The sequence below is a fragment of the Vitiosangium sp. GDMCC 1.1324 genome, assembly GCF_003044305.1.
Taxonomy (GTDB): Bacteria; Myxococcota; Myxococcia; order Myxococcales; family Myxococcaceae; genus Archangium.
The window spans coordinates 112,971-170,641 of record NZ_PZOX01000025.1 but is presented as its reverse complement, the minus strand read 5'-3'; the positions used below and the strand labels follow the sequence as shown (position 1 = coordinate 170,641).

The following is a 57,671-nucleotide window of genomic DNA, read 5'->3' as shown; positions in this document are numbered from 1 at the left end:
GCCAGCTCCACCGTCTGGCCCGGACGCCCCGCGTGCTCCACGTCCGCCCCCACGTCCGTGTCGAGCGCCACCGCGCACACCGCCATGCCGTCGGTGTGTGAGAGGTTGAAGCGGACACGCGGCAGCTCTCCGCCGGCGATCTCCGGGCGCCCGTATGCATTGGTGGAGAAGCGCCAGTCCTGGGGCTGCACGGGCGCGTAGCGCGACAGGGTGACGCGCACCAGCGCGTGCGACACGAGGAACTGCTGCCGGTGCTTCTCGAAGCGGAAGCGCGAGTGCCTGTCCTGCTCCTCCGCGCTGAGCATCGCGAGGTAGGCAGTGAGGAGCCGGGGCTCCAGGATGCGCTCCGGCTCCACCACCCAGAGGTGGACCTCGTCGGGGCGCAGCGATAGGGGCGGCTCGGCAGGGGGGCTCGGCATCATGGGCGACGTCCAGCCCCTCCCCTATCGCGTCATGGGCGTGCGCGCCAGCCCGACCATGCGCTCACGGTCCCTGGACGACGCCGAGCTGCAACTCGAGGTCGAATGACAGGTCTGGCGAGGTTGCCCCTGTCTGCTTCACCACCACCGCGAGGGTGTTCTCTCCCTGGACGAACACGTTGGTGGGGATGGTGCCGGCGACGAGCTCGTTCTCCGTGCCGGCGCTCGCGTACTTGTCATGGGCGAGCCCCTTGTCCACGTTCCGGGCGAACACCTGCGTCCCGTTGACGAACACGGCGAAGCCATCATCGAAGAGAACGCGCAGGTTGGCCTGGGTGACAATCCCATTCACGGTGATCTTCTTGCGGAAGTAGACGCTCGGCTGCGAGGGCGTGGTCCGGTTGAGCACCGTGACCTCGTCCCCATCGCCATAGCCGAGCTGCCCCGCCCCCGACGGCCAGGCCGAGTCATTGAAGACCGGCATGTTCCAGTCCAGGCCCGGATCCACGCCGGTGTCCAGGTACTTCCACGTGGACCGGAACGGGATGGCCATGACGGTCGTCTGCCGGCTGATGATGAAAGGCGCGTTGCTCACGTCGGACAGCGGCGTGCTGCCACCGACGCGGGACACGCGCACCAGCGCCTGGTTGGTGGCCACATCCGGCACCGTCCAGGCATACACACCGGTGTTGGCCACGCCCAAGGCGATGGGCGTCCAGTTCGCGCCGCCATCCGTGGACAGCGCGAGGTCCACGTTCGCCACAGTGCCCGTGCTGGACCAGGTGATGGACGTGGAGGCGCCCGGCTGGAACACCTCGCCCCCGTTGGGTGCGGTGAGCACCACGGAGTCCGGCACCGGGCCGGAGGCCTGCTCCACCTCTAGCCCGAGCGCGAAGGTGAGATCATTCGAGCTGGCGGAGACCTGCTTCACCATGGCCGTCACCACGTTCTCCCCCACGCGGAACGGGTTGGCGGTGAGTGGGAGCGAGACGCGCTCGTACGCGTTGGTCGTCGAGCCGGAGGCCCAGGCGCTGAAGCCCGTCCCGTTGCCCATGTTGCGCGAGAAGACGAGCGTGCCGTTGATCCACACGGCGATGGCGTCGTCGTACAGCACCTCGAGGTTGGCCGCGGTGACGAGGTTGTCCAGGGTGATCTTCTTGCGGAAGTACACCGAGGGAGAGCCCTCGTTGATCACCGTGCCCTCGTCATCGTCGCCGTAGCCGAGCTGGCCCGGGCCCGACTTCCAGGCCGAGTCATCGAAGTCCCGGGCGAGCCAGGCGGTACCCTGATCGATGCCCCGGTCGTCGTACTTCCACGCGTCGCTGAAGACGATCGTCTTCTGCGCGGACGGCGCCTTGACGTTCAGCTTCACGATGCTCCCCACCGAGGGCACGCCCCGTCCATCCACGAGGAAGAGCAGGTAGTAGCCCGGGGGCGCGGCGAGGTTGCTGGCGGGTGCAGTCACAGTCACACCCCCACTCGCCGGGGTGAAGGGCAGCTTGAGGAAGCGCTGGTTCTGATCGAAGGCGTGCGTCACCGAGCCCAGGGAGATCAACGTCACCTTGGCCACCTGCGCCGCGTTCGGCGTCTGGACGAGGAAGCTCGTCCCGGGGTCGATGACGGCGGGCGCGGACTGGATGGTGGGGCGAGGGCCGTCCTGCTTGAGATAGGGGGGCGTGAAGATCTCCGCCGTGTGGCGGTTGCGGCCGCCGCCGGTCAGCACCCGGCCATCCGGCAGCAGCAAGGCCGTCGAGTGGTAGCCCCGGTAGTCCGCGGCGGGGGCGAGCTTCGTCCAGGTGTCGGTGTCGGGATCATAGAGCTCGGGCACCTTGACGGGCTGGTTATCGTCATCGAAGTCCGAGCCACTGCTGCCCCCCGTCACCAGCACCTTGCCGTCCGGCATCAGGGTGGCGTTGAGCTGGCGCCGGGGCCACGCCATCGGGGCGCGCACCTTCCAGGTGGGCGAGGGAGCCGCCAGATCGAGCTCCTCCACCATCGTCGTGGGCGGCGATCCGCCTCCGATGATGAGCACCTTCGAGCCGTACATCACCGCCGCGCCATAGGCCCGGCCGACGTATGCGCTGCGCGGGCCCTCGTACCAGGTGCCGGTGCCCTCGGTATCCAACCAACGGGAGACGCGCTGGGGGCTGGCGAGGAACATCTTGCCGTTGGGCGCGAGGAACATGCGGGGGTAGTAGGGCAGATCGCGCACCGCGGTGGTGAGGTTCCTGAACGTGCCCGTCGTGGGCTGCCACACCTGGGGCAGCTCGTTGCAGGAGCCCGCCGAGTGGGTCTCCCCCGAGAGCACCAACACCTCACCGTTCTGCAGCGTGGTGTTGGTGGGGTACCACCGGTTGTCGTTCATGCTCTGCGTGCGAGACCACGTGAGCGTGAAGGGATTGAAGACGCTCGCGTCGGGCAGGCCCACGTGGGACTCCTCGTGGCCGCCGGTCACCAGCAGACGTCCATCCGCGAGGAAGGAGTGGCCCGCGCAGAAGATGTTGTAGCCCGCCTTGGGGAGATCCTGGAGCGCGCCGGTGGAGGGCTCCCACAACTGAGGCGGCTCCAGGCCCTCGTCGAACTCGCCGAAGAACATCACCTTGCCGGTGGGCAACAAGTGCGTGTGCGTCATCGAGACCGGGAACCTCGTCAGCGGCGACCACTCCCCCACCAGTTTTGGATCCGCCGCCCGCGCGGCCAGCGGCGCCAGCGCCAACAACGTGCCTACCGCGAGCAGCAGCTTGCCTACCCTGGCTCCAACGGATGATCGCTCCATCTTTCCCCCCTACGGCCACGACCCCAAGCGGTTCGGCAAGTGAACGTAGGACCCGCGCTCACGTTGCCAAGCCGAGCCCGGGTCTCTCCCCGGTGACGAGCACAGGACAGGTCTGGGTGCAGGTGTGTCCCCACATCCGACATAAGCGGAAACAGGGGTAGCGCATGCCAGGCGCTCCCCCTGCCCCACGGGGCAGTTGTCCGAGGGATGGCACGGGCCGAGTTTCAGGCCACCCCGGAGCACCGCGAGACCCATGCGCGCGGATCGGGGACGAGGGGGGAGGCGGGGCGGGACAAGGGCCAGGGGCGACCGGTGGAGGTATGTGCCAGGCGCGCCGGGCTCATCCGCACAGCCGGATGAGACATGGAACTCTTTCCCGTTCATCTGCTGGTGCTGGTGGTGACGATCAACCGGTACGTGCTCGGCCCGCTGCTGCGGCGGCTCCGGGGAAGCCAGGTGGACGCCACGGATGACAGCTACCAGCCCACTGTCACCGTGGTGATTCCCCTCTTCAATGAGGGCGAGGGCATCTACCACGCCGTGCGCAGCCTGCTGGTGCAGGACTATGCCCCGGACAAGCTGAGCATCTGCGTGGTGGACGACTGCTCCACCGACGACAGCCACTCCTGGGCGCTGCGTGCCGCCGAGGGCCACTCGAACGTGAAGGTGATGCGCAACCCCCACAACATGGGCAAGCGCAAGGGCATCGCCCGGGCCGTACGCGAGGCCACCTCGGAGATCATCGTCTCGGTGGACTCGGACGTGGTGGCACACCCGAGCGCCGTGCGCGAGCTGGTGCGGCGCTTCGTCAGTCCACGCATCGCCGCGGTGGGAGGCCGCACCTACGTCTCCAACCGCCACCAGAACTGGCTCACGCGGATGGTGGAGATCAAGTTCTACTTCGCCCAGGAGTGGCTCAAGGATCTGGAGCGGAGCTTCCGCTCGGTGCTGTGCCTGTCCGGGTGTCTCACCGCGTACCGGCGCGATGTGCTGCTGGAGCTGGAGCCCATCCTCGAGGCGCGCAACATCGCCGGAATCCCCATCAAGTACGGGGAGGATCGCTTCCTCACGCGGCAGATCGTCAAGGCGGGCTACGAGACGGTCTACACCACGGAGGCCTGGTGCCAGACGGCCGCGCCGTCCACGCTGGCGGGCTACTTCTCGCAGCAGCTGCGGTGGCGGCGCTCCAACCTCGTGGACATGATCTGTGGGCTGAGCCACGCCTGGCGGCTGCACCCCGTGGTGTGCGTCCACTACGTGTCACAACTGGCGCTGCTGCTCTCCTATCCCGTCATCATCGTCCACAACATCATCAATGGGCAGTTCTGGGGGGTACTCCTGCTGCACATGCTCGTCATGGGGGCCATGGGGATCATCTACCGCATCGACAAGAGGGACCTGCCGCCGGAGATGCGCGTGTCCGCCCTCTCCTTCCTTCCCATGGGATTGCTGATGCCCGTCACCTATGCGCTCTTCACTCCGCTGGCGCTGTTCACGCTGGACTCGGGCAGTTGGGAGACGCGGGGCAAGCCGGCTCCCGCCCCCAACGTGCCGCCCGCGAACGCGCCCCCCGCGGATGGGACACCTCCTGGCGCACTCCCCCCTCGAGCCGCGGGGGGAGGCTCGACGCCATGAACCAACGCATCGTCAACAAGATCAACACGCTCGCGGTCAATGCCTACAAGACGCTGGGCTCGGTGCTGTTGGCGCTCATCCTGCTCGGGCTCGTGTCGTACCTGGGGGTGCAGACCTTCTTCTTCGTGGGCCACGCCTGGCTGACGCCCACGGTGGTGTCCCCGACGGATCCGCAGATCCTCCAGCTCAACACGCAGCTGGCGCAGCAGGCAGCGGCGAGGGACAAGCTGCTGGCGGATCGCAGGGACATGGAGACGCGGTTGGAGCAGGCCCAGCGGCTGCTCGGCACGGAGAAGGATTTCCAGGAGCGCTTCCGGCTGGCGCTGGGGAGCGAGCGCGAGGCCCGGGCGAAGGCCCTGCGCCGGCTGGCCATGCTGCGGCAGGAATACCAGCAGGCGGCACAGGAGATCTCCGAGTCCAACCGGGCCTACGCGGGCATGGCGCGCACGCGCACGGAGGCGCTCTACAAGGCGCGGATGTTGGAGCGCGAGGATCGGCTCACCGCCAACCACCAACTGGCGCAGATGGCGCAGAGCAACCTGTCCCTCGCGGAGGGCTCGGCGGAACTCCAGACGAGGCTGGAGGCACTCAAGCGCGAGCTGGACGGCTTCGACGCCTCGCTGGGAGGCAAGGCCCGGGGCCTCACCACCGAGGTGCTGTTGCTGGAGCGGGAGTACACGCGCTCGGTGCTGGAGGTGGCACGCGCGGAGAGCGAGCGGACACACCTCGAGGAGAGCCTGCGCTCCCTGGACGAGGCGGTGGCGCGCTACGACACGCTGCTCGCGACCATCCGCGGCTCGCCGTGGATGGAGGCCATCGAGCGGGGGGTGACGGTGGGCTTCGTGCCCTACGAGAACCTGGAGAACGCGGCGCCAGGGACGCCGCTCTACCGGTGCGCGCTGACGCTGCTGTGGTGCCGGGAGGTGGGCATGGTGGGGCACGCGCTGCAGGGCGAGGTGACCGTCAAGCACCCGGTGCGCCAGACGATGTTGCGAGGCGTGATGGTGGAGCTGGAGCTGCGGGACGAGCACTGGGCGCGCGAACAACTGCTGCACCTGGGTCGGCCGCCGCTGCTGCTGTAGCGCTGAGATCAGGAAGGAGATGCGGATGCGGTGGGCGGTTGCATGGGGCGTGCTGGCCGGTCTCGGAGCGGGAGCGGCGGGAGCCCAGGAGCCGGCCGGAGAGGCGCGCGATCCGGGCTACTGCGCCTTCGTGCGTGGGGTGGGCGATGCCGAGTCGGCGGTCCTGCTCGCACCGGACGTCTTCGCGAGCGTGGGCGTGGTGAACGCGGGCGAGGCCGGAGGGAACGGCGAGGGTGTCCCCCTGGGCAGCCCGACGCCGCGGATCACCGCGGGGGTGAACTACGACTTCGTGGGGCTGTACCGGGGACTGGCCATCCGCCGCCGGGCGCAGGCGGAGTGCGCGCGCTACCGGGCACTCTCGGCGTTGCAGGCCGCCGTGAAGCGCGGAGTAGACGTAGGTGCCGAGACCTCGCTGGCCGCACGCGCCCAGGTGCTGGAGGCCGCCATGCCCGAGGCGGAGCAGCTCCTGGCCTCGCTACGAGAAGACGTGAAGGAAGGCCGGGCCACCATCGAGGAGCTCAACGCGCTGCAACTGCGGTTGGACGGACTGCACGCGCTGGAGCGCGAGACGGAGAAGGAGCGCGAGCGGCTCGCCGCCCTGCCCCGCCCCGCCGAGCGGCCCCTGTCCGCCTGGCTGCGGGACTTTCGCGAGGCGGATGCGCGCGTGGAGGAGGAGGACGGGAGCCTGCGGCGCGCGTCGGCGTGGAAGATGCAGCTGCGAGGTGGGTACGACGAGCTGCTCCGCGTGCCGCAGGAGGTGCCGCTCTTCGGGTCGCTGACGGTCTCGTACAACCTGGGGAGCCTGTGGCAGCCCGCGGCGAACGCACGGGCGCGCGAGGGACGCCGGAGTTCGCTCGAGGAGGACGTGGCGGGCGTGAGCCAGGACGTGGCCCGGCTGCTGCGCGAGCTGCGAGGGGCGCATGCGGCGGAGGAAGCACGCCTGCGCGAGGTGTCTGTGCTGGTGGCGGACCTGGAAGGACAGCTCAAGGACATCCAGGCGATGGAGACGGTGAAGGTGCGCCGCTATCGGGACTACCTGATGTTGGAGCTGGCTCGGTTGCGCGCGGAGCAGGCCTGGTTGAAGGCCCACGTGGCGGAGGTGGGCCGCTTCTTGGGAGAGGAACAGCCATGAGTACCCGACCACTTCTGGTGGTGTCACTGCTGGGGCTGCTCGCCCCATCGATGTCCCCAGGCAAAGCCATGAAGAAGACAGACGAACCGCAGCCCCCGATGGCGCCGAAGCGGATGAAGGCCACGGAGGGAAGGCTGGAGCCGCTCCCCAATGGCCGCCTGCGCATCGAGGATCCGAAGGTGCGGGCGGTGGTGCCCGCCAACGAAGAACCCAAGGCCCTGGCGCTGGCGCCATCAGCGCGAACGGGGACGCAGGTGGCGGAGCTGCGCCTCACATACCTGGGGGCCACGGCGGTGCAGAAGCCGTTGCAATCAGGAGAGATGCGGCGGCAGGTGGGGCTCAAGCTGAGGGCACAGGACGGCTGCAACGTCGTCTACGTGATGTGGCGCATCGAGCCGAAGGCGGGCCTGGTGGTGTCGGTGAAGCACAACCCGGGAATGCACCGCTCGGACGACTGCGGCAACGGCGGCTATCAGACGGTGAAGCCGCGCAGCGGGAGCGCCGTGCCCGTGCTCGCTCCGGGCGACAGCCACACGTTGCGAGCGGAGCTGCGAGGGGCGGAGCTGAACGTCCTCGTGGACGGCAAACCGGTCTGGGAAGGGACGCTGCCGGCCGAAGCCCTCACGTTCGATGGCCCGGTGGGTCTGCGCAGCGACAACGGCCGATTCGACGTGGAGCTCTTCTCCAATCCGTAACCCTCCACCCCTCTCCACCGGGAGGAAGAGGGGCGGAGGGCGAACGGCTCACATCGAGGACCGCTGCTCCTTCGAGGTCCCTGGCGTGCTGTCGTCCTTGTCCTTCCCGAGGGGCTCGGCGTTGATGGAGCACCCGTTCATGGGGCAGAGCCCCTCGGCCGTCAGGTCGAAGCGCCAGCGGTGGCGGGGGCACACGAGGAAGCGCCCCTCCTCGACCCAGCCCTCCTGGAGGTCCGCGCCCTGGTGGGGGCAGTAGCGGTTGATGGCGTAGCGCTGCCCGCCGGCGGTGACCACGGTGCGCTCCTTGCGCGACTCGTTGGCGAGCGTGTTGTCGCACAGGGCGCGCAGGTCCTCGACCTCGGCGGCGAGGAAGTTGTGCAGGGAGGCGTCGTAGACGTCCGGCGAGCGCGAGGCCCGGAAGCGAAAGGACAGCAGGAAGTCCTCCCAGTTCAGCTTGCGATCCAGCACCCGGACGATGTCCGGGGCGCTCGTGATGAGCGTGTACCGGCTCAGGTCACGCACCTCGCTGACGACCTCCACCCGGCGCGAGCGGAAGTCCACGCGGATGAGCTGTCCGGGCAGCTCGATGAGGCCCAGGTACAGGGGCATCGTCACGCGGTCCGCCAGCGAGAAGGATTCCAGCTTGTTCTGCATCTCCTCGCGCAGCCGCTCGTGGATGCGATCCACCTCCTCGAGCATCAGGTTGCGCCGCCGCTCGCGGAAGACGCGCGTCTGGAGCGTCGCGTAGGAGCGCAGGTACTGCGAGACGTTCTCGTCGGTGACGCGCTCGGGGGCCAGCGAGATCAGGTCTCCGATGCCCGCATCGAGCACGTCCCCGGGCATGGGCTCGAGGAGGCGCGGCGTCTTCCCCGCCAGCCGGTGGTGGAGGAAGGTGAAGAGCTCCGAGGCGCGGGGGAAGATGTTCACCGGCTCGAGGTTGATGTGGAAGAGCGACGGATCCAGGAAGCAGGCCGGGCCCGCCGAGGCCAGGTAGACACGAGGCCGGACGGTCTCGATGGCGCGAGCCACCGCCTCGAACTTGCTGGCACGCTTCCGCCGCGAGTGCTCCGCATACGCCTCGCGCGAGTAGTCGTAGCAGGTGGGGTGCCAGATGGCGCCCGAGAACTGGGCGGTGAAGATGTCGAGCGGCCCCTCCTCCGCGACGATGCCCGGCAACCTGTCGTGGACCTTGCAGTCATTGAGGTTGAGGAAGCTCTGCCCATCAGCCTGGATCAGCAGGGCCGAGTCCCGGTTGGTTCCCGAGTCCGTGAGGTAGAGCTTCAGGTAACCATTCTTGAAGGGCACCTCCTGCTGGTCCTCGCAGGCGATGACGCGGCGGGCCCCATAGGCCTCGAAGTCATTTCGGAGCGCCGTGCGGCGGAAGCGGGCGATGACGACGGTGAAGTCCCGCTTCGTGAGGGTGCGGAGGAAGTCGGGATCGTAGTGATCCTTGTGCTCGTGGCTGATGTAGAGGAAGCGCTCCTTGGGCGAGTGCTCCAGCTTCTGACGCACCATGGGAGCGAGCTGGTGGTTGCGAGGAAACTGCATCCAGGCCGAGTCGAAGGCCCCCTGAGGGGACAACCACGGGTCGGCGACCACCAGGGCGTGTTGGGTTTCGACCAGGAAGCCGGCATGCCCCAGGAACGTGATCTGCATGGATGGGTCCCCCGCGAGATCCGGGCCGGGAGGATCGGCCCGGAATGACACCTCCAGACGTACGCATCACGCGCTTGGAGGCGCCGCAACGCTGGGCTGTGGGGTGAGATGCGGCCATGACCCCCGAGTGCGAACCAGGGGTTCGGCGCCGAGCAGAAGTCTGGCGCCGGGCATGAAAAAGGCGCGGGGACGATGGAAATCCCCGCGCCTGACCCATCATGAGAGGTAGGGCCTGACGTCCAGACTCATTCAGTGATTTCCCGGACGCTCAACCATTTGAAATCCACGTCCGACGCGCTGTCCCAACGGAAGGTGGCGATGGGTCCGCCCCAGGTGATGGGCATGGCCGGCACGGAGCCACCGCAGTGGTCGGCGTCGCCGCCCCACGAACCGTCATCCACCTTTTCGTAGATCTTCTTCCACGTCACCTTGTCGGCATTGTCGTTGAGCCACGCCTCCAACCTGACGGCGGGCTTGCCGTTGACGGAGGTGTTGCGCATGACGGCCTTGAAACCCACCCAGCGGCCCTTGAGCGACGAGGTGGCCGTCTTGTAGGGCACGTTGTCGTAGCTCACGTGCCAGGACTCCTTCTCCCAACGGGTGCGGCCGTCATAGTGCAAGCCGCCCTTGTAGGAAGAACCCTCGCAGGCCAGCGAGTCGGTGTGGCGGCCACCGCGGGCATACCAGGCGAAGTTGTCGCCCATGTTGCTGGCGGCATTCACCTTCACGAAGCCCGTCATCTCCACGTTCTTCCAGTCGTTGGCGGCCTGCATGTAGCCACGGCTCGCCAGCACGTCCCGGTCATAGGTGGGAATCTTCTTCGCGTCATAGCCGGTGGAGGTGAAGGCCTCCATGCGGACCTGGGTGCTCTTCATCTTCCAGGAGCCATCCGCGTTGCGGGTGATGGGATCCTGCGGATCGAAGCGCGAGTCCTTCAGCGGGTCGGCCTGGAGGAACCACGTCTCTCCGCCCGGCTTCGTCGGATAGAGCATGGTGACGCCGAACACGTCCTTGTCCTGCACGGGCTCGGGAGCCGGCTCGGGCGTCGGCTCAGGCGTTGGCGCGGGAGTGGGGGCGGGCTCTGGAGCCGGCTCCGGAGTGGAAGGAGATGGGGTCGGAGTGGGCTCGGGCGTTCCGGGCTCTGGGTTGCCCGGCAGGGGCTTCTGCGAGTCCAGCGACTGGTCCCCTGCCTGACAGGCGGCAGTCGAGCCCAGGAGGAAGGAGACACAAAGGGCGGAGAGAAGTCGGAGTCGGATCAACGAGGGGGATCTCCCTGAGAGGGGGCCGTGAGACGCGCTCGAGCGCGGCCAGGGCGGCGCGGAGGTCTCCACGCTCGCCGGCGACACTCGCAACCGGCCAGGTGCTCACAAGCCCGGTGGACATCGGGACCAGCCGGTGCGGGCTTCTGAACAGAAGCCAACAGTGCATCATCCCGTCCGCGGGTACATCGGCGAGCTCGCCCGCCCGGGCTCCGAGGACAGGAGACGAGCGCACGCTCCACTTCGTTTTTTCCGAAGGGATGCGTCCTGATTACCTATTTGCCGAAGATTGCCCTGGCTCTTATCTCCCAAGGCATCTGGGGCTTCGCGTGCGTGTGGTGCGCGCGCCCGAGCTCCCGAGAGGAAGAGAGCCATGAAGAATCAGATCAAGACCCTGCTGCTGCTCGGCGTGCTGTCCGTGGTGCTGATCGGAATCGGCGCCGCGCTGGGCAAGGGCTTCCTCATCGGTGCGCTGGTGCTGTCGCTGGCGATGAACCTGGGGGCCTACTTCTTCTCGGACAAGCTGGTGCTGCGCATGCACGGGGCGCAGGAGGTGAGCCCCCAGCAGGCGCCCGGCCTGCACCGGATGGTGGAGGAGCTGTCGCAGCGGGCGGGCATCCCCAAGCCGCGCGTCTTCCTGATGAACGAGGCGCAGCCGAACGCATTCGCCACGGGCCGCAACCCGGAGCACGGCGTGGTGGCGGTGACGGCGGGCATCCTGGAAGTGCTCGACGAGCGGGAGCTGCGCGGGGTGTTGGCGCACGAGCTCGCGCACATCAAGAACCGGGACATCCTGGTGTCCACCATCGCGGCCGCGGTGGCCTCGGCGGTGACGTACCTGGCGCACGCGGTGGGCATGTTCGGCTCGATGTTCCTCGGCCGGGATGAGGACGAGGGGGATGGCCTGTCTCCGCTGCAGGCGCTGGCCCTGGCGCTGGTGGCGCCCATCGCGGCGACGCTGATCCAGATGGGGATCTCCCGCTCGCGTGAGTACCTGGCGGACCAGACGGGCGCGGAGATCAGCGGGGACCCCGAGGCCCTGGCGCGAGCGCTGCAGAAGCTGGAGGCCGGAGCGAGGGTGCTGCCGGTGGAAGGACAGCCGGCCACCGCGAGCCTGTTCATCGTGAGCCCCTTCGCGGGGGTGCAGAGCATCCTGTCGCTCTTCTCGACGCACCCGCGCACCGAGGAGCGCGTGCGCCGGCTGCTGCAGCAGGCCTCGCGGATGCCGGCCGCCCGGGGCTGGAGCGGCGCCCTGCCCTTCGCCCGCTGAACCCGGGCCCCCTCTCTAGAGCGAAAGACACGGAATCATGGACATGCAGAGCATAGGCAGCCCCGCCCTCTGGGCGGGGTTCATCGTGTTCGTGCTGGCGATGCTGGCACTGGACCTGGGAGTGTTCCACCGCAAGACGCACGAGGTGAAGTTCAAGGAAGCCCTGGCGTGGAGCGGGGTGTGGATCTCCCTGGCGCTGATCTTCAACCTGGGCATCTGGTGGAAGTTCGGCGCCACACCGGGGATGCAATTCCTCACCGGCTATCTGATCGAGAAGTCGCTCTCGATCGACAACATCTTCGTCTTCGTCGTCATCTTCTCGGCGCTGAAGATTCCCGCGCTGTACCAGCACCGGGTGCTCTTCTGGGGGATCCTCAGCGCGCTGGTGTTGCGCGCGGTGATGATCTTCGCGGGCGTGGCGATGCTCGAGCGCTTCCACTGGCTCATCTACGTCTTCGGCGCGTTCCTCATCTTCACGGGCGCGAAGCTCTTCCTGCAGCGCAACAAGGAGGATCACCCGGAGGACGGGGCCCTCATGAAGCTGGTGCGGCGGGCCATCCCCTCGACGCCGCGCTTCGACGGGGACCGCTTCTTCACGCTGGAGAACGGCCGGAAGCTCGCCACGCCGCTGCTCATGTCGCTGGTGCTGGTGGAGCTGTCGGACGTGCTCTTCGCGCTCGACTCCATCCCCGCCATCTTCGCGGTGACGACGGATCCGTTCCTCGTCTTCACCTCGAACATCTTCGCCATCCTGGGCCTGCGCTCGCTCTTCTTCGTGCTGGCGGGGGCCGTGGAGAAGTTCTCCTATCTGAAGGTGGGCCTGTCGGCGGTGCTGGTGTTCGTGGGCTCGAAGATGGCGCTGGTGGACGTGGTGAAGGTGCCGCCCGCGCTGTCGCTGGGGATCATCTCCCTGCTGCTGGGCGGCTCCATCGTGGCCTCGCTGCTGAAGGCGCGAGCGCAGGAGCGGGAGAACAAGGCCGTGGCGCCGCGCGAACAGCCCGCGCCCGCGGCGAAGTAGAGGCCCTGGAAAGCGAAGAGGCCGTGAGCCCTTGGGGACTCACGGCCTCTATCGTGTGGGCGCACCAGGATTCGAACCTGGGACCCCTGCCGTGTGAAGGCAGTGCTCTACCGCTGAGCTATGCGCCCTGCTGCTATCGGCTTTCGTTGGGAGTGGGCGCACCAGGATTCGAACCTGGGACCCCTGCCGTGTGAAGGCAGTGCTCTACCGCTGAGCTATGCGCCCCCGACGAAGCGACGGGCGGGTAAATGCCACCCGGTGTACCCCCGTGTCAACGCCTATTCTCTCGCGATTTCTTCCAGCTTCTCGTCCAGTTCGCGCAGCCGACGCTTGAGGCCGGAGAGCTTCTTGCCCACGGCCTTGAAGTCGCTCCGGGGCGCGAAGCTCAGCGCCCGCATCAGCTCCTCGTGGCTGCGGTCCAGGGCCTGCTTGCCCCGCTGCACCGAGCCCAACGCCTGCGCCAACGCCATGGCCCGTCGCTCGTCGGCCATGAGCTTCTCCACGGCCTTCTGCGACACGCCCAGCGCCTGCTTCTTCAGATTCTGACGGATGCTCATGGCTGCCTGCCCCCCGCTGGCATTCACTGCTCGTCGACAAACTCTGTCTTCAGTTGGGCGAAGACGCGATCCGCGATGCCCTTGAACCTCAAGCGCTCGATGAGCTGCTGCAGGTCCCCCTTCACCGCGATGCGCCGCCGCAGCACCGCCTCGACGGGATCCAGGCTCCCCTGCAGGAGCTGCTTCCACACCGTGTACGGCGCTCGCGCCAGGTAGGCCGGCTCGAACTCGTCCAGGTCGTCCGGCGCATCCAGCACCCGCAGCTTCTCGATGCGGGAATCACGCGGGACGACGTGCACCACGAAGGCCCGCTCCAGCTTGCCCGGCTCCGCGTCGACGATGATCCCTATCTCCCCCAGCCACCCCTGGGCGGCCAGCGGACGCTCTGGATCCTCGTTCACCAGCCTGACCGCCTCCTCACACCACTCCTTCGACGGGAACCTGGCCATGCCGCCGCCTACCCCCTACGGAAGATGCTCTTGATGCTGGAGAACAACCCGCTGCCCTCCTGGTGGGACGATGGCGTGGACGACGCCTGCTCCGCCTTCTGGGCCTTCTCCTCGGCCACCCGCGCCAGCTCCTTCTTGAGCAGCTCCGGGGTGTCCCGCGTGGCCAATTCAATCCGCTTCGGGCCGCTCGGCTCCTCGACGATGACCTGGAGCAGACACTCCTCGTTGAGCCGGAAGTCGATCTTCCGCCCCGCGGCCTCGGCCGGAACCTTCAGCGTGCCCAGGTACTCGTTGTCCACCATCAGGTCGCTGTCGCCCTGGAAGATGTCCATCTCGATGAAGGGCGCGCCCGGCTCCTTCGGGGGCGGCAGCCGGAAGCTCTTCACCAGCGGGATGATGGAGTTCTTCTCGATGATCCGGCGCACGCGCCCGTTGGGCAGCGCGTAGCCAATGGGCATGGACACCGCGTCCAGCAGCGTCACCGAGTCGATGCTGCCCAGCGAGTCCGCCAGCAGCGCCGCGCCCAGGGCCACGCACTCGTCCGGGTGCACGCCCTTGCGCGGCGGCTTGCCGAAGTGCTCTTGAATCCGCTGCTGCACCAGCGGCATGCGGCTCTGCCCGCCCACCAGGATGATCTCGTCGATCTCCGAGCGGTTGATGCCCTTCTCCGCCAGCACCCGGTCGCAGATCTCGAACGTGCGATCCACCAGGTCCATGGTGAGCGCGTTGAGGTTCTCGCGCGTCAGGGGAATGCGCAGATCCAACGGCCTGCCCTTGCGCTCCTCGATGTAGGGCAGATCAATGACCACGTTGGGGATGAGCGTCAGGTCGATCTTCGCCGCCTCGGCCGCGTTCTTGATGCGCTGCATGGCGATGGGGCTCTGCGAGAGGTCGACCTTGGTCTCCTCCCAGAACTTCTCGAGCACGTAGTCCATCACCCGGTTGTCGAAGTCGACGCCGCCCAGGAAGGTGTCACCGCCGGTGGCGAGCACCTCGAAGACGTTGCCCGTCAGGTGCAGCACCGACACGTCGAAGGTACCGCCGCCCAGGTCGTAGACGAGGATCTTCTGATCCAACCCGCGGTTGAAGCCGTAGGCCAGCGCCGCCGCGGTGGGCTCGTTGACGATGCGCTTGACGTTGAAGCCCGCGAGCTTGCCGGCCTCCTTCACCGCCTGGCGCTGGCTGTCCGTGTAGTACGCCGGCACGGAGATGACGGCCTCGTCGATGGGGCCACCCAGGAACTGCTCGGCGATCGTCTTGAGCTGCTTGAGGATGAAGCTGGACACCTCGGGCAGCGTGTAGATGCGCCCGCCCATCGTCACCGCCGCCTCGCCGTCCGGGGCCTCGACGATGTCGTACTTGAAGTAACCCTTCAGGTCGTCGACGACCCTGGACTGATACTTGCGGCCGATGAGGCGCTTGGTCCCGTAGAGCGTGTTCTTCGGGTTGGTGACCATCTGATCCTTGGCCACACCACCCACCAGCAGCTCCCCCTTGCCGGAGAGCGCCACCACCGAGGGGAGGATCAGGTTGCCGCGATCCGTGGGGACGATCTTCGGGATGCGGTTCTTCACGGACGCGACCAGAGTGTTGGTCGTTCCCAGATCAATCCCGATGATGCGAGGTCTGTCCGCCATTGGAGTACCACTCTGTATCACGTCAGGAGCCGTCTTGCGCAGTTCTCGTCTCCAGGATCAGCCGGTCGTAGGGTGCCTCCTCGCCCACCGGCAGCTCCTCGATGAAACGGGAAAGCCGGAGGATCGCCCGCTCACCCCCTCGCAGGACCGCCGAGATAGGGTAGCTCAGCGCCAATTCGTCCTTGGCCCGGGTGGCCGCCACGTAGAAGAGCCGGCGCTCCTCCTCCTCTTCGTCCGGCGTCCGAGCCGCCCCGGGCAAGGGGAAACGGCCCTCGGCCAGGGAGATGACGAAAACCGCCTGCCATTCCAGGCCCTTGGACTGGTGCACCGTGGAGAGCGTGAGGCTCTCGTCCGGAGCCTCGCCCGTGGCCTCCCGGGCCGAGAATTCGGCCACCAGCGCGATCTCCGACAGGAAGCGCGGCAGGTCCTCGAAGCGCCCGGCGAACTCGGCCAGCTGGCGGATGTCGTCCTCGCGCCGCTCCTCCTCCGGAAACTCCGTCCGCAGATACTCGCCGTAGCCTCCCTCCAGTATGTCCTGGATCATCCGCCCCGGTGTCAGGGTTGACCCAGGGGTCCCCAGCCGCTCCAACAGACGGATCAGCCGGCCGAAACCGGGAGCCGCCTTGCGAGGCACCTCGGCCTGGAGCTCGGGGCGGGCCAGGGCCTCCACCAGGGTGAGCTCCGGAGGCAGGGCGAGCAGGGCCTCCCAGAGGGCCTCGGCCTTGGCGGGGCCGATGCCGGGCACCAGCTTGACGACGCGCTTGAGGGCCAGCTCGTCGCGAGGGTTGCCCACCAGCCGCAGGTAGGCGAGCACGTCCTTCACGTGGACCTGCTCGAAGAAACGCACACCCGAGCGCACCCGGAAGGGGATGCCCCGGCGCGTGAGCTCCAGTTGCAGCTCGATGGAGTGGCTGTGGGCCCGGTACAGCACCGCCATCTGCTCCAGGGGCATGCCCCCCTCGCGCAGCTCGAGCACCCGCTGGGCCACGAAGGCGGCCTGCTGATCCACGTCAAGGGTGGGCACCAGCACCGGCACCGGCCCCGGGGTCCGCGAGGAGATGAGCTGCTTGGGGAACTGGCGCTGGTTGAGCGAGATGGAGGCGTTGGCCAGCCGGAGGATCTCCGGCGTCGAGCGGTAGTTGCGGGTGAGGGGGAAGATGCCGCAGCCCGGGTAGCGCTTGGGGAAGTCGATGATGTTGGTGAAGTCCGCGCCCCGGAAGCTGTAGATGGACTGGCAGTCGTCGCCCACCACGGTGAGGTTGCGGCGCTCGCCGACGAGCAGATCCACCAGGTCGCCCTGCAGCCGGTTGGTGTCCTGGTACTCGTCCACGAGCACGCAGTGGAACCGGTCCACCAGCTGCGCGCGGATGATGGAGTTCTCCACGAGCAGCCGCTTGAGCATCACCAGGAGGTCATCGAAGTCCATCAGGTGCATGCGCGCCTTGCGCTCGGCGAAGCGGCGCGACACCGCGAGCACCTCCTCGGCCAGCGGGAGGAACTGGGGCCGGCGCTCCACCAGCGCCTCCGCCACCGACACCTGGAGGTTGGCGGCCATGGAGACCAGATCCAACACCACCTCGGCCTTGGGGAAGCGCCGCTCCCGGGGCAGCTTGCGCTCGGCGATGCACGAGGACATCAGGTCTCGCGCGTCCTCGCGGTCCAGCACGGTGAAGTCGCGCGAGAAGCCAATGGCGCCCGCGTGCTGGCGCAGCAGCATGTGCGCCGCGTGGTGGAAGGTGCCCCCGAGCAGCTTGCTCACATCCGCGAAGCCCCCGGCCAGCTCCTCCACCCGGCGCGTCATCTCCCGCGCCGCCTTGTTGGTGAAGGTGAGCAGGAGCACGCCCTCGGGAGGAATGCCGCGCTCCAGCAGCCGCGCCACCCGGAACGTCAGCGTGCGCGTCTTGCCCGAGCCCGCCCCCGCGATGACCAGCACGGGCCCCTCCCCCGCTTCCACCGCGAGCAGTTGCTCCTCGTTGAGCAGCTGCGCGTAGTCGATGCGCGGCACGGGTGTCGCCGTCGCGGCCTTCAGCGTGTACGTGCGGGTGGCCATCGGCGACTCACTCTAGCGGTTGGTCTGACCTATGAGATCCGGTCGGTCGGGGGGAAGAAAGAATCCGCTCAGGGGACCTGGAGCGCCGTGAGTCGGGAGGCGGCCTCGGCGCGGATCTCCGGGGACGGATCCCTGTCCCGGGCGAGCTCGAGCAGCAAGGGCGCCAGCTTCGGCAGCTTCGTGCCCACCGAGCGCAGGGCCTCGCGGCGCTCGGACACCGCGCTCACCAGGCGCTCGCGGACCGCGTCGTCTCCACATGTGCGCGCCCCGGGCGTCTTCTCGCGCAGCAACAGCTCCGCGTCCGACAGCCGCGCCTCCGACAGCTTCAGCGCATCCGACGCCGTCACCGCGAAACCCTCCAGGTCCTCGGGGAACTCGGTGTTCGTCTTGCGGGCCGCCGCGATGGCCTCCGACGCGAAGCGCGCGCCCTGCACCGCCGCGCACAGCTTCCTCGCCGCCGCCAGCGGCACACCGCCCTCGGGGGTGATCGACTCCTCGCGCGCCACCCTCAGCGCCCACAGCGCGAGCTGCCGCGCCGCCACCGCCGCCGAGAAGGACTGGCGCCGCGCCTCGCGGATCTGCACCCAGCGCCGCAGCACCACCGGATCCGGATCCTCCGGCTCGAAGGCCCGCTGGTACTCGGGGGCCGCCTCGCCCATCCGGCCCGAGAGATCCAGCAGCACCGCCATGGTCAGATACAGCTCCGGGCTGCCCGCCTTCTCGCGCAGCGACTCCAGCCGCACCGCCACCTCGTAGTCCGCCACCGGCTTCGGCAGCGCGCGCAGCACCGTCCCCAGGCTCTCCAGCGCCCGCTGCCGGACGAGCGGGTTGCGCGCCGAGCGGAGCGCCTCCAGCAGGGGATCCAGCGCCTTCACCGACACGTGCTGCCCCAGCTCCTCCGCCGCCTGCCAACGATCCATCGGGTCCGGCGCCACCAGCGCGCGCCTCAGGTCGTCGATGCTCCGCAGGTAGTACCCCACCTGTGCGGACTGGGCCAGCAGCTCCGGGCTCTGGAGCACCGTGCGCTCGGCACGGGCCCGGGCCAGACGCGCCGGGAAGTCCTTCAACTTCGCCCCCAGCGGGTGCCCCGCCACGCGCGCCTCCGCCTCCTCCAGCAGCCCCGAGACGAGCAGTCCCTCCACCTCGAGATCCAGCAGCCTCACCTTCGCCTGCTCGCGGTAGCGCCCCGCCTCGAAGTCCCGCAGGTACGCGAGCAGCTGCGACGCCCCCGCCGTCTCCGCCCGGGTGAAGCTCTCGTCGTCCAGCCGCGCCTCCACCTGCAGCCGCCGGGGATCGTCCGGAGCCTCCCGCAAGTACTCGCGCAGCCGCTGCGTGTCCGTCGTCGTGGACAGCTCCTTCAGCTCCGCCTCCTTCAACAGCCGCTGCGCCTCCTCGCGCTGCGCCCCGTCCGGATGATCTCTCAGGAACTGCCGCATCGCCGCCGCCGTCCCCGCCTCCTTCGCCGCGTTGAAGCGCATCCCCTCCAGCAGCGCCTTCGCCGCCCGCGCCTGCGGGGCCTCAGGGTGCGCCTCCAGGAAGCGCTTGTAGGCCACCACCGTGTGCAGCTTCGAGGCCTCCTGGAACTCCAGCTCCTCGATGCGCACCTCGATGGCCTCGGCCTCGTCCCCCACCGGGTACTCGCGCAGGAACGCGCGGTACGCCTCCACCGTGTCCGCGTCCCGCGCCCGCTGGTACGCCCGGGGCACGCCACAGCCGGTCAGCAGCAACACAAGGGAGAGGGCTCGGAGCTCGCGCATCGCCGCAGCATTACCACCACGTCCCCGGGTGAAAAACCCGCGCTTCCTCGCCCGCCTGGCTGGGTAGGTTTTTTGACGACACCCCTTCTCCGCCCGACCATCGTCCCCGTTGGACTCGCTACAGGGAGGTCGCGACATGAGGCTCTGCATACTGCTCGCGGGACTGGTGGTGATGACGGGGTGCGCCACCGGCATGCCCCTGGGAGGGCGGGTGATCGCCTCCGGCTACCGCTACAGCCCGCTGACGCCCGCCGCCGCGCCCCGGGCGCCCCTGAGCGTGGCCGCCTCCTCGCCCGCCCCCTCGAAGCAGGTGCGCCCTCCCCCACCCGATTCTCGCGAGGACGTGCTCGCCGCGGCCCGCGGGCTCGTGGGCAGCAGCAAGGTGCGGCTCGCTGGGCGCTCGTGGCCGAATGACTGCACCGGCTTCGTCGAGGCCGTCTACTCCAGGGCCGGAGTCTCCTTTCGCGGCGCCGGCGTGACCGGGGACAATGGAGTCACCGCCATGTACCGCTACGCCCGCTCCCATGGCCGCGTGTACACCCGGGGCCAGCCGAAGCCGGGAGACCTGGTGTTCTTCCGGGAGACCTATGACCAGAACCGCGACGGGCGGCGCAACGACGGGCTCACGCACGTGGGGCTGGTGGACGGGATTGAGAGCGATGGCACCGTCGTCGTCATCCACCGCGTGAAGCGCGGCGTGGTGCGCTACCGGATGAACCTCGCGAAGCCGAGCCTCCGGAGGGATCCGCGCACCGGCGAGGTGCTCAACGACATGCTGCGAGCGCCCGGGGCCGGGAAGGTGCCCGTGCTCACCGGGCAGTTGTTCGCCGCGTTCGGCTCCGTGCTGCCCGAGTCGGGGCCCACCGCGGTGGCACGGCGGTAGGCCCATCGCTCAGGGATTGGGCTTGCAGCGGCCGAGGAAGCGAACCAACTCCGTGTGGAGCCACTGCGGCGAGTCCATCATCAGCCAGTGACTCGCGTGCGACAGCACGGAGTGGGACAGCTCGGGTCGCTGGGCCACCAACGTCTCAGGGCCGGTGTCTACCGCCAACGCGTGGGTGGGCCCCGTGAAGCGCTCGAAGGCCTCGTCCAGGTTGTGGCCGACGCCCCGTCGCCTTCTCCTGTCGCCATCAGTCGCCCCGCGGGTCCAGGGACGGCCACGGTCGTCGGGTCCTTGTGTTTCATCGTCTTGGCTCCCGGCCCCCCGGTATGGACGCTGCCCCAAGGGCCTTCTTCCAAGTCTGCCCGACTCCAGCGGAGCGCGAGCAGCGGCCGGGGTTCGCGTTGCCCCCCCGAACAGAGGCGGAACGGGATCCTCGGGACGGTGGGCACCCGATGAGAGCCACGGCCTGGCCGCACGACCCCCCTCCCACCCGTCGAGCCCAACCCCACCTCTTCTCTTTGCGCGCGCTACCGCGGGGGGTATGCACCGATGGCATGAAGGACGTCGAGAGACCCCAGACACCACCGACCGCTGCACCGCCGACCACTTTGTCGCTGGACGAGGTACGCCGGTGCACGCACCTCCTCGAGGCGATCGTCGCGGACCGAATCCTGCTGGCGAGTCTCCCAGAGCCGGAGCGGATCGCACTCCTGACCGCCGCTGGCAACGTGGTGCACCCGGATCGCGACACGAAGACACGGCTGGCGAAGGCGCTGAGGCGCGAGCGGAAGCAGGCGAAGCGCGCGCACGACCGCAGCGTCCGCGCGACGACCGAGATCCGCGCGCTGCGCCGTGCCGCCGTGTTCACGGTGCCACAACTTCCGCCTCCGCCGCCCTCGGAGGGTCCAGAGCGGATCCTCGAGGTCGCGCGCAGGTGCTACGTCTGCAAGGTCGAGTACCGGAAGCTGCACTTCTTCTACGACTCGATGTGCGGCGAGTGCGCGGACTTCAACTACGCGAAGCGGACACAGCGGGCGGCGCTGTCCGGGAAGGTCGCGCTGATCACCGGCGCGCGCGTGAAGATCGGGTATCAGGCATCGCTGATGTTGCTCCGCTCGGGAGCGCGGGTGATCGCGACCACCCGGTTTCCGAAAGACGCGGCGCATCGCTACGTGCGAGAGCCGGACTTCGCGGCGTGGTCGCATCGGCTGCACATCCACGGCCTCGACCTGCGGCACGCCCCCAGCGTCGAGCTGTTCGCGCGGCACATCGAGCAGGCGCACCACCGGCTGGACATCCTCATCAACAACGCGGCGCAGACCGTGCGCCGTCCGCCCGGCTTCTACGCGCACCTGCTGGAGGGCGAACAGCGCCGCTTCGACGAGCTCCCGGCGGAGCTGCGCCCGCTCCTCGCCGGACACGAGGAGTGCGTCGCAGCGGTACAGCCCGCCCTCGGTGAAGGTGGCATCGACGCCTCGACGCTCGTACCCACATGGCGCAGCAGCGATCCCGCGCTCGGCATCCACTCGTCCGCCGCGCTGTCGCTGCTCCCGTACGTCCTCGAGCAGGAGGGCGACACGCGCGCCCTGTTCCCCGAGGGACGGCTGGACGCGGACCTGCAGCAGGTGGATCTGCGACGGATGAACTCCTGGAGGATGAAGCTCGCGGACGTTCCGACAGCCGAGATGCTGGAGGTCCACCTGGTGAACGCGGTAGCGCCGTTCATCCTCTGCGGAAAGCTGAAGCCGCTGATGACGCGCGACCGCTCCGAGCCCGGCCACATCGTGAACGTCTCCGCAATGGAGGGCAGCTTCTCGCGCGGGACGAAGACGGACAAGCATCCGCACACGAACATGGCGAAGGCCGCGCTGAACATGATGACGCTGACCTCCGCGCCCGACTACGCGAAGGACGGCATCTTCATGAACGCGGTGGACACCGGCTGGGTCACCGATGAGGACCCGGCGATGCACGCGGAACGCAAGCAGCAGGAGCTCGACTTCCAGCCGCCGCTGGACATCGTCGATGGCGCGGCGCGCGTGGTGGATCCGGTCATCTCCTCGGTGAACACCCGCCAGTACGTGTGGGGCAACTTCTTCAAGGACTACCGCCACACCGCGTGGTGACGGCGGAGGGAGGCCTACGACGAGGCCCGGGCCGTCCGGTCCCACGCGGCCCGCTGCGAGTTGCGCAGGAAGCGCCAGAAGCCCACGACGATCGCCAGGTTCATCGTCACGAAGTAGTAGGCCACCGACGCCACCCGCCGCGCCGAGCCCCTCAGCGCGCCCTTCTTCCCCAGGTACGCCAGCCCGTAGAACAGCCCCTGCCCCGCCAGCGTCAGCTGGTAGAGAGGACTGTTCAGCAGGAAGAGGTTCGCCACCAACGCCAGGGCCATCAGCGCGGGCGCGCACCAGCGCAGCAGCTTGTGCGACCAGAACGCGAACGCCGGGAAGCCCGACAGCGGCGAGAGCAGCCCTGGCACCATCCTCAGACTCTGGAAGTTCCCCGCCGCGATGCGCGCCCTCCGCCCGAACTCCTTCCCGTAGTCCTCCGTGGTCTCCTCGTGCGCCACCGCCTCGGGCTCGTAGACCACCTTGTAGCCCTTCTCCAGGATGCGCAGCGGAATCACGAAGTCGTCGACGATCGTCGACGGCGGCAGCGCGTTGAACAGCGAGCGGCGGATCGCGTACAGCCCCCCGTTCGCCCCCACCACCGCCCCGCGCTTGCCCTCGTAGAACTTGATGAGCGACTCATAGGTCCAGTACGCGCTCTCCTCGTACTCGGCCTTCGTCGGGTTGTAGAGCCGTAGCTGCCCGCACACCGCCCCCACCTCGGGGTCCTCGAAGTGCCGCACCAGCCGCGTCACCGCCTCTGGCTCAATCATCGTGTTCGCGTCCGACAGCACCACGATGTCGCCCTTCGCCATCGGGATGCACCGGTTCAACACCGACGTCTTCCCCCCGCGCGGCGCCGCCGACAGCTTCACCCGCTCGTCCGTGCACTGCAGCACCCGCTCGTCCGTCCCGTCCGTCGAGCCATCCGAGCCGATCAGCACCTCGAAGCGCCTCTCCGGATAGTCCAGCGCCAGACTGTTGCGCAGCTTCTCCTCGATGCAGCTCGCCTCGTTGTAGGCCGCCACCACCAGGCTCACCCGAGGCAGCTCGCTCGCCTGCTCCTCGCCCCGGCGCCGGCTCGCCCCCGAGCGCATGTAGCGCACGTTGTGCAGCACCTGCGCCACCCCATCCAGAGCGAACAGCACCACCGGGTACAGAAAGTACGTGTGCACCAGCAGCACCGCGGCACACCAGAACACCAGATCCGCCATCACCCCAGCCTCCCCGGCCCTCGGCACGCCTCAACGCATGCCACTCGGGGGCATGAGGCAAGCAAGGCACATACCGCCGTCCCGGACCGGAACCTGCCCTCCAGCCCGAGCGTGCAAGCACCCGGCGCTCGCGGGGAGTGGGAACTTCTTTTCCACTCGAGGGTCAGCGGATGACCACCCCGGGTCAGGGCGTGGGGGTGGCCTCGGGGGCGGGCGTGGGGGTGGTGGCCTCCGGGTCGGGCGAGGTGGGAGTGGCCTCGGACCCAGGCGTGCTGGCGTCGGGAGCGGACGACGGCGTGGACTCGAGCTCGGGAGCTGGCGCCGGTGCGGGCTCCTGTTTCGCCACCTCCCGGGCATGCGCATGGAGCTGCCTGGCCAGCTCGTGCTTGGGGTTGAGGGTGATGACGGTGTCCAGCAATGCCTGCGCGGCGGCGGGCTCCTTGCGCAGCAGGGCGATGCGCGCCCCTAACACGTAGGCGCGCAGGAAGGTCTTGTCCTTCTCGCGCAGCCGCTCCAGCGAGTCGGCGGCCTCCTTGACCTGGGTCTCCGAGGGCTTGGCGCCATGAAGGACGTACTCGGCCATCGTCAGCGTGCTCCAGTCGGACAGATCCGCCTGGGACAGCTTCACGGCCATGCCGAGCGCCTCGTCCCCACCCAGGGAGCCATTGAGCAGGGCACGACCCCGAAGACGCGCCAGACCGTCCTCCCGGGACTCCTTCTCGGGGGCCGACTCCAGCAGCTTCAGCGCCTGCACGGCATCCTTCGAGAGCACCTTGCCGCGATCCTCGATCGGGAGCAGCTCCCGCTGCGTGGCGGCCAGCTCCTCGCGCATGGCATTGACGCGGCTCTGCCAGTCGAAGGGCTTCTGGGCCTGCGTCAGGAGGCTGATCCGCGACTGCAACCGCACCGCCTTTTCCTTGAGCGTGGATACCCGGGCCTGGGTGTCGTCCAGGTGCATGCCGAGCGCGACGCCCACCTCCGCCTGCAACTCGACGCTGCGCGGGTGAGCGGCCGACAGGGCCTTCAACCGGGTGAGCGCCTCCTCCTTCGAGGCCGCGTCGTCGCGCCGCAGCAGCGCCACCGCCTCGTCCTTGGCGGCCCGGGCCTCGTGAGGCAGGGCGTCGGACTTCGTGAGCCAGGCCGGCGAGGTCAGGAACGCCGTCAGGACGAGCACGAGCACGCCCCCCGCGATGAGCAGACCCCGCCCCTTGAGCCCGGACTCGGGGCGCTTGTCGCGGCTTCCCTTCTGGTTGATGTCGACGGACCCATCGAGCAGCTCCGCTGGCAGCTCGAGCGGCTTGGACAAGGCCGGACCCAGGGGCCCCGACTGCCCCACCACGGGCACGGGCCCCCGGTCCTCGGACGAGGACCCCTCCGCCATCAGCTCCGCGAGCGGGCGGTTCAACTGGTCCAGGATCTCATCGGGAAGCTCGATGGGCGTCCCCACGGCGACCCCCACCATCGGCTCGGACCGGAAGGGATCCGGAGCCGGAACCGCGGGGAGCCGATCCTGGGTCGTGGCCCGAGGCGTCAGGCCCGGCGGCTGCGAAGTAGGACCCGCCGCCGTCTGTCCGGGCTGCGGCCCCTGGGTGCCGCCCGCCTGCGTGCTGGGGAGCGGAACGCTCGCGAACAACTGGGTCGTGGCCGCGGAAGGCGGAGGGGCCGCTGGAGCCTGGGGCCCGGGCTGCGGCACCGCTCCGAACACCTGCGTCGTCTGGGGCGCGGGAGCACTTCCCGCTGGGGGCCTGGTGGCGCCAGGAGCCATCTGCTGCGGCGTGGAGCCGAAGGGCGGCGTCGTCGCGGAGGGGGGCCTGGCCGGCTGGGGCCGGGGACCCGCCGAGGACTCGACTCCCTCGGTTCCGACCACCAGGAACTGCGCCGTGGACGGAGTCGGAGGCTTGTTGCCCTGCGGCTGCGGCACCGCCCCGAACACCTGCGTCGTCTGGGGAGGGGGCGCGGCGCCCGCCGGAGGGGGCCTGGCCGCGGGAGGAGGCTTGGCAGCTGGAGGAGGCCTGTTGCCAACGGGAGCCGCGGCCGGCACCTGCGGCACTGCACCAAACGCCTGCGTCGTCATCGCGGACGGTGGCATCCCCGCCGGGGCGGGTTGGGGCCTGGGGCCCACCGGGGCCACGGGCGGCACCTGCGGCACCGCACCGAACACCTGCGTCGTCATGGCGGACGGCGGCATCCCCGCCGGAGCGGGCTGAGGCCTGTTGCCCGCTGGCGCCACGGGAGCCACCGGAGGCACCTGCGGCACCGCTCCAAACGCCTGCGTCGCCCCGATGGACGGCTGTGGAGCCGTCTTGCCCGCGCCGTAGGGCAGCGTGGAGTTCAGGTTCGGGTTCGCCTGGGGATTCGGGTTCTGCGCGGGACGAGGGACCGCAGGGCTTCCGGTCACCGGTGGCTTCTGGGGAGCCGCTGGGGCGGGCGGTGCGGCGATGAAGACGTGGCGACAACGGGTGCACTCCACCGGAACACCCCCGGGCGGAAGCAACCGGGGGTCGAGCGCGTACTGCATCGAGCACTGGGGGCAGGAGATCTGCACGGAGAGTGCTTATCACACGCCTCGGGGCCGTGGCTCCTACCGTAACTCGGTCGTCGCCTGGAGGGTCTCCAACCGGGCTGCCCCCACGCCTGGCACGGAGGCCACCTCTTCCCAGGAGACGAAACGGCCCCGGGTCTCGCGGGCCTGGACGAGGCGCCGGGCGAGCGAGGGCCCCACTCCGGGCACCCTCGCGAGCTCTCCCTCGGCCACCGAGTTGAGGTCCAGCTTCTGCCCCAACAGGAGGCGCTGCGAGGCGGAGGGCGCGGCACCGTCACCACACCTCGCGACCCCGTCCACCACCCGCACCGCGCCGGGCTCACAGTCCAGCGCGGGCGAGGCATCCGGCCAGCGGCCGCGAGCCACCACGCCCAGGCCCAACAGCCCGAGCGAGGCCACCGCGAGCGCACCGGTCCGGTTCACGGCTCAGCTCGCCGCGGGAGGCTTGTCCAGACCGAACGCCGTGTGCAGCGTCCGGACGGCCAGCTCCGTGTACTTCGAGTGGATGAGGCAGGAGACCTTGATCTCCGAGGTGGAGATGAGCTGGATGTTGATGCCCTCGCTGGCGAGCAGCTGGAACATCTTCGCCGCCACGCCCGAGTGGTTGCGCATGCCCACGCCCACGATGGAGACCTTGGCCACATCGCCATCCGTCTCCACGCCGCCGGCCTTGACCTCGCGGGCCACGGTCTCCACGGTCTCCCGGGCCTTGGCCAGATCCGTCTTGCCCACCGTGAAGGACAGGTCCGTGCGACCATCCTTCGAGGCAGTCTGGACGATCAGGTCCACCACGATGTTCTGCGAATCGAGCGCCCCGAAGATCTTCGCCGCCACACCCGGCACGTCCGGCACACCACTGATGGCGATCTTCGCCTCGTTCTTGTCGTAGGCGATGCCGCTGACAACCACGTTCTCCATCGACTTGTCCTCCTCACACACCAACGTGCCCGGATCGTCCGAAAAAGAGGACTTCACCCAGAGCGGCACCTTGTACTTCATCGCGAACTCGACCGAACGGATCTGCAGCACCTTCGCGCCCAGGCTGGCCAGCTCGAGCATCTCCTCATAGGAGATGCGGTTCAGCTTGCGCGCCGGCGGGCACACGTTGGGATCCGTCGTATAGACGCCGTCCACATCCGTGTAGATCTCACAGGCATCCGCCTTGAGCGCCGCGGCCAGGGCCACCGCCGTGGTGTCCGAACCGCCACGGCCCAGCGTGGTGACGTTGCCCTGCTCGTCCTGGCCCTGGAAGCCGGCCACCACCACGATGTGCTTCTGTTTGAGCGCCTCGACGATCTTCTCCGCGTCGATGCGTTTGATGCGCGCTTTGGAGAAGGTGCTGTCGGTGACGATCTGCACCTGGTGACCGAGGAAGCTGGTTGCCTCGCCTCCCTGCGCGTGGATGGCCATGGCCACCAGGCCGATGGACACCTGCTCGCCGGTCGCCACCACCACGTCCTGCTCTCGCTCGCTCGGCCGCTCGGTGATCTGGGAAACGAGTTTCAAGAGGCGGTTGGTCTCGCCGGACATCGCGGACACCACCACGACCACATCGTTCCCAGCGGCCTGCGCCGCGATGCAGCGGCGGGCCACGTTCTTGATTCGGTCGATGTCACCGACCGACGTTCCGCCGTATTTCTGGACGATTAGTGCCACGTTGGCTGGTTCCTCCTTGGAACGGCGCGTCACGGTAGTGAGCTGCCTTTCGGCTGTCAAAAGCTCCCTCAAGAAGTGACCGAGCGGACGGGCTGCGACCCGCCGCCTGTTGAGATATAGGGGGCGCCCCGGGGCCAGGACCCCACGCCCCGTAGCTTCCGGAGCCACACATGTACCGCCCCCGACTTCTGATCGATGGAGACACCCTCCGACTGGAGGAGATCCTGCAGGTTGCCCGCAACGAGGCGCTCGTGGAGCTCACCCCCGAGGCCGAAGCCTGCGTCCGGACCTCGCGCGAGCTGGTGGACCGGGTCGCCGCCGGGGATACCCCCTCCTACGGCATCAACACCGGCTTCGGCACCCTGGCTGAGGTGCGCATCGACAAGAAGGACCTGCGCGAGCTGCAGCGCAACCTCATCCTCTCGCACGCGGCCGGCGTGGGCACGCCCATGTCGCTGCCCGAGGCTCGTGCCCTGCTGCTGCTGCGGTGCAACGTGCTCGCCAAGGGCTACTCGGGCATCCGCCTGGAGACGCTGCAGCTGGCGCTGGACATGCTCAACAAGGACGTAGTGCCGGTGGTGCCCGAGCGCGGGAGCGTGGGCGCCTCGGGAGACCTCGCGCCGCTGGCGCACCTGGCGCTGGTGTTCATCGGCGAGGGCGAGGCCTTCTACCAGGGCCAGAGGATGCCGGCCCGTGCGGCGCTGGAGCGCGCGGGACTTCAGCCCGTGGTGCTGGAGGCCAAGGAGGGCCTTGCGCTCGTGAACGGCACCCAGGCGATGTGTGCCGTGGGCACCCTGCTCCAGCTGCGCGCCGAGACGCTCGCCTATGTGGCGGACCTCGCCGGCTCCATGACGCTGGAGGGCCTGCTGGGCAGCCACAAGCCCTTCATCCCGGAGATTCAGGACGTGCGCCCCCACGAGGGCCAGAAGGCCGTGGCCGCGCACCTGCGCCGGCTGCTGGCGGGCAGCGATCTGGTGGAGACGCACGTCAACTGCAGCAAGGTGCAGGATCCCTACTCGCTGCGCTGCATGCCCCAGGTGCACGGCGCGGCGCGCGAGGGAATGGCCTTCGCCCGGCGCATCCTCGAGGTCGAGGTGAACAGCGCCACGGACAACCCGCTCGTCTTCGTGGACACGGGCAAGATCGTCTCGGGAGGCAACTTCCACGGACAGCCCATCTCGCTGGCCATGGACGTGACGGCGATGGCGCTCACGCAGCTGTCGTCCATCAGCGAGCGGCGCGTGGAGCAGCTCGTCAACCCGGCGCTGTCCAACCTGCCGCCGTTCCTGGCGAAGAACTCGGGTCTCAACTCGGGCTTCATGATTGCGCAGGTGACGAGCGCGGCGCTCGTCGCCGAGTCGCGCGTGCTGTGCCACCCCGCCTCGGTGGACTCGATTCCGTCGTCGGCGGGCCGAGAGGACCACGTGTCCATGGGCATGACGGCGGCGCTCAAGGGCCGACAGGTGGCGGACTTCACCCGCACGTGCCTCGCGATTGAGATCCTGGTGGCGAGCCAGGCACTGGACTACCGGCTGCCGGTGAAGGCGGGCCGAGGGCCTCGCGCGGCGCACGAGCTGGTTCGCAGCCGCGTGCCCACCATGGAGAAGGACCGGGAGATCCACCGCGACATCGAGGCGGTCTGCGAGCTCATCGACTCCGGCGAACTGCTGCAGGTGGTGCGCGGCGCCACGGCGTAGCGCGCCCCCTGTAAAGCTCCAAGGGGATACAACGCCAGGAGTCCACGGGCGCGAGGAAATCCATCGCGTCCATGGAGTCCTGGCTCCGTGCGGGTAAGCTATGGCTCTGGACCAGAGGTAGGATCCACGGCCGAGCTGAGTGACTCGCATGGAAACCACCACGAACAGAGCACGCAGCGCGGGGGCCGGAGCACGAAAACCCGGACGGCGAGCTGAGCCGATCTTCCTCTCCGCCTTCTTCCTCGCGGCGATGCTGTTCCTCACCGAGGCCCGTGCCGCGGAACCCGCTGCGAGTAGAGCCAGTTGCTCCAAGAGCGACTACGCCAGGAGCCGGCGGCGCTTCCAGGAACTCTACGGCGCGGGCAGGTACGCGGAAGCCGTCGAGACACTCCAGCGAGCGAAAGAGTCGTGCTGGGGGGTTCTCGACGCCAAGGACCGGGGCTGGCTGGTGTCCGACCTGGCGCTGGCGAATCTGAAAGCCGGGCACCCGGACATCTGCCTCCAGGTACTCGACGAGGCGCCCAAGGAGCTCGAGCCCCAGTCGCGAGTGGCGAAGGCGATCGAGTTCAACCGGGGGCTCTGCAGTGCAAGCCCCACGCAAGACAACACAGCCCCCGCGCAGGTCAGCGAGCTCGCCGTGCAGGTGATGCCGGGGCTCGATATCTCCTCTCCGTCGGAGGCCACCACGGCCCTGACGCGGGAGTGGAAATCCGCGTGGGAGCTTCGCGAGGGACGGCTGCCGAGAAGGCGTGCGCGCGAGCTTCGTCGGTGTACCGACCTGGACGGGGTCGGCAGGAACGACGTCCAATACGAGAATGATCCCGATGCCTACTCGTTCCAGAACAAGGCGCTCGCGTGCCGGGTCCTGCGAATGATCACCACGGCGCGGCCTTCACGCATCAGCCACGTAAGGGACGTGCTCACGGTGAAGAAGCCCGACGGGGTGCTCCCGGCGGCCCTGGCACCCGCGATCTCCGACGACGAGCTCGGGGACATCGCACGAGCCCAGCGCGAAGGACGCTCCTGGCACGACTACGACGGAACGCTGCGGTTCGAGGCGGGCCCCCAAGAGGAGAAGTGGCGTCAGCTCTCCGTGCGCGGGAACGACTACGCGGGCTTCGTGCAGTGGTGGGCGACAGGAGACTTCAATGCCGACGGTTTCGAGGACGTCATCGTCTACCGTAGCATGGGGCCTACCGGCGGCACCGCGGCCGACATCGCCGTGTTCGTCTTGACCCGAACCCGGCCCAAAGGCGTGCTCCAGGTGCTCGAACGTCTGGAGTAATCCCACCCTCTCCGACCGAATTTCCCGCGTGCGACCCGCGTCGCACCCAACATGGATTCAGAAAGGCCCTTCCCAATGACCTCTGGCAACGAACGTACTTCTCGCGTCTCCCCGGTTGGGCGGTGGACCCTCTCGACCGTGTGCGCCCTTGTGGCGCTCGGTGCACCCGGCCAGGGACGTGCGGACGAGGCGCGGCTCTGCGACTCGGACTGGGACGGCCAGAGCTTCATCGTCCAGATTGGCAAACGGAAGAACGATGGAAAGCCACTGCAGCCATACGATCCGAGTCAACCTATGGCACCCTATGAACTGCCCGGAGATCGCTATCTCTTTGGCGAAAGGGGGAAGGTCTACCGGGCAATCGGCAGGTTCAGTGACAGGAAGGAAGGCGAGGAAGCGTTGAGGAAGGTGGAAACCGAAATGACCTACCTCTACACGAATTCCTACCCCCCTTTTCTCACGAGTCCCGGTGCGTATCTGGTAACCGAATCACCCATTTGCAAGATCGATCGCAGAAACCCCGTCATCGATCCCTCCTCCTGGATTCTGGAGAAGAACGGCGTGCTCCTGGTAGGAACGGACACGGGTTGCACTGGCGGCAAGCGCACCAAGAAAGTCACCGTGGTGTCGTGCGATGGAATGAAGAACCTGGTGACCGACTCGGTGGCCGCGTCTTGCGAATCCAATCGGGTCAACACCTGCATCTATCCTGTAGCGCCGGACGTATTCGCATTCGAGCATTACTATTCACAGCCAGGGTCTGGGACTGAAGTGCGCCTGCGGATCTATGACGTCCGCAAGAAGAAGCGGCTCCAGTCCATTGATAGAAGCAACGACGACGGTCCCGATACCGAACTGATGAAGGTCAAGGATGTCGACAACGATGGCATCCCCGAAATCGTGTTCAGCATCGCGGGCTCCGGCGAGCAGACGTCGATGCTCAAGTGGCGCAAGGGCAAGTTCCTGGAGGTCAAGACCCCATGAGCGCCCCGAGCTACCCTTATCAGGAGCCGACGCACGTCTGTAACACCGAGCAAGACGTCGAGAAGCTCTATGGCAAACTAAGAATTCCCGACGCGTTCGAACCGAAGCGCGGAAGTGCCGTGAGCAGGTTCGAGAAGACAACAAGGGTTTTCGGAAACCCCATTCTCGAGAGCTTCCACAAGAACGAAATCGTCTCAGTGAAACTGCCCGGCATCGGCCCGCAAAAGAGCGGGACGGCCTCGGTGGAGATCAATCGCAGACTGGCGCATCTCCTGCTGGCGGCTTTCGAGAAGATCAAGGCCGAGAACCTGCCCTACGTGATCTACGTAGTGGGTGGATACTACTTCCGCTACAAACAGAATTCCAAAGTCCAGGCCGCGATCGCAAATCGCCCCGAATACGCGGAGATCAGAAATCAAGACGGCTTCTGGCGTGCGTGGAACGGTCGTACCGCCGAGCAAGATCGCGCGCGCGGCTCCTTCGAGGAGATCATCTCGTTTTCGAATCGCACTTCCGCCAAGAAGGATCTGCTCTCCAACCACTCCTGGGGCACCGCGATCGACATCAACTGGGATACCAATCCCTTCCAAGGCGGCGAGCGCTTCGACATGTCCCGAAGGATCGTGGAGATCCTGGCGAGCTTCGGGTTCAGCTGGGGCGGCTACTACGACGATTACATGCACTTCGAATACCTGCGTGACACCATCGAGGGACTCCCCGATGAGGAGCCGCCGCAGGTGTTCTTCCCGTTCAGCGCGGCGCAAAAGCGCGAATCGCCACTCAAGTACTACGTCCTGAATGAGCGCGGGAATGGAGGCTATTTCCCGCTGGGTCTCCAACAGAACCTGCACGGCGGCGTGCATCTGGAGCCCGAACCAGTGGACGCCAAGGTCCCGGTCCAGGCGGCCATGCCAGGGTACATCGTGGCCGCGCGTCTCATGGCCCCAGGAACAGGTGGAGACAATCCCGACGTCCGTTATGTGTCGGAGGGACGCCATCTGGGCTTCGCCCTGGTCCGGCACGAGCTCGTGGGGAAGTCAGCCAACAGTTCCACAGGCGGGGCCGCTGGAGCCCCAGCGCCGAGCGGCGAGCCCGAGAAGCCCCATCCGCTCTACAGCCTCTACATGCATCTCGCGCCCCCTGCATGGGGACCGGACAGCCAGGGATTCGAGAAGGCCCCCTGGCTGGCGTCCCTTTTGAAGATGCAGTTCGGCGGGGTGGTCAATCTCGATCCGAAAAGCCCAGACGTGGGCAAGACCTTCTGGTCCCAGGAGCCGCTGAACCCGGAGGCGGCGGCCACCAAGGTGCATGATCTCAAAACACCACTGCCCATCCGGGAGGGTGAGCGCACCCTAGCCCTGTGCAAGCCCATCCCCGAGGACGTCAGCCAGGCCATCCAAGCTCTCAAGGAGGGGGCCGTTGTCACCTTTGATCGCGCGCTCTTCCCCGTAGCCGCGGGTGAAACGATCGGCTTCGTCACCGAAGGCTTTCCTTTCGAAACCAGCGCCCCCTCCCCAGGCGTCTCACAACCGCGGCAACCGAAGCCGCCGAAGCTGCCGAAGTACCTGCATTGGGAGCTGTTCTCCCCCGCCAGCGACGAAGGTGGAATCCAGTTCCTCCGAAACAAAGCCGGTGACTTGAACAAGCTTCTCATGCCGGTCGGTGAAGCGAAGGGGCGGGAGAACAACTTCCTGGAAATGCCTTCAGCGCAGAACCACGACGCCCCCAACGAAATCCGGGAGGTGTTCGAGAAGGCGGGGTGGAAGATTGTCGAAAAGTTGCTGAAGGACACGTACGGTGATGAGGTTTCGAAGTCCTTCAACGACGGCCAGACGTTCTTTTCGAGCGAAGGCAGCACAGCCGAGCCCTTCACCTATCCCCTCGATATCACCCTCAAGAATGAGCACCAATACAAGGGGGAGTCAGGGGGGGACTGCATCCTCGAGGTGTCCTACAGGAAGACGGGAGTTCAAGCCCCATTCAAGACCGAGCGCATCCAGATCAGGCCGGACCAGGGAAAGGTCACGCTGAATGTGCCCGCGGAGGCGGACGAGTTCTCGCTCTGGTCACCGCACATCTTCCTCGACAAGCCCGCCCCGGCGGAGGGCGAGAATCCGCTGCCGAAACGGCTTGAGAGCCGCACGGCACTCTTCAAGAAGGCCGCGGCCCATCGCTGGCGCAACGTCGTGCTGGATCATGTGAACGAGTGGACGCCGAAGGGACTCGAGGCCCAGCTCGATGCCCGCCAGAAAGCCGGACACGTCGACGCGCTCGTGGACACCAGCGACCCGGACAAGTTCGCGACGTGGAAGAAGAACCTCCGGCCACTGAGCTGGTGGTCCCGTAGAAAAGACGCGAATGATCCCTTCGGCGAGGTTCCGGTGCTTGGAACGGAAGCCGAAGAGAAGAGCATCTTCGGCACTGGCGACCAACTGCTGCCCGAGGACGCTCACCTCGTCAACATGCACCCGGTCACCACGCTGTGGCTCATTGACATTCTCCTCGAGAAGCAGGCCATCGAGCTCAAGAAGTCATGGCCGCCTGCCACGCTGAAACGCAGCGAGAGCACCCAGAAGCCGCTGTTCCTCGGCCTGCTCTGGAAGGAACCAGAGCAGCGGGTGGGGATGGAGGTGAATGCCCTCTTGGTGCAGCACGGATATGCCACCACTGACGGCACGAATGGGACCGATGTGATCTTCTGGGTGACCCCTCGAAGCGAGGCGAGCGCGCCACCGGCGCCGCTGATGCTGCGCCGCACGCCCTATATTGAGGGCGTCGCGAAGGCGAACATCCCCTTCCCTTTCTGGGGCAAGTGGGGGATGCACGCCACCGATGGAAACAAACAACGCTTCGAGCCTGTCACCACCGGTGTGACGGCGCTCGATGTGCCCAAACCCGACATCTCACAGACATTCACTCTCGGCAAGGGAGGTGCCGCTTCCGCCACGGATGGCAACATCCGCCCGCTCTTCACGGGAAACTTCATCTGCGACACGAACTGGCCTGTCGCCGTCGCTGGCTACATCCTGTTCGATTACTGGCAGGCGCCCAAGGGGAAGCAACCCGACCTGACGGACAAGTCAACCCCCAGCAAGTTCGTGATCCCGGTCGTCGCGAACAGACCCGCCGACACCAGGGTGGCAGGTGGACTCAAATACAGGAGGGACGTCATCGTTGGCCGAGAGAGGGAGAAGAGCAATCCAAGCGTCACGGCCAGCTTCTCCTTCCAAGACTTTGTGTTGCATCGGCGTTTCGGGGCCGTTTTCGTGGGTAACGTACAGAAGGAGTTCCAACTGGCCGTTCCCCTGGCGCAGCGCCTCCAGGAGTTGCGGGACGCGTGCCGGCCGAAGAACAGAACTGAAAAAGACATTCCCATGCTGGTCAAACGCCTCGAGCGTGACGGTCTCTCGCTCATCGTCGTCCCCGCCTCGGGCGCCAAAGCCGACCTCGACACCATGGAACAGCGACTGGCGGTGCTCCGTGCTTCCGAGTTCTTTTCGGCCGAGCGAGTAGAGACAGCGACAGATTCAGGGATCCTGCTCTCCTACGAGCCGCCGCCAGCAACCGGTCCGCTCGGCTTCCAATTCGATCCGGGCCCCGCCCTGGGACTCATCGCCGAAAATGCGCTCTCCTCCGAGGATGAGATGCTTCACGTGCGCACCCGCTTCATCGCTCCGAACGGCGGGCATATGATGCTGGCCGGGAAGACGTCTCCCGTGGGTGACATGACGAAGCTGATCGAGGCCTCGGCGGAGGACATCAAGGCTGCTTGTGGCAATGATTTCCTCGAGGTCGTCGCCGACAAGCTCCTACCCCCCGTGGCGCGATTCGAGTTCGGTAAGATCGCGATCAAGATGGGCGCCGGCAAGGTCCACACGGACGTGCCCCTCTACGGAGACGCGAACCAATGGAAGGCGGCCAAACCCGTCATCAAGCTCGAGGTGATGGGAGAGACGATCCGTCAGGGCAATATCTCGGGCTCGTCCCTCAGCGCGGATTGGGACCTGTTCAAGGACAAGAAGGGCAAGGTCCTCCCCGGCCGTTGGGGCGGAGCACTCAACTTCTCGGTCGAGCTCTCCGTCCCTGGGAAGGTAGCGACGCCTCCTCCTCCCGCGAAGCCACTGCAAGTCACGATCAAACCGAGCCTCGACGAGTTCTCCTTCGAGGTCGGACCGAAGCAGATCCGATTCGTGGGCAAGGCCAGCTTCATGCCCACCGATATCGCCCTCCACGTCACCTGCGAGAAATTGGATGATGCGGGCCAGTGGCAGCAAGACGTGACCATCACCCAGTTGATTCGCTACACGGTCCCGCTCAAGAGCGACCCCTCCCACTTCGGACACTGCAAGGACACGGGGGTGTTCGAGGCCAATCTCCTCAAGGACAAGCTGAAAAAGGCTCCGGGGACGTATCGTTTCACCTGGAGTCCCAAGGGGACCCGGGCGGGCGACACGGTCGACGTTCGTGGCATCGCCGTCGAAGTGAAGACAGCTCCTGAGCTCAACTCCCAGACGTTGGTACCCTAACCCCGGCGCGCAGCCGATCTCGAACCATGCCCACGCCAAGCACCAGCGAGAGCGCAGCACAGGCCGAAGCCCAGGCCCAGCAGGCCGTGAAACAGACCGAGAGCGTCCACCTGAGCGCGGGCTACCGGGCCACGCTCGATTTCGTGATCGTCCCGCGGACTTCGATCACATTCGACCCGCCGGGGATGGGGGTTACGCTCAAGTTCAAAAATCCGATGTCTCTCCTCCTCGAGGTGCCCATCGAGGGCTCGTGCAGGAATTTCCCCCCCAAGGAACATCCCTGTGGACTCACCTGGCTGGTGGCACACGGGGAACAGGTCTCGTCCTATCCCGTTGACGGCAAGATAACGATGAACGTCGATTCGAACGGACGGTTCCAGGTCAAGGTCGACGGCAAGAACCCCCAGGTCGATTTGATCGCCCAGCGCCTGATTGGTCAGGGGAAACTGGGCTACTCCATCACCCCGAACTTTCCCCACGCCGATCCAGCCGTCTTCAAACCGGCCATCGAGTTCAACAATCCCTGTAACATCAAGGTCACGCTGCCAGAGAAGCTCCTCTTCGGCGAGCTCGTGACCTTCAAGCCCGATTTCGCGCTCGTCTTCCAACAGGCGGACCTCGAGTTGCGAGTGGTGGAGCTCGATGAGGGGTCGACCGAGATCGCGCTCGGAGTCCCCACGACCGTCTTCACACACAAGTGGAACGCGGCGCGCTGGAGTCGAAGCTGGGCCATCGGCTTCACGGATGACAGCTGCCGCCAGTTGGCGGAGCTCGGAGAGGAGGAAGCCGGAGGCTACGAGTTCGCCTGGCAGCTCTGGGGAACGAGGAGCGGTGGCACACCGACCTTGTTGCTCGAGAAGAAGGACTTCCTCGCGGTCCCGAAGCCAAAACTCGAGGAGTTCAAGGTCGAGTACGCCCCCTCTATCGAGGGAACCTGGGAGGTGAGCGGAAAGATCTCGGGAGTGTCTCCGCGTGCGGATCTCCGCCTCGACGTGGCCCTGGTACAGCCGACTTCACACGAGCCGGCACCCATGGACTACCACTCCACCGCCGTCCGGCTTGTCTTGGAAGACGATGGCGTCTTCGAGGGCTACCTGGGAGAACGTCACTGGTTCTTCAAGCAACTGGACGCTGGCGCCCTGCCCCCCTCGCCGGATTTCGCGATCCTCTCGATCCCGGCAGCGACTCGGGACGGCAAGCCTGGTCCGATCACTCCCTATCTGGACTTCGATGACAGCAAGCTCTCCCTTTTCAAGGGACAAGCACTCACCTGGGACCTGGATGCCGATTGGATCTGTTCGTACGAGGCAGTCCCGATGCAGCAGCGCCCGCCTCGTCCCAAACGGCGAAAGTCGGGCATCAATATGCTCCCGGCACCGCCTCCCGATGCGGGCGATCAGAAGACGCCGCTCTCCTTTGACGACATGTGGAACGACCTCACCGCCTGGGAGGGAGTCGTCGCGTACATGTATCAGGACACCGAGGGCAACGTCACGGTGGGAGCCGGCAACCTGCTTCGTTCTGCAGAAGAAGCCAAGAAGCTGCCCTTCCGAAACATGGACGCCACCAGGGCGGCGACGCCGGAGGAGATCGACGCGGCCTTCAGGGCCGTCACGGCCAAGCCACCAAAGATGAACGCTACAGAGTATGCGTCACGGCCGACCATTGCCCTCTCCGACCAGGATATTCGTGAGATCCTGAGGAAGCGGCTCGAACAGGAATTCATCTATCAGCTCAGGGAGGTTGTCTTCAAACCACACTTCGACACCTATCCCCGCTGCGTCCGCCGTGCTCTTCTCGACTTCTCCTACAATGCCGGCGCATACGCGCTTAGCACGAAACGCAAAGAGCTCGCCGATGCCGTCAAGGCCAGGAACTGGACCCTTGCCGCCGAGTTGTGTCGCCTCAATACAGGCCACGAGGAGCGAAACATGTGGCGGAAGGCGCTCTTCCAATACGCCAGCACTCTCGAGCCGACCAAGAAGTCGTAGGAAGCTTCGCGCGATGGGACTCCCGGTCTTACCTGGGACCGGCCCCCGAGCTCGCCCGTGCCGGGAAGGGCGCCATCCTTCCCCTGACCCTGCTTCCACTTCGCTCCCGGCTTCCTCGTTCCCATTCGCCAGGAGCCGCAATCCTCACGGGATTGCAACGAAACGACCTCCAGCGCCCTCCGTTACAATCAATGACAGACATCCGTGACACGGCAGACAGCCGTGACACGTGACCCGCTGCTGGCTGAATCTTGACGCAATTGGAGCGCAAAGCAGCCTGGAGTTGAGGCACCTTGCGCCCCGTCGAAACCGGCCCCCACCGGGTTCGACGCCTCTCTCGCGAAGCCCTCGTTCCAGCACCGCTCGGCGGAGAGTCCTTGCCTTGTCAAAAGACAGTCACATGGGCGAAGCGCGTGCGCCAGTTGACCCCTCGCAACACGGAGAAGTCGTCATGAACAAGATGAAGTGGGTGATGTCGGCCGCCGTGGTGGTGACGATGTCGGTGGTGGGCTGTGGTGGTCAGTCCTCGGGCTCCGAGCAGCAGCCGTCCTCGGTGTCCCAGAGCCTGGGTCCCAACAATGAGTTCTACGGCTCGGACACCCTCAAGGAGGCCACCATCGCCGCCAACGTCCAGTCCGGCGCCGGCCTGACCGTCGAGGGCAAGGGCTCGGGCGTGGGCGAGGGTTGTCTGCGCAATGGCTCCGGCACGTTCTGCATCGGCCGTCAGCAGACGCTCGCCCCCATGTCGCGCGACTTCAAGGCGGGCACCTGTGCCGGTGGCTCCGCCTCCAGCGGCGCCTGCTGCCCTGGCGAGTCCAGCAACGTCATCGCGCTCGACGCCGTGAACGCCTTCGTCAGCAGCTCCACCTACAGCGCCCTTCCCAGCAACAGCATCTCCACCGCCGACCTGAAGAAGGTCTTCTGTGGTGACGGCACCGGCAGCGCCACCACCTGCGTCAGCAACTGGTCTGCCCTGGGCCGCCCCACCGCCGGCACCATCGCGAAGTACCGCCGTGACGATCTGTCCGGCACCACGGACACCTTCAAGTCGCTGCTCGGCTGCACCACGTTCTGCGCCGACGTCGTCGTCATCAATGACGAGTCCGCCTCCAACCCCTCCCCCTGCGCCACCACCGACAGCGCCACCACCTGCATCGGCAAGCTGACGGCCAACAACACCAACGCCATCGGCTACGCCGGTGACTCCGCCAAGCGCACCGGCAACGCGGCGCTCAATGTGAATGGCATCGCTCCCACCGCGGCCAACATCCGCAAGCTGATCGCCAGCAACACCACCGGCGTCTACCCGCTCGCTCGCAAGCTCTTCCTCAACGAGAACGTGAACTACACGAAGTCGTCCGAGGAGCAGGCCCTGTATGACTGGGTCTACAGCACCAACACCCAGGACTTCGAGAACATCCTGGTTCAGCAGGGCTTCGTCTCCTGCAGCACGGTCAGCCCCCTCGACTGCGGCGGCGATCTGGGCCGCGGCGCCGGCGTGTGCAAGGGCCTGTAATCCCCACCACGCCCACTGAGTAGCACCGGGGCCGGGGGAGCGCCTGCTCCTCCGGCCCCCATTCCTTTTTCACCCCTGGACATTCCCATGCGCTCCGCTCTCCGCTCCATCCTCGGTACGTCGTGCCTCGTCGTCTCCACGCTCGCCGCCCCGGCGCTCGCCCAGAACCTCTCGGGAGCCCATGCGCCGCCCTGGATCTGCCGTGATTCCCACGGCACCGTTGGCACCGTCGAGGAGTTCGTCCTTCCCACCGGTGCCGCGCCCCTGAGCATCACCGTCGGCCTGGACGGCAACCTCTGGTTCACCGAGTCTGGCTCCAACAAGATCGGCCGCGCCAGCCGTGACGGCCAGGCGACGGAGTTCAGCCTCCCCACGCCATTTGCCGGCGTGCAACAGATCACCCCGGGCTTCGACGGCAACCTCTGGTTCACCGAGCTGGCCGTGAGCCAGATTGGCCGCATCACACCGGACGGCGTGGTGACCGAGTTCCCTCTCCCCAGCCTCGGCTCCAGCCCCGCCGGCATCGCCACGGGCACCGACGGCAACGTGTGGTTCACCGAGGTGACGGGCAATCGCATCGGCCGCATCACCCCCGCCGGGGAGATCTCCGAGTTCACCGTGCCGACCCCCTCGTCCCAGCCGCGCGCCATCGCGCCGGGCTTCGACGGCAACATGTGGTTCACCGAGCAGGCCGCCAACAAGATTGGTGTCATCACCCCCGAGGGCATCATCCGCGAGTTCGACGTCCCCACGCTCAAGAGTGGGCTGGGCGCCATCACCGCGGGCCTCGACGGAGCCCTGTGGTTCACCGAGCAGATTGGCAACAAGATCGGCCGCATCACCGTTGACGGCGTCGTGACGGAGTACGCACTGCCCACCGCCGGCAGCTCGCCCTCTGCCCTCTCGCTCGGCCCGGATGGGAACCTCTGGTTCACCCAGCTCAATGGCAACCGGATTGGCCGCATCACCTACGCTGGGGAGCTCTCCGAGTTCTCCATTCCCACACTGAACAGCCGGCCCTCGGGCATCGTCTTCGCCCCGCCGGGCCGCTACTGCCTGGACGCGCACCTCTGGTTCACCGAGCGCACCGCCCACAAGCTCGGCAAGATCCGGGCCGTCACCGTCCCGTAAACAAACACGCATTCTCGACAAGGAAGCCGGGCTGAAAGATTCCAGCCCGGCTTTCGTTACGATGAATTGTCAAACACGAGCCCACATTCCTGGATAAGGGTTGCGCCGCGCAGGAGGAGAACCGGCTTCATGGTGATGACAAGGAATGGGCTCGCCCCGGGCCTCGCTCTCGGTGTGTCCATGTTCATGGTTGCGATTGCGGGCGGCTGTACGCCCCCGGAGAAGCCCGCCGCCGTCCTGGACGGAGGCCAGACGGACAGACCCGATGCGGGTGACGGTGGTACGCCCACGGGTTCCACCTGTGCCCCGGTGCAATCCCACGAGCGCATTCCCTTGCGCCGCTCGGCGACCCGAGAGGTCGTCACCGAGACCTTCGACAACCTGAAGGCGCGCGTGGACGCCCAGTGCGGCAGGTGCCACAAGGCGCCCGAAATCGTGGGGGGCTTCCAGTACACCTCCGATCTCGCCGGCCTGAGGGAGACCGCCCCCCGCATGGCCCGGATGGCCACGCAGGGCGCCATGCCTCCCCTGCCCACCGCCGAGCAGCTCAAGCAGGCGGTGGCACTGGGACAGGCCCTCTCGTCCTGGCTCGCCCAGGGCACGCCGGAGGGCTCCTTCGAGGTGCGGGAGGAAGGCACGAGCGACGGTGGCACGGTGGTGGCGCGCGACGTGGGCGAGGCGATGACCGACCTCGGCAACTGCCTCCCCGAGCGCAAGCCGCTGGGCAGCGATCCGGAGAAGGACGCCTGGTTCGCCAGCCGCACTTCCCTGCCCCGCTTCCTGTCCGAGACGGACACCGACATCGTGACCTTCGAGGCGGAGAAGCTGGCTCGTCACGGCACCGTGGCCTTCGCGCCCACCTATCCCCTCTTCTCCGACAACGCCAGGAAGCTGCGTCAGGTCCACGTGCCCTCCGGTCAGTCCATCCGGTATGACTCCGCGACGAAGCGCTTCGAGATTCCGCCCAATACCCGCTTCTACAAGACATTCTTCAAGCCGGTGAAGGACGCCCAGGGCCACGTGGGCTACCGGAAGATCGAGACCCGGCTCATCGTCGTGCGACAGCCGTGGAAGGACTCGCTCTTCGGCACATACCTCTGGAACGAGGACGAGACGGTGGCGGAGCTGCATGATCTGCGCTACCGCGATGGCTCGAGCTTCTCCGACCGCGTCCTCGTCTACCGCACCGACGAGGCCACCGGTGCCACGCGCAATTACGCCATCCCCGGCCGGCACCGCTGCATCGACTGTCACACCGGCTCCGAGGGCCAGAACTTCGTCCTCGGCTTCACCCCGCTGCAGCTCAACCGGCGGAGCGGGGGCTCGGGCGGCGTGGACGCCGCGGCGGACGTGCTCACGGATGAGCTCTCCCAGGTGGACCGGCTGATCAGCTATGGCCTCCTCACCGGCATCCGCTCGAGCGAGGACCTGCCCAAGCTGGAGACGTACGGCAGCAAGCGCCCGCGCAACACGCAGGAGCTGGAGCTCCAGGGGTATTTCATCGGCAACTGCGCGCAGTGCCACAACCCGAACGGGTTCGCGGTGAAGAGCAACCCGGCGATTGCCTCACTCGACTTCTCCGCGGGCGGCATCCTGTACCAGTTCCCCACCTCGCTGAAGGAGAGCAACGGGCTGCGCTCCTACGTCAACCTCGCGGTGACGGACTTCGCCGCCGATCTGCGGAGCCCCACCCCCGCCAGCACGCTCTTCCAGCGCGTCTCGCGTGACACCGATGAGCGCATCATCCACATGCCCGCCAACGTCCCCGGCCAGGACTGCCGCGCCTCGCTGCTGGTGGCGCGGTGGATCGCCTCGCTCGACTGGCCTCGGGACAGCGGGCTGAGCACGGAGCAGAAGGAGGCTCGCCGGCAGGAGCGCCTGCGCCAGGCGGAGCTCGCAGTGAAGGACACCTGCCAGGATCCACCGGACGTGCGCTGGGTCTCCGAGGATTTCACCGACAAGGTTCCCTACGAGCCGCGCAATACCCACTGGGCCTCCAGCATCGGCCAGCCCCCCTTCGAGTACCTGACCCGCTACGCCATCTCCGAGGCGCATGAGGCGCTCGCCCGCAAGCGCATTCCCACCAACTTCTGGACCCCCAAGCCCGGCTGCACCTTCGACACCAGCGCCCCGCCGCCGGCTCCGATCGAGCCGTGGATGAAGGACACGCTGGGCAATCCCAAGCAGCCTTGGGGTGAGCTCTACTATTCCACCCCCGGGGCCACGGTGTTCCAGGGCATCTGCGCCAATTGTCACGGGCGCGCGGGTGATGGGCAGAGTGGTGCCGCCAAGACACTCGTCGCGCTCAATGGGGCGCGCGTGGCCAACCTCGTGAAGGGATTGTTCGGCACCTCCTCCACGGGCGAGCCCCACCTGGCCATGTTCGAGCGAGTGCTCGGCACGCATGGCGGTGCGCGTTACCTGGCGTGGATGGCCTCGGGTGGCACCACGGTGACGTTCACCCCCGAGTTCATGCAGGCCTGGATCAAGTACGGCGAGGTGGACATCGACTTCTCGCCTCGGGATACGGATTGGGGCAGGTGGGGCGCCAACATGCTCGGTGCCGCCCGCGGCGCCTGTGATCTCGTGCGCGCCGGCAAGTTCGGCACCGGCTCGAGCGAGCCCCCCAGCGGCAATCCCACCGCCATCGGCGGCGCCACCCTGTGGAAGCAGATCTGCACCCTCGACAATCCCCTGACCCCGGAGATTGAAGCCGGAACGGATGACGCCGCGGTCTCGGAATGGCTCCAGCACGCGCAGTTCAACGCGGGGGTGATGGCCTACTTCTACCTGAGGGACGAGCTGTCCAAGGGCCGCGTCTACCCGCTGCGCAGCGAGTGCGACAAGCGATGAGCCACAAGTGGGGGCGCGGCCTCGTGCCCCCTCATGCGGTTGTCTGTCCTTGATTTTCCCGTTGGAGAGCAAGCGTGAAGAGAAACGTCCTGGGTGTCTGGTTGTTGATGAGCGTCCTCGCCTTCACGGCCGGGACCACCACCGGCTGCGACGACGGCGGCTCGAAGAACCCCCCTGATGAGACGGACGCGGGTGACACCCGTGCCGACGGCGGAAGCGGGGCAGACGCCGGAGACGGGGGGAACGACGGAGGCGTCATCGTCGTTCCTCCGGCCGATGGGGGCACCGATGCCGGTACGCCCACGCCCAAGGCGTACGTCCGCTTCGTCAACGCCCATCTGGGTTTGAAGAACAACCCCAGTGACAAGGCAGACGCACCGTGGGAGCCGTACAAGCTCGACGTCTATGTCGGGGGCAAGAAGTTGTTCGCTGCGCCGGTGGTGCCGGGTGATGACGCGGTGACGGCCTACCAGGAGCTCGAGTTGACCCCTGGGGAGAGCGTCCAATTCGCCGTGCGCAACGCGGAGGCGGCTCCCACGGAGGCCCCGGTGGCGACCTCGGAGGCCATCACCCTCGAGGACAAGGAGCGCCTCACTCTCGTGGGCACCGGGAATGTCAATTACGCCGGGCAGGACACCCGCATGGACAGGCCTCGAGTGCTGGTGTTGAAGGAGTCTTTCGAGCCAGTCGAGGCAGGCTCCGTCCGCGTCCGCTACGTGACAGCCGACCGAGTCACCGGAACGGGCCGCAGCCGCCGGCTCGCGAACGAGACGGGCTCGACGCCCTATACCACCGCGGTGGAGCCCTATTCGGCCGAGGCGAGCACGGGCGGCGTCTCCGTTCCGGCGAACCCCTCGCGGCTCTCGGTCATCGGCTCGCCAAACTTCACGCCCTCGCAGAGCGGCAAGCTGTTCTTCTCCCCTCCGACCGGGACACTCGCCACGGGCGCGTGGTTCGCCATCACCACGGGCGATGACCGACGCACCCTTCAGGACGAAGGCGCCCCCGCGCTGCTGCTCATCCCCGCGGGCAGGGACGGCGCTGTCCGTCTGAAGCGGGATCCGCTCCTCTACTTCTTCCACGCCGTCAATCCAGCCACGGCTGATTCGACTCCTTCCACCCTGCAGGTCCTCCATGGCTCGCAGATCATCGCCAACAACCTCCGGTATGGAGCCGCGCCCGCCATTGGCGATCTGCCGGTCACCTCGACGGGCGGAACTCTCGAGTTCACCGTGTCCGGCGACAGCACCGCGAAGGTGCTGCCCCAGGCCTCGACGGGTCCGCTCGAGGCGGGCCGCCGTTACCTGGCCGTGGTGAGCGGCACCGAGGGCGGAGAGACCCGGCTGACCGTGGTGAAGGAGGAGTTCGCACCGGACGCGGTGCCAGCGCCCCTGGTGCGGCTCATCCAGGCCTCGCCCAACGCGCCGGCGGCGATCGACTTCGGACACTTCGCGCTGGAGCCGGACGGCGTCACCCAGGGCGCCTTCACTCCCGTCATCACCGGCGCGGGGTACGGCACGGCCGCTGGACCCACCCCAGGGGCCGCCTTCCAGCCTCAGATCATCACCCCCGCGACTGGCAGCCCCTACCTGTATTACGGCGTCCGGACCACCGTGGACGGCACGGTCATCGAGCGCTCGGTGAATGGCCGGGTCCTCACCACGCCGAACTTCATCGTGTTGATGGGTGATTGGGCCACGTCGCTTCAGTTCCGGGCGCTCAACGTCCGCATCAATACGTGGTCCGCCACTGCACCGGAGGGCACCTTCAGCAATCCGTGAGGCCCGGCCAGGGGGCCCCGCACTCGGAGGCCCCCTCCCAAGGTCATGAAGACCCGGCCGCTCCCATCCATGGCCTACGAGGCGATCGCCTGGGCATGTTCCAGGCGCACCGGGTCGGAGGAAACGTCGCCGCCCGCGAGGTGCTGGCGGTACCACGCGATGGTCTCCTCCAGGCCCTCCTCCAGCTTGTACTGCGGTGCCCAACCCAGGAGCTGCCGCGCCTTTTGTGCCGAGACGTGCTGGTGAAAGATCTCCCCGTGCGCGGCCGGGGTGATGTGGGGCTGGAGCTCCTCACGGTGGAGGAGCCGCAGGAGCGTCCTCACGACCTCGAGGACCGTCCAGCTCCCGCCCATCGCGAAGTTGAACGCCTCTCCCCGGGCCACGCCCGCGTCCAGACCGTGGAACATGGCCATGTACGCCTGCACCGCGTCGCGGACGTAGAGGAAGTCGCGCATGAAGTCGCCCTGAGCGGGGACTCGGACCAGGGGCGGCTCACCGGCCAGCACCCGGCGGATGGTGTTGGGGATGAGCCGGCTCCAGTTGAGATCTCCTCCACCATAGATGTTGCCGAACCGTCCGATGGCCACGGGGAGGCCGTAGCTGTGCGCGTAGGCGTGGGCGATGAGGTCCGCGCAGGACTTCGAGACATCGTAGGGATGCCGGCCCTGGAGCGGCAGCTCCTCGGTGTAGGGCAGGACGGGGCTGTCGCCGTAGACCTTGTCGCTCGAGGCGATGATGACACGCCGGACGGTGTCCGCGTTCTTCCGGCACGCCTCCAGGACGTTGTACGTCCCCCGGACGTTGACCTCGAGCGCCAGGTGCGGCGACTGGAACGCAAGCCCCTCCACGGAGATGGCCGCGAGGTGGAACACCGTATCCACCCCGTGCTCCGCGATGATCCGTTCGAGCGTGGGGTAGTCCTCGACGCCGCCGACGACGTTCTCCACCCGGTGGACGAGCCCGCTCTGGACGAAGCGCCCCCACGGCTCCCACCGCGAGAGCAGGTTCACGACGAGCGCTCCCCGGCCGACGAGGTGCTCGGCCAGCCAGGAGCCCATGAACCCCGAAGCCCCCGTGATGAGGACGCGATGCGCATGGAGGTCGGGTGACATGGTCTTCTCCAGGGAGAGTGGACGCGGCCCCGGGCGCGAGGCCAGCCGGGTCGATGGCGGCGCCGGGAACTGTGATGAAGACCCGCGTCCCCCCGCCGAAGGCCCGCATGCAGACCGGCCGGTCACGGGCTCCTCGTCCAGCTCCTGCCACCCGGTGGACAGTCCACACGAGCGAATCGCGAGGCTCGCGGCCCTGGTGCGTTTGCTGAACTGAACGATGCGTGCTTGCACGCCTGGCGGTACCGGCTTCGAGCACTAGATTTCCCTCCCACGCACAGGAGAACCCCCATGAAGCCGCTCCCCGCCAACCATCCCGCCCTCTGGGGCCAGCAGCAACGCGCCTGTACCCTGAGGGTGTCACAGGCAGAGCTCGAGCGGCGCCTCGGACCCGCGCTCATGCATGACGAGCAGGACGGCCTGGGGCCCAGGTACCGGTGGGGATTTCAGTGTGGCTGTGGCCTGGAGCTGATCGTCGATCTCCCCTGCGTGTCCTCGAAGACTCCCCGGGAGGCCGTGCTGTGGATGGAGCACCTGGAGGTCGAGCACGCACTCGCGCACCTGGGCCTCTCCATCAACCGGGTGCTCTGGCGGGCGGATATGCAGGACCCACTTCCACTGGAGGGGTGGGCCATTGTCCGGCAGGACGATCCGGGCAACCGGTTCGACATGTGTGTGCTGTCCATCCGAGCCCATGCGGAGTGCCTGGCACAGTTGATGGAAGCGCGCGCCCACAAGCAGTCCTACGACGTCGAGCCCCGGGGTATACCGCCCCGGCGGGCAGAGCCTCGCCATGAGCTCGGCTATTTCGCCGAGCACGCCGCCTCCTGAAACGTATGTCCAAACGCGCCTCCTCCCACCGCGGCACCACCAGCAAACCCATCGAGCGGGATGTCATCCCCCCCGGGATGGACGTGCCGGACAGCGGTCTCTTCTTCAACCGGGAGCTGTCCTGGCTGGCCTTCAACAACCGGGTGCTCCAGCTCGCCGAGGATCCGGCGGAGCCGCTGATGGAGCGCGTGAAGTTCTGCGCCATCTACGCCCGCAACCTCGATGAGTTCTTCATGATTCGCGTGGCGCGGCTGCACGAGCAGGTGCGCGGCCGTGTGGCACGGCTGGTGCCGGACGGGGCCACCCCAGGCGAGACGCTCGACAAGCTGCACGCAAGCATCCTCGAGCAGGGCCGGCGCCACAGCGACTGCTTCGAGCGCCAGCTCCGCCCCGCGCTGAGGGAGAAGGGCCTGCGCATCCTCTCCATGAAGGAGCTCGACGCCGAAGCGCGCACCCAGATGGACCAGCGCTTCCGCGAGCAGATCTTCCCCGTGCTCACCCCGCTGGCCATCGGCCTGGGACGTCACTTCCCCTACATCTCCAACCTCTCCCTCAGCCTGGCCGTGCTGCTGAGGGATCCGGAGACGGAGACGGAGAACGTGGCGCGGGTGAAGGTCCCCAAGGAGCTGCTGCCGCGCTTCGTCCCGCTCAAGGGCAGCACCTCGTTCGTCCCGCTCGAGGAGATCATCGCCCACCACCTGGACGCCCTGTTCCCCGGGATGGAGGTGCTCGACCGTGGGCTGTTCCGCGTCACCCGGGACGCGGACTACACCGTCTCCGAGGACGCCGAGGATCTGCTGGTGGCCGTGCAGACGGAGCTGCGCCAGCGCCGCTTCGGAGATGTCATCCGCCTGGAGGTGCAGGCGGGGATGAACCCCAAGTTGCTCGAGCCCCTGGTGGAGGCGCTCGGACTGGAGCCCCGGCAGATCTACGAGGAGCAGGGTCTGTTGGATCTCACGGACCTCATGTCGGTGGTGTCCACGCCGGGCTTCGCGGAGGTGAGGGATCCCCCCTGGATCCCCGTCACCCAGCCCCGCTTGAAGGCGGAGAGCGACACCGGCGAGGTCGGCACCGTGATGTCGGCCATGCGCCGGGGGGATCTGCTCGTCCACCACCCCTACGAGTCCTTCGCCACCTCGGTGGAGCGCTTCGTCACGGAGGCGGTGGAGGACCCAGACGTGCTGGCCATCAAGCAGACCGTCTACCGCACGTCGGACAGCTCGCCGCTCGTGCCGGCGCTCATCCGCGCCACGGAGCGGGGCAAGCAGGCGGTGTGCATGGTGGAGCTCAAGGCACGTTTCGACGAGCGCACCAACATCCAATGGGCGCTCGCGCTGGAAGAGGCCGGAGCGCACGTCGTCTACGGCATCCCCGGCCTCAAGACGCACGCCAAGGCCATCCTCATCGTCCGCCGCGAGGGCGATCGGGTGCGCCACTACGTCCACGTCGGCACCGGCAACTACAACTCGAAGACGGCCCGGCTCTACACGGACCTCGGACTCTTCACCACGGACCCGGACATTGGCGCGGACGTGGCGGACCTCTTCAACTTCCTCACCGGCTTCGCCCGCCCCAAGTCCTTCCGCAAGCTGCTGGTGGCCCCCATCAACATGCGCGAGGGCCTGCTCCAGGAGATCCGCCGCACCATCGCCGCCCACTCCGCCGAGCGCCCCGCGCGCATCCAGATGAAGATGAACGCGCTGGTGGATCCGGAGATGATCCGCGCCCTCTACGACGCCTCGCGCGCCGGCGTGAAGGTGGACCTCAACGTGCGCGGCATCTGCTGCCTGCGCCCCAACGTCCCCGGCGTCTCGGAGAACATCCGCGTCGTCTCCATCCTCGGCCGCTTCCTGGAGCACTCGCGCATCTACCTCTTCGAGCGAGCAAGCGAGTCGCGCTGCTACATCGGCTCGGCGGACCTCATGCCGCGCAACCTGGATCACCGCGTGGAGGCCCTGACACCGATGGAGGATCCCCAACTCTCCGCCCAGGTGAGGGACATGCTCGACCGGAGCTTCTCGGACAACACCCACGCCTGGGTGCTCGACGCCAACGGGATGTGGAAGCGCCGCACTCCAGAGGGCGACAAGCGCTGGGTCCAGGGCGAGCTGATGGAGCGCGCGGTGCGCATGGCCCAGGCCTCCACCGGCCGCCCGCTTCCCTCTCCCGCCGCTCCCTCCCCGTGAGGAGAGCTGCGAAAGCGGGAAGCCAGGACGACTGTCTTCTATTGGAACTGAAACCATTCACCTGCATGAATCGCCGGGCTGCTCGAGAGCCCAGCCAGCTCGACACGCACAGTGCGGGCACATTGTATTGAGCCCCCGACAGATCGGATGATGAGCCACCCGTCACACCGCGTGGGCTCATGGACAACGAACAGCAGACCCAACTCCCCCCGACGTCGGATGAGAGCGCGGCCACCGCGCCAGCACCCGCCCCCAGGAAATTGGAGAAGCCCGCAACGTGGCCCGGGAACGTGCCCACCCAGGCGCAGGCGCTGGATGTGCTGCGCGGCAGACAACTGCTGGTGGTGTCGCTGCCGGGTGCTCGCAAGCTTCAGGAGAAGCTCACCCTTCCCGAGCGCGAGGCGCTCCAGGACGACGGGCTGGCCGATGCCCTGCGAGATGCGGTGGCGATGCGCTGGCGTCTGGCGGCGGCGCAGGATCTGCTGCTGACCGCGGAAGGCAAGGTGGATGAGGTGGCGCTCAACGCGCTGCTCGCCGAGGTGGACCAGGCCCTGGAGGCCCTGCGCGCCTCGAACCCGGCTTCACCGGACCTGGCCCTCGCCATCGATCGCACGTGGGAGACGCTGACCCAGGAGGCCGTCGACTTCTCCAGCAACGTGAAGGCGGCGGCGGCGAACCCAGCGCCCGCGCCCGTCCACGCGGCGCCGAAGAAGCCCGCCGCCACCACCGGCAAGGTGACGTTCCAGGCGGAAGAGCCCCAGAAGCAGCAGGGCCAGCCGGCGTCGCAGAAATGGATGGTCGTCGCCCTGGCCCTGGTGGTCGCCGCCGTGGGCGCCTACCACGCCCTCAACAGGCCGCAGGCCGCACCGCAGCCGCCCCTCTATCCGGGAGCCCCCGCCAATACCATGGTCTTCCCCGACACGGCCACGGGCGCCCTCGTGGTGCGCTCGACGCACATCGGACCCACCAGCCCGGAGCTGCAGGCATGGCTCAAGCAGCAGGAGGCCAAGGGTATGCTGGTGAAGGAGCTGGGCCCGGGCAACTACTTCCTCGTCCGCGCTCCGAAACCTCCGGCTACCGCCGGCAACACCACTCCGTGAGCCTCGAGTTCCTTCCCCTCCTGACGAAGCAAAGGGAGCATGTCATGGCCAATCGAATGCTTCACCCCCACCGCGCACCCCAGGGTTTCACCCTCATCGAGCTGATGATCGTCGTGTGCATCATCGGCCTCCTCGCCACGGTGGCGCTGCCCGAGTTCCAGAACGTCATGCTTCGCACCAAACAGGCCGAGCGGGAGGCGATGGTCAACTCCCTCATCCGCATGTTGAATGACTACGCCTCCACGCATGCCGGGCAGCTTCCGGGCGGGGCGGTCGTCGACCTGCCGCAGAACCCCAATAGCCCCGCCGACGGCACCAAGAAGCCCTTCGACATGAGCTTGGGGCACTGGTCGGACCTGGGCTGGGCGCCCGATGGTCACGTCTACTTCCGCTATGACGTCACGAGCACCAGTCCCGACACGGTCATCGTGACGGCCCAGGCCGACCTCGATCGCAATTCTCTCGTGAGCTACAAGGCCATCACGTTGAAGCTCGAGAACGGCATCTGGCAACGCCTCGACGAGAAGGTGTACGGCGATTGGTTCTGAGACCCTCTCCGGGTCCGGTTGAAATCGTATGAACCGGGCCCGGAATTGAGGTAGGAGCGCAACCATGGGCGCTCAATGGAAGCACAAGGGCCGCACCGAACACGCGGCCGCGAAGGGCCGGCTCTTCACGAAGCTGGTCAAGGAGATCATCGTCGCCGCCAAGGCCGGTGGTCCCGACCCGGGCAGCAACCCCCGGCTCCGCATGGCAGTCGATCAGGCGAAGCGGGCCTCGATGCCCCGCGACACGCTCGAGCGCGCCATCAAGAAGGGCGCCGGCCTGCTCGATGAGCCCGTGAACTACGAGACCATCATCTACGAGGGCTTCGCCCCTCACCAGGTGCCGGTCATCGTCGAGTGCCTCACCGAGAACAAGAACCGCACCGCCACCAACATCCGCGTGCTGTTCCGCAAGGGGCAGATCGCCAGCAGCGGCGCGGTGTCGTGGGACTTCAACCGCCTGGGTGTCATCGAGGCCACGCCTCCCGCCGACGACGCCGATGCCGAGACCGCCGCCATCGAGGCAGGCGCGCAGGACCTCGAGGCCGCCGAGGAAGGCGCCACCCGCTTCCTCACGAATCCGACCGAGCTCGACGCGGTGAGCAAGGCGCTCACGGGCCTGGGCTGGACGGTGAGCGCGCAGAACCTCGCGTGGATCGCCAAGAACCCGGTGCACCTCGAGGGCGAGGCCCGAACCGAGGTCGAGGCCTTCCTCGAGGCGATGGACGCGGACGACGACGTCCAGAACATCTACGTCGGCCTCAAGTGAGCCTCTCGGAGCTGCACACCCGGGTCCGGGCCCTTCTGGGCCTGGAGGCCTCTCCCGCGCCCCTGCCGATGACGCCTCGGGGGGAGCTCGCCCCGTTGGAGCCCGCCTCCTCCGGTCATCGCTTCCTCCCCTTCCTGCCCTCCCATCAGCAGCAGGCGCTGTCCATGGCGGCCCGCTTCATGGAGCTGGCCAACGCGGCGCCCGGTGAGGCGGGACTCGCGGCGGTGCTCGACGAGGCCGAGCGGCAAGCCCGGCACGGGGACCCCGAGTGGGTGAAATACGCGCTGCGCGTCTTCATCGCCTACCACCCCGAGGGCCGCTCGTTGCCCGTACCTCCCCTGCGGGAGCGGGCTCCGCAGCTGGTGGTGCCCTCGGGACGCACGGAGCCACCGCGGAAGGGGCCGCCCGGCACTCCCGGCGCGGAGATCTGGCTCGACTATTTCCGCGAGGACACGGGGCTCAACGAGCACGTCGACACGTGGCATGCCCTGCACCCGGCGGCCGGATATCCGGACCCCGCTCAACCCCAGCGGCGGCTGTTGCAGGAGCGGAGGGGCGAGCTGTTCTGGTACGTGCACCAGCAGCTCCTGGCCCGCTACGACACGGAGCGGCTGGCGTTCGGCATGCCCCGCGTCGTGCCCCTGGAGGACTACGCGTCCCCCATCAACGAGGGCTATGACGCTGGACTCCCCGGCTTCGCCCCCCGGCCGTCCGGATTGAGCCCGAAGGATCTGCCCGGCTACGGCGTCACGGACCACGCCATGCGCCGCGACCGGCTCTTCACCGCGGCCTCCTCGGGACTCCTGTGGCAGGGGAACACGCCCATCCTCATCGAGGACATCGAGCAGCTCGCCGACACGGCCGAGTCCAACATGGGCTCCGTGGACGGCGAGGCCTGGGCGGATCCACTCGGCCCCTACGGTTCGCACCACAACCTGGGGCACGTGCTGCTGGCCTGCCTCACCGGGCCTCGCGACAGGTCGGGCCTGCCCGGTGTCCTGGCGTCCCCGGCCACCGCGGCGAGGGATCCCCTCTTCTACCGTTGGCACCGCCACGTGGACGACATCATCGACGCGTGGCAGAGCACCCACCTGCCGCCGCACGACGTGTCGGCCAATGCCCCCCAGGTGCTGGTGCGCAAGTGGCTCGGTGATGGAATCGCCCCGGCGCACCAGAGCCCGGACATCCTCGTGTGCTTCCACCAGGACATCCCCGAGGCCGCCTCCCCGGACTTCGACGGGCAGCGGTGGGGAGAGGCCACCTTCGGCGGCGACCACTGGACCAGCCCCCCTCCCGCCTTCCGCTCGAGCACGCACACGCTGCGCACCCGAATGGCGCAGCAACCCGTGCGACTGCCGGGCGGGAGGGAGATCCTCAAGCCACACCTCGACCACGACGCGTTCTCCTTTGTCCTGCGGGTGGAGAACCTGCTGCCGCGCGAGCAGAAGGTGACGGTGCGCCTCCATGCCGCGGCGGATGCGTTCGCCGAGGATCGCCGGATGTGGATGGAGTTGGATTGCTTCGTCCACACCCTGAAGCCCTCGGAGCGCGCGGTCATCTTCCGGCCCGCGCGCCTCTCGTCCGTGGTGCAGGAGCGCGGCTGGCCGCTCCACCTGCTGCTGCCGCGCGGCCGGCGTGAAGGCATGCTCTTCCGGTTCATGGTGATGATCAGCCACGGGGAGCAGAACCTCGTGAGCGATGACGCTGCGGGCACGCACGAGCTGGGCTACCCGTTCAACCGGCCGTTCCCTCCGGGACAGCGCATCGCGGATCTGGTCGCGCATCCTCACATCGCGACGCGGAACATCTGGATTCAGCACGTCGCGCCCTGAGCCCGGATTCGTATCGCCTTCCCGACATTCCCGAGTGGTGAACACCCCTCGCGTTCCCCGGTTGGCGCATCCACGGCCCGGGTCTATTGCTTCTGGCCGTGCTCGCTGGAGGGACGACCATGAGGCGTGGGGTTGGTGTTTCCCGGGTGCTCGCCGCCCTGCTGTTGGCTGGAGCAGCATCAGCGCAGGACACTCCCAAAGGCAGCGCGCCGCCTCCCCCCAAGCTGCCGCCCGGCGTCTCCGCCACGCTGTGGAAGCTCTCCGTCCCGCCCGGCGCCGAGCCCACGCCGGAGAAGGTGACGCTCGGGCAGAAGCTGTTCCTCGACAAACGGTTGTCCCTCGACGACTCCACCTCCTGCTCCACCTGCCATGACCCGGAGAAGGGCTTCGTGGACGGCAAGCCCCTCGCCGAGGGCGTCCAGAAGCAAAAGGGCAAGCGCAACAGCCCCACCGTCCTCAACGCCATGTTCAACGCCACCCAGTTCTGGGACGGGCGCGTGGCCACGCTGGAGGAGCAGGCGAAGCTGCCCATCCTCAACCCCGTCGAGATGGCCATGCCCTCGCCCGAGGCGGTGGTGGCCAAGGTGCGCGGCATCCCCGAGTACGCCTCGGAGTTCCAGAAGGTCTTCGGGCGCGAGGTGACCTACGACGACCTGGCCTCCGCCATCTCGGCCTTCGAGCGCACCCAGTTCTCCGGCAACGCGCCCTTCGACAAGTTCCTCCTCCAGGGCGACGAGAAGGCGCTGGATGCCTCGGCAAAGCGCGGCTGGGCCCTCTTCAACGGCAAGGCCCGCTGCAACGAGTGCCATGCGGCCAACGCCACCGCGCCCCTGTTCTCGGATCAGAAGTTCCACAACATCGGCATCGCGGCGCACAAGCAGGACTTCGTGAAGCTCGCCCGCGAGGGTGTGCGGGTGGTTCGCACCGGCGACCAGAAGCAGATCGACGAGCTGGCCCTGCAGACGGACTTCTCCGAGCTGGGCCGCTTCCTGGTGACGAAGAGCGAGAATGACGTCGGCGGCTTCAAGACCTCCACGCTGCGCAACATCGGCATCACCGCGCCCTACATGCACGATGGCTCGCTGGCCACGCTGTGGGACGTGATGGACCACTACAACAAGGGCGGGGTCGCCAATCCCTTCCTGGACGGAGGCATGCAACGGCTGGGTCTCACCGAGGCGGAGATCGACGACATGGTCGCCTTCCTCTTCACCCTCACGGACGAGCGCTACGCGAAGTTCAACGCGCAGGAGCTCGCGAGGCAGCGCGCACGCAAGAACGTGCGCCCGGAGCGGGACACCGCACTGGCCACGGGGAAGAAGGGCAACATGGGAGACATCGGCGTGAGCCCCGACTTCGCGGTGAAGAACCCCGCGGAGATCGGCGTGTACGGCGGCGAGACGGCGGCGGGCAAGGCGGCGGAGAAGGCGAAGACCCCGGCGAAGTAGGAGGCGCACGGCCCATGGGCAAGGGATACAAGAGCATCGAGACGAAGTATTACGAGGAGCGCGCGGCCTTCTTCGACGAGCTGGGCAGGCTGGACCGCCGGGCCTTCCTGCGCGTGGCGGGACTCTCCGCCGGCATCGCCGCGGGCATGGGGCTGGTGACGCCGCAAGGCTTCCAGCTCGTCCGGGTCGCCGAGGCCCAGGGCAACAAGCCCCGCTTCTCCTTCGCGTACATCTCCGACACGCACCTGTACACGCGCGACCTCAATGATCGCTTCGTGCGCTCCATCCTGCGCGCCGTGGACGACGTCAACGCGATGGACCCCCAGCCGGACTTCGTTCTCTTCGGCGGAGACCTGGCACAGCTCGGCCAGCGCGAGGAGCTGAAGCTGGGCGCGGAGATCCTCAAGGCGCTCAAGGCGCCGGTGCGGATGATGGTCGGCGAGCACGACTGGTTCCTCGACCTGGGCGAGGCGTGGCGCGAGCTGTTCGGCCAGCCCACCTACTCGTTCGACCACAAGGGCGTGCACTTCGTGGTGCTCATGTCCGTGGTGGAGAAGGACTTCTGGACGAAGCCCGGCTACACGCCCATGGAGCGGATGAAGATCGTCGCGGGGCTGGACAACGGCATCCAGTCCCGCTTCGAGGTGGGCCCCGAGCAGCGCGACTGGCTGAAGCAGGACCTGGCGAAGGTGGACAAGAAGACGCCCGTCATCGTCTTCAGCCACTCGCCGCTCTACAAGTACTACCGGCCGTGGAACTTCTGGACGGAGGACGCCGAGGAGGTGCAGGCCCTGCTGCGCCCCTTCGAGCACGTCACCGTCATCCACGGCCACACGCACCAGCTGCTCAGCAACCGCATCGACAACATCCACTTCCACGGGATGCTGTCCACCGCGTGGCCCTGGCCCTATGCACCCGAGGGTCTGCCCTCGCTCACCGTGCAGATGAACCGGGTGGATCCCTTCAGCAACTTCGACGGCCTCGGGACCGGGAGGGTGGACGCGCTGGAGGCCGGCGTCGTCGACAAGCTCTACAGGCTGTGGGACCGGGCTCCCATCACCGTGCGCGCGAGCTACCTCGCATCCAACGGGAAGCAGGACGTCCCTCCCCGCCCCAAGATGCCCAGCTACTAGCCCCTACCCGCGAGAGAAAGCCATGACCCACCGGATGAAGCTCCTCACGGGCCTGTGCACGCTGCTGTCCGGTCTGGGCGGCGCGGCCCTGGCCACCGGACCCGCCCCCGACGAGCCCCCCCGCCATACCCTGCCCCCCTCCAAGGACGGCAACCTCGTGCTCGGCCTGTGCGACGGCGAGACGTCCCTCGAGGTGAAGGGCGTGAAGGAGGGTGAGAAGCTGTCGCGCGATCAGGCGCTGGATGTCACCCAGCAGCTGATGGCGGAGTGGCGCCGCAAGAACCCGGATGCACGCTGGGACGTGGTGGCCCAGGCCCCTACCCCACCGCCGAGCCCCAATCCCAAGGGCCCCCGCAGCCCTCCCGCGGTGCCGCCCACGCCACAGAAGCCCTCGGCGGGACAGTCGACCCAGGAGGGCGGCCCCAGCGCGGCCTCGGGTGCCCCGGGCGTGGCGGCACAACAGGGCGCGAACCTCCAGACGGGCCATACCTATGGCGCCTTCAGCAAGCGGGACGAGGAGATCTGGGCCGCCTCCACGCAGGCCTTCGTGGACGAGGGCAAGCGCGTCTTCCACGACGCGAACGCGCTCGGGAGCAAGGTGGCGGTGTCGTGTGACATGTGCCACCCGGACGCGGCCAACACGCACCCGGAGACCTACCCGAAGTACCAGGTCCAGTTCGGCCGCGTGGCGCTCCTACGCGACATGATCAACTGGTGCATCGAGAACCCGGTGCGCGGCAAGCCCCTCGCCGATGACGACCCGAAGATGCGGGCCATGGAGGCGTATATCTACGCCCAACGCAAGGGCGTGCCGCTGGAGTACGGCAAACACTGATGGCTCAGTACTCGCCCTTGCGGATCTGGAAGTGCATGGCCTCGAACTGCTTGAGCAGCTTCTCGCGCTCCTGCGAGAAGAGCTCGCGCGCCCGGGGCTTCTGCGCGTCCGTCAGCACCTTCTCCGCCTCGAGGTAGGCCTCCGAGTCGTTGTCCTGCATCTGGCGCAGCTTGGACTCGATGAGCTCCAGCCGCTCGCGGCGCACGAGCTTCTCCCGGTCGGCCTCGGGTGGCCCGCTCGTCGAGCCGCCCTTCCCTCCGTGGACGTCGTGCTGCCCGCCGCCCATGTAGCCCCCATGCCAAGGACGGTTGCCCTTCTTGT

At 67.5% G+C, this 57,671-nt stretch carries 42 protein-coding genes and 2 tRNA genes (2 of these 44 cut by a window edge); 26 read left to right on the top strand and 18 right to left on the bottom strand.

Annotation, left to right across the window (positions count from 1 at the left end; all coding sequences use genetic code 11):
- Window positions 1-422, bottom strand: partial view of a 4'-phosphopantetheinyl transferase superfamily protein gene (locus DAT35_RS47560; RefSeq protein WP_108075987.1) — the 5' portion only. It extends 367 nt beyond the left edge of the window; the window shows 422 of its 789 coding nt (coding positions 1-422); its start codon is at window positions 420-422; its stop codon lies off the left edge, out of view.
- A 61-nt stretch (window positions 423-483) separates the two neighbouring features.
- Window positions 484-3,195 (bottom strand): galactose oxidase-like domain-containing protein, encoded by a 2,712-nt coding sequence (locus DAT35_RS47555; RefSeq protein WP_108075986.1) that lies wholly within the window; start codon window positions 3,193-3,195, stop codon window positions 484-486.
- Between the two features lie 363 nt (window positions 3,196-3,558).
- Between DAT35_RS47555 and DAT35_RS47550 the strand changes: the two genes are divergently transcribed.
- From DAT35_RS47550 to DAT35_RS47535, 4 genes are read left to right on the top strand one after another with little or no spacing between them, the layout of a single operon-like run.
- Window positions 3,559-4,830, top strand: a complete 1,272-nt coding sequence (locus DAT35_RS47550) for a glycosyltransferase family 2 protein (protein WP_108075985.1) — start codon at window positions 3,559-3,561, stop codon at window positions 4,828-4,830.
- Complete coding sequence (locus tag DAT35_RS47545) at window positions 4,827-5,912, top strand: hypothetical protein (protein WP_108075984.1); 1,086 nt, start codon at window positions 4,827-4,829, stop codon at window positions 5,910-5,912. The genes DAT35_RS47550 and DAT35_RS47545 overlap by 4 nt, the downstream gene beginning before the upstream one ends.
- Before the next feature lie 25 nt (window positions 5,913-5,937).
- Window positions 5,938-7,044, top strand: coding sequence for a hypothetical protein (locus DAT35_RS47540; protein WP_108075983.1), 1,107 nt, complete (start codon window positions 5,938-5,940; stop codon window positions 7,042-7,044).
- Window positions 7,041-7,739 carry a hypothetical protein gene (locus DAT35_RS47535; RefSeq protein WP_233262128.1) on the top strand — a complete coding sequence of 233 codons (699 nt, stop codon included), beginning with the start codon at window positions 7,041-7,043 and terminating at the stop codon, window positions 7,737-7,739. The genes DAT35_RS47540 and DAT35_RS47535 overlap by 4 nt, the downstream gene beginning before the upstream one ends.
- Window positions 7,740-7,787: 48 nt before the next feature.
- Here the strand turns inward: DAT35_RS47535 and DAT35_RS47530 are convergent, their stop codons facing one another.
- The gene (locus DAT35_RS47530; RefSeq protein WP_108075982.1) at window positions 7,788-9,395 is read right to left on the bottom strand and encodes a Rieske 2Fe-2S domain-containing protein; all 1,608 of its coding nucleotides are present in this window, start codon (window positions 9,393-9,395) and stop codon (window positions 7,788-7,790) included.
- A gap of 245 nt (window positions 9,396-9,640) precedes the next feature.
- Window positions 9,641-10,654, bottom strand: a complete 1,014-nt coding sequence (locus DAT35_RS47525; protein ID WP_108075981.1) for a carbohydrate-binding protein — start codon at window positions 10,652-10,654, stop codon at window positions 9,641-9,643.
- Window positions 10,655-11,027: 373 nt separating this feature from the next.
- Here DAT35_RS47525 and DAT35_RS47520 point away from each other — a divergent pair, with 373 nt between their 5' ends.
- Window positions 11,028-11,924, top strand: a complete 897-nt coding sequence (locus DAT35_RS47520) for a zinc metalloprotease HtpX (RefSeq protein ID WP_108075980.1) — start codon at window positions 11,028-11,030, stop codon at window positions 11,922-11,924.
- A 37-nt stretch (window positions 11,925-11,961) separates the two neighbouring features.
- A complete protein-coding gene (locus DAT35_RS47515) occupies window positions 11,962-12,942 on the top strand; it encodes a TerC family protein (RefSeq protein ID WP_108075979.1) in 981 nt (326 codons plus the stop codon).
- A gap of 56 nt (window positions 12,943-12,998) precedes the next feature.
- On the opposite strand, the gene DAT35_RS47510 is transcribed toward DAT35_RS47515, so the two are convergent.
- From DAT35_RS47510 to DAT35_RS47480, 7 genes are all read right to left on the bottom strand, one after another.
- Window positions 12,999-13,070, bottom strand: a tRNA-Val gene (locus DAT35_RS47510).
- A gap of 25 nt (window positions 13,071-13,095) precedes the next feature.
- A tRNA-Val gene (locus DAT35_RS47505) sits at window positions 13,096-13,167 on the bottom strand.
- 53 nt (window positions 13,168-13,220) lie between these two features.
- Window positions 13,221-13,499, bottom strand: a complete 279-nt coding sequence (locus DAT35_RS47500) for a hypothetical protein (RefSeq protein WP_108075978.1) — start codon at window positions 13,497-13,499, stop codon at window positions 13,221-13,223.
- Between the two features lie 23 nt (window positions 13,500-13,522).
- Window positions 13,523-13,948, bottom strand: a complete 426-nt coding sequence (locus DAT35_RS47495) for a hypothetical protein (RefSeq protein ID WP_108075977.1) — start codon at window positions 13,946-13,948, stop codon at window positions 13,523-13,525.
- 8 nt (window positions 13,949-13,956) lie between these two features.
- Window positions 13,957-15,585, bottom strand: a complete 1,629-nt coding sequence (locus DAT35_RS47490) for an Hsp70 family protein (protein WP_108075976.1) — start codon at window positions 15,583-15,585, stop codon at window positions 13,957-13,959.
- Between the two features lie 22 nt (window positions 15,586-15,607).
- Window positions 15,608-17,635 (bottom strand): ATP-dependent helicase, encoded by a 2,028-nt coding sequence (locus DAT35_RS47485; protein ID WP_108075975.1) that lies wholly within the window; start codon window positions 17,633-17,635, stop codon window positions 15,608-15,610.
- A 68-nt stretch (window positions 17,636-17,703) separates the two neighbouring features.
- Window positions 17,704-19,392, bottom strand: a complete 1,689-nt coding sequence (locus tag DAT35_RS47480) for a HEAT repeat domain-containing protein (RefSeq protein ID WP_108075974.1) — start codon at window positions 19,390-19,392, stop codon at window positions 17,704-17,706.
- Between the two features lie 136 nt (window positions 19,393-19,528).
- Here DAT35_RS47480 and DAT35_RS47475 point away from each other — a divergent pair, with 136 nt between their 5' ends.
- Entirely contained in the window at window positions 19,529-20,275 is a 747-nt protein-coding gene (locus DAT35_RS47475) for a CHAP domain-containing protein (protein WP_108075973.1), read from the top strand.
- 9 nt (window positions 20,276-20,284) lie between these two features.
- On the opposite strand, the gene DAT35_RS61990 is transcribed toward DAT35_RS47475, so the two are convergent.
- Window positions 20,285-20,413 carry a hypothetical protein gene (locus DAT35_RS61990; RefSeq protein ID WP_255415253.1) on the bottom strand — a complete coding sequence of 43 codons (129 nt, stop codon included), beginning with the start codon at window positions 20,411-20,413 and terminating at the stop codon, window positions 20,285-20,287.
- Between the two features lie 416 nt (window positions 20,414-20,829).
- On the opposite strand from DAT35_RS61990, the gene DAT35_RS47465 reads away from it, so the two are divergent.
- Window positions 20,830-22,401 (top strand): SDR family NAD(P)-dependent oxidoreductase, encoded by a 1,572-nt coding sequence (locus tag DAT35_RS47465; protein WP_108075972.1) that lies wholly within the window; start codon window positions 20,830-20,832, stop codon window positions 22,399-22,401.
- A 14-nt stretch (window positions 22,402-22,415) separates the two neighbouring features.
- On the opposite strand, the gene DAT35_RS47460 is transcribed toward DAT35_RS47465, so the two are convergent.
- From DAT35_RS47460 to DAT35_RS47445, 4 genes are all read right to left on the bottom strand, one after another.
- Complete coding sequence (locus DAT35_RS47460; protein WP_108075971.1) at window positions 22,416-23,600, bottom strand: glycosyltransferase family 2 protein; 1,185 nt, start codon at window positions 23,598-23,600, stop codon at window positions 22,416-22,418.
- Between the two features lie 184 nt (window positions 23,601-23,784).
- Window positions 23,785-26,145 (bottom strand): zinc-ribbon domain-containing protein, encoded by a 2,361-nt coding sequence (locus tag DAT35_RS47455; protein ID WP_108075970.1) that lies wholly within the window; start codon window positions 26,143-26,145, stop codon window positions 23,785-23,787.
- Window positions 26,146-26,181: 36 nt separating this feature from the next.
- Window positions 26,182-26,565: a helix-hairpin-helix domain-containing protein gene (locus tag DAT35_RS47450; RefSeq protein ID WP_108075969.1), complete on the bottom strand. Its 384-nt coding sequence runs from the start codon at window positions 26,563-26,565 to the stop codon at window positions 26,182-26,184.
- Between the two features lie 3 nt (window positions 26,566-26,568).
- Complete coding sequence (locus DAT35_RS47445) at window positions 26,569-27,798, bottom strand: aspartate kinase (protein WP_108076024.1); 1,230 nt, start codon at window positions 27,796-27,798, stop codon at window positions 26,569-26,571.
- A gap of 170 nt (window positions 27,799-27,968) precedes the next feature.
- On the opposite strand from DAT35_RS47445, the gene hutH reads away from it, so the two are divergent.
- The 9 genes from hutH (at window position 27,969) to DAT35_RS47400 (ending at window position 45,562) form a co-directional block, all read left to right on the top strand.
- Window positions 27,969-29,495, top strand: coding sequence for a histidine ammonia-lyase (gene hutH / locus DAT35_RS47440; RefSeq protein ID WP_108075968.1), 1,527 nt, complete (start codon window positions 27,969-27,971; stop codon window positions 29,493-29,495).
- A 148-nt stretch (window positions 29,496-29,643) separates the two neighbouring features.
- Window positions 29,644-30,780, top strand: coding sequence for a hypothetical protein (locus DAT35_RS47435; RefSeq protein ID WP_108075967.1), 1,137 nt, complete (start codon window positions 29,644-29,646; stop codon window positions 30,778-30,780).
- Between the two features lie 75 nt (window positions 30,781-30,855).
- Complete coding sequence (locus tag DAT35_RS47430; RefSeq protein WP_108075966.1) at window positions 30,856-31,764, top strand: hypothetical protein; 909 nt, start codon at window positions 30,856-30,858, stop codon at window positions 31,762-31,764.
- On the top strand, window positions 31,761-36,290 hold the full coding sequence (locus DAT35_RS47425; protein ID WP_108075965.1) for a M15 family metallopeptidase: 4,530 nt from the start codon (window positions 31,761-31,763) through the stop codon (window positions 36,288-36,290). The genes DAT35_RS47430 and DAT35_RS47425 overlap by 4 nt, the downstream gene beginning before the upstream one ends.
- A gap of 86 nt (window positions 36,291-36,376) precedes the next feature.
- Entirely contained in the window at window positions 36,377-38,281 is a 1,905-nt protein-coding gene (locus tag DAT35_RS47420; protein ID WP_158502170.1) for a hypothetical protein, read from the top strand.
- Between the two features lie 451 nt (window positions 38,282-38,732).
- Complete coding sequence (locus DAT35_RS47415) at window positions 38,733-39,797, top strand: substrate-binding domain-containing protein (RefSeq protein ID WP_108075963.1); 1,065 nt, start codon at window positions 38,733-38,735, stop codon at window positions 39,795-39,797.
- A gap of 87 nt (window positions 39,798-39,884) precedes the next feature.
- Complete coding sequence (locus tag DAT35_RS47410) at window positions 39,885-40,928, top strand: Virginiamycin B lyase (RefSeq protein WP_108075962.1); 1,044 nt, start codon at window positions 39,885-39,887, stop codon at window positions 40,926-40,928.
- Window positions 40,929-41,057: 129 nt separating this feature from the next.
- On the top strand, window positions 41,058-43,781 hold the full coding sequence (locus DAT35_RS47405; protein WP_108075961.1) for a hypothetical protein: 2,724 nt from the start codon (window positions 41,058-41,060) through the stop codon (window positions 43,779-43,781).
- Window positions 43,782-43,855: 74 nt separating this feature from the next.
- A complete protein-coding gene (locus DAT35_RS47400; RefSeq protein ID WP_108075960.1) occupies window positions 43,856-45,562 on the top strand; it encodes a DUF4397 domain-containing protein in 1,707 nt (568 codons plus the stop codon).
- 74 nt (window positions 45,563-45,636) lie between these two features.
- Here DAT35_RS47400 and DAT35_RS47395 read toward each other — a convergent pair whose 3' ends face one another.
- Window positions 45,637-46,674, bottom strand: a complete 1,038-nt coding sequence (locus tag DAT35_RS47395) for an NAD(P)-dependent oxidoreductase (protein WP_108075959.1) — start codon at window positions 46,672-46,674, stop codon at window positions 45,637-45,639.
- 288 nt (window positions 46,675-46,962) lie between these two features.
- Between DAT35_RS47395 and DAT35_RS60250 the strand changes: the two genes are divergently transcribed.
- The 9 genes from DAT35_RS60250 to DAT35_RS61470 all read left to right on the top strand — a co-directional run bounded on the left by DAT35_RS60250 (window position 46,963) and on the right by DAT35_RS61470 (window position 57,350).
- Window positions 46,963-47,502 carry a hypothetical protein gene (locus tag DAT35_RS60250; RefSeq protein WP_199243220.1) on the top strand — a complete coding sequence of 180 codons (540 nt, stop codon included), beginning with the start codon at window positions 46,963-46,965 and terminating at the stop codon, window positions 47,500-47,502.
- A 5-nt stretch (window positions 47,503-47,507) separates the two neighbouring features.
- Window positions 47,508-49,688, top strand: coding sequence for a polyphosphate kinase 1 (gene ppk1 / locus DAT35_RS47380; RefSeq protein ID WP_108075957.1), 2,181 nt, complete (start codon window positions 47,508-47,510; stop codon window positions 49,686-49,688).
- 179 nt (window positions 49,689-49,867) lie between these two features.
- Window positions 49,868-50,788: a hypothetical protein gene (locus tag DAT35_RS47375; protein WP_146210170.1), complete on the top strand. Its 921-nt coding sequence runs from the start codon at window positions 49,868-49,870 to the stop codon at window positions 50,786-50,788.
- Between the two features lie 44 nt (window positions 50,789-50,832).
- Window positions 50,833-51,336 carry a type IV pilin protein gene (locus DAT35_RS62235; RefSeq protein WP_304466087.1) on the top strand — a complete coding sequence of 168 codons (504 nt, stop codon included), beginning with the start codon at window positions 50,833-50,835 and terminating at the stop codon, window positions 51,334-51,336.
- 64 nt (window positions 51,337-51,400) lie between these two features.
- On the top strand, window positions 51,401-52,102 hold the full coding sequence (locus DAT35_RS47365; protein ID WP_108075955.1) for a YebC/PmpR family DNA-binding transcriptional regulator: 702 nt from the start codon (window positions 51,401-51,403) through the stop codon (window positions 52,100-52,102).
- Complete coding sequence (locus DAT35_RS47360; protein WP_108075954.1) at window positions 52,099-53,934, top strand: tyrosinase family protein; 1,836 nt, start codon at window positions 52,099-52,101, stop codon at window positions 53,932-53,934. Before DAT35_RS47365 ends, DAT35_RS47360 begins: the two co-directional genes overlap by 4 nt.
- 119 nt (window positions 53,935-54,053) lie before the next feature.
- On the top strand, window positions 54,054-55,382 hold the full coding sequence (locus DAT35_RS47355) for a cytochrome-c peroxidase (protein ID WP_108075953.1): 1,329 nt from the start codon (window positions 54,054-54,056) through the stop codon (window positions 55,380-55,382).
- Window positions 55,383-55,396: 14 nt separating this feature from the next.
- A complete protein-coding gene (locus DAT35_RS47350) occupies window positions 55,397-56,515 on the top strand; it encodes a metallophosphoesterase (protein ID WP_108075952.1) in 1,119 nt (372 codons plus the stop codon).
- Between the two features lie 22 nt (window positions 56,516-56,537).
- Entirely contained in the window at window positions 56,538-57,350 is an 813-nt protein-coding gene (locus DAT35_RS61470; protein WP_233262127.1) for a c-type cytochrome, read from the top strand.
- A 4-nt stretch (window positions 57,351-57,354) separates the two neighbouring features.
- On the opposite strand, the gene DAT35_RS47340 is transcribed toward DAT35_RS61470, so the two are convergent.
- A protein-coding gene (locus tag DAT35_RS47340; protein ID WP_146210169.1) for a hypothetical protein crosses the window boundary here: on the bottom strand, window positions 57,355-57,671 show its 3' portion. The gene runs 259 nt beyond the window's last position; 317 of the gene's 576 nt are visible here — the last part of the coding sequence; its start codon lies off the right edge, out of view; its stop codon occupies window positions 57,355-57,357.

Bases quoted from the DNA above. Each gene is read 5' to 3' on its own strand.
- DAT35_RS47555 (WP_108075986.1), bottom strand. From the start codon at position 3,195: ATGGAGCGATCATCCGTTGGAGCCAGGGTAGGCAAGCTGCTGCTCGCG.
- DAT35_RS47550 (WP_108075985.1), top strand. From the start codon at position 3,559: ATGGAACTCTTTCCCGTTCATCTGCTGGTGCTGGTGGTGACGATCAAC.
- DAT35_RS47545 (WP_108075984.1), top strand. From the start codon at position 4,827: ATGAACCAACGCATCGTCAACAAGATCAACACGCTCGCGGTCAATGCC.
- DAT35_RS47540 (WP_108075983.1), top strand. From the start codon at position 5,938: ATGCGGTGGGCGGTTGCATGGGGCGTGCTGGCCGGTCTCGGAGCGGGA.
- DAT35_RS47535 (WP_233262128.1), top strand. From the start codon at position 7,041: ATGAGTACCCGACCACTTCTGGTGGTGTCACTGCTGGGGCTGCTCGCC.
- DAT35_RS47530 (WP_108075982.1), bottom strand. From the start codon at position 9,395: ATGCAGATCACGTTCCTGGGGCATGCCGGCTTCCTGGTCGAAACCCAA.
- DAT35_RS47520 (WP_108075980.1), top strand. From the start codon at position 11,028: ATGAAGAATCAGATCAAGACCCTGCTGCTGCTCGGCGTGCTGTCCGTG.
- DAT35_RS47515 (WP_108075979.1), top strand. From the start codon at position 11,962: ATGGACATGCAGAGCATAGGCAGCCCCGCCCTCTGGGCGGGGTTCATC.
- DAT35_RS47500 (WP_108075978.1), bottom strand. From the start codon at position 13,499: ATGAGCATCCGTCAGAATCTGAAGAAGCAGGCGCTGGGCGTGTCGCAG.
- DAT35_RS47495 (WP_108075977.1), bottom strand. From the start codon at position 13,948: ATGGCCAGGTTCCCGTCGAAGGAGTGGTGTGAGGAGGCGGTCAGGCTG.
- DAT35_RS47490 (WP_108075976.1), bottom strand. From the start codon at position 15,585: ATGGCGGACAGACCTCGCATCATCGGGATTGATCTGGGAACGACCAAC.
- DAT35_RS47485 (WP_108075975.1), bottom strand. From the start codon at position 17,635: ATGGCCACCCGCACGTACACGCTGAAGGCCGCGACGGCGACACCCGTG.
- DAT35_RS47480 (WP_108075974.1), bottom strand. From the start codon at position 19,392: ATGCGCGAGCTCCGAGCCCTCTCCCTTGTGTTGCTGCTGACCGGCTGT.
- DAT35_RS47475 (WP_108075973.1), top strand. From the start codon at position 19,529: ATGAGGCTCTGCATACTGCTCGCGGGACTGGTGGTGATGACGGGGTGC.
- DAT35_RS47465 (WP_108075972.1), top strand. From the start codon at position 20,830: ATGAAGGACGTCGAGAGACCCCAGACACCACCGACCGCTGCACCGCCG.
- DAT35_RS47460 (WP_108075971.1), bottom strand. From the start codon at position 23,600: ATGGCGGATCTGGTGTTCTGGTGTGCCGCGGTGCTGCTGGTGCACACG.
- hutH (WP_108075968.1), top strand. From the start codon at position 27,969: ATGTACCGCCCCCGACTTCTGATCGATGGAGACACCCTCCGACTGGAG.
- DAT35_RS47435 (WP_108075967.1), top strand. From the start codon at position 29,644: ATGGAAACCACCACGAACAGAGCACGCAGCGCGGGGGCCGGAGCACGA.
- DAT35_RS47430 (WP_108075966.1), top strand. From the start codon at position 30,856: ATGACCTCTGGCAACGAACGTACTTCTCGCGTCTCCCCGGTTGGGCGG.
- DAT35_RS47425 (WP_108075965.1), top strand. From the start codon at position 31,761: ATGAGCGCCCCGAGCTACCCTTATCAGGAGCCGACGCACGTCTGTAAC.
- DAT35_RS47415 (WP_108075963.1), top strand. From the start codon at position 38,733: ATGAACAAGATGAAGTGGGTGATGTCGGCCGCCGTGGTGGTGACGATG.
- DAT35_RS47410 (WP_108075962.1), top strand. From the start codon at position 39,885: ATGCGCTCCGCTCTCCGCTCCATCCTCGGTACGTCGTGCCTCGTCGTC.
- DAT35_RS47405 (WP_108075961.1), top strand. From the start codon at position 41,058: ATGGTGATGACAAGGAATGGGCTCGCCCCGGGCCTCGCTCTCGGTGTG.
- DAT35_RS47395 (WP_108075959.1), bottom strand. From the start codon at position 46,674: ATGTCACCCGACCTCCATGCGCATCGCGTCCTCATCACGGGGGCTTCG.
- DAT35_RS60250 (WP_199243220.1), top strand. From the start codon at position 46,963: ATGAAGCCGCTCCCCGCCAACCATCCCGCCCTCTGGGGCCAGCAGCAA.
- ppk1 (WP_108075957.1), top strand. From the start codon at position 47,508: ATGTCCAAACGCGCCTCCTCCCACCGCGGCACCACCAGCAAACCCATC.
- DAT35_RS47375 (WP_146210170.1), top strand. From the start codon at position 49,868: ATGGACAACGAACAGCAGACCCAACTCCCCCCGACGTCGGATGAGAGC.
- DAT35_RS62235 (WP_304466087.1), top strand. From the start codon at position 50,833: ATGGCCAATCGAATGCTTCACCCCCACCGCGCACCCCAGGGTTTCACC.
- DAT35_RS47365 (WP_108075955.1), top strand. From the start codon at position 51,401: ATGGGCGCTCAATGGAAGCACAAGGGCCGCACCGAACACGCGGCCGCG.
- DAT35_RS47355 (WP_108075953.1), top strand. From the start codon at position 54,054: ATGAGGCGTGGGGTTGGTGTTTCCCGGGTGCTCGCCGCCCTGCTGTTG.
- DAT35_RS47350 (WP_108075952.1), top strand. From the start codon at position 55,397: ATGGGCAAGGGATACAAGAGCATCGAGACGAAGTATTACGAGGAGCGC.
- DAT35_RS61470 (WP_233262127.1), top strand. From the start codon at position 56,538: ATGACCCACCGGATGAAGCTCCTCACGGGCCTGTGCACGCTGCTGTCC.